Origin of the sequence: Catenovulum sp. SX2, assembly GCF_052056295.1 — a bacterium.
In the GTDB taxonomy this organism is placed as follows: Bacteria; Pseudomonadota; Gammaproteobacteria; order Enterobacterales; family Alteromonadaceae; genus Catenovulum.
Genome location: NZ_CP182493.1, coordinates 3,287,274 through 3,344,944, shown reverse-complemented (window position 1 = coordinate 3,344,944; position 57,671 = coordinate 3,287,274). Strand labels below are relative to the sequence as shown.

Here is a 57,671-nt window from a genome sequence, read left to right as displayed (position 1 = left end):
CAATTTGTTGAATATATTGAGAGCTGTAAAAATGCATATTGTTTTTCAGTATTTTATTTTTATATAGCTATGGCAGAGTTAAACCACCATCCACCGCAATCTCTTGTGCGGTAATGTAGCTTGCTTTGTCTGATAATAAAAATTCAATTAACTCAGCTACATCATCAGCTTGACCTAATCGTTTGAGCATAGTTTGTTGTTGCAATGATTGTTGCTGTTGCTCGTTATAGTGCGCAACCAACTCGGTTTGTATAAAACCTGGTGCTACTGAATTGACCCGAATACCTTGAGCACCTAGCTCTTTCGCCAAACTTTTAGTTAAACCAGATAACGCTGATTTCGCCGCGGCATAAACGCTCTGCCCTGCAGCACCTTGGTTTGCGACCACAGATGAAACAAACACAATAGAACCTTGTTTTTGCCTTAGCATAAATCGGCTGGCATATTGAGCAAGCTCAATTGCACTGGTTACATGCAGTTGTAATTGCTTTTGAACTTCCGCTGGTTTTAACATCATCAAGGGGGCTTCGTACAAACTACCAGCGCAATGTACTAAACCATAAAGTGGCAGTTTAAATTGCTGCACTTGTTTGAATAAACTGGCGATAACATCAGGTTCGGCTAGATCTGCCGTTAAACATTCGATGCGGATAGCTGAGTTGTTTGTTAGCAGCTGTGCTTTTACCTCTGCCAACTTCTCTGCATTGCGGCCATGCAAAATAAGATTATAACCAGCGCACGCTAATAGCTTGGCACTAGCGAAACCTATACCGCCCGTTGCGCCTGTGATGAAAATTGTTTTATCGCTATTTATAGTTTGCATGCTGGCTCGTTGGTTTGGTGTGGTAAAAATGACTCGCTTGTCAGTTGAGGCTATAGTGGTGATAGGATATTAATTGTCACAAAAACGCTGTAAATACATCCTTGTACGCTCTGCTTTTTCATCCCTTAAAAAGGAGGTTTTGCTCCCAATTAATACCCCACCACCACTTTTAACCATTGTGCTATATTCATTTGGCGAACATTCTGGTCGACTACCAATCATCACCCACCAATCTCAATACTTAGCGACAATTTCTTTTGCTTTGGCAAAAGAACTCATATCAATAATATCGTCGGTATCCAGCATAATATCAAAAGCCGCTTCTATCTCAGCCACCAGCACCATATGCGCGGTTGAATCCCACTTTGGGTGTTGGCTGTATGCCAGCTCGTCATTAACTTCTGCGGCATCTATTGCTAATGCACTAACAAAAGCTTCGGCTAGTTTATTTGTGTTAATTTCTGTCATAACAAAACCTAATTTGAACGGTTGCGACTTAATAAACGCTTAACCATTTGAGTCGCTTTTTTATAGTTATCGGCAGTCAAACTAATTTCTATAAATTCATTATCATCTGCTATTGGTGAGAGTTGGTATCCCAAAGCTTGATTATATTTTAACGCTGCCGCATTGCTGCTACGCACTTTACTTTTCAATTCAATAATTTGCAATTGTTCAAACAGATAATCATTGAGTAATAACGACGGCGCAAAGGCTAACATGTTATTGCGGTATTCTGGTGCGGATATATATAAACCAACTTCGGCTAATTTACAGTCAGTTAGATTTAATCCGTCTGAATTACGCACGTTTATTGAGCCAATAAGCTGTTGTTTATATTGAATGATGTAATGCAATTGCTGCTGGCTGTGTTCTATTTTATCAAACCAAGCCTGATGCAGCTCTGCTGAGATCAGTGCGGTATCACCCATTTGCGCACGAATATCATTTTGATTACGCCATTCACGCAACAATTGAAAATTTTCTCTGGTGACTGGAAGCAACTCTATTGCATAGCCAATTAATTTTGTTCTCATAGTTTTGAATTTAATATCTATTTACCTTCGAGCTTGTGCAACACAAAGTAAGTGCTGCCAAAACGGTGTTCACAAGCACACTTGAAGCATAATTTTCTAAAAACGCTAATAGGGAGTCGACTATTCATCCCTGAAGGCTGGTCCCTGTCGTCATCCATGACTCCACCTCATCAGACTGCGAAGCTTCGCTTCGGTTCAGATTCGCCCCTGATAAAGAGGTTTTAGAAAATTAGCTCTCAAGTCTGAGCTATCCCCAGAAATTATTTATATAAAACAAAGGAATGAGAGTTATTTGGGGAACTTTCATAGTGCTTGGTGATCTGATCAATTGCGAAAAATCACAAATCATTGAGCACCATGAAAGCAAAATCTATTTTGAATAAAACATTGACTCTTGTCACGCCAAATATGCACGGACATAGAAGAAATGCCTTAGTTGTAGCGGTGCAAAGTTTAATTTCAGGCTCTGCGGCAACGGTAACTTCACTTGGTCGAGGTTTAGCATCTAACTCTAAAGAAAAACACAAGATAAAGCGTGCAGACCGATTACTATCAAACAAAACCTTACACACTGAGACGTTTTCTGTGTATCAAGCTTTAGCCAATTTTACCGTCGGTAATTGCAAGAGACCAATTATCTTAGTTGATTGGTCTGATTTAGACGAATATCGCCGACATTTTTTAATACGTGCCACACTTGCTTCGCATGGCAGAGGGTTATGTGTTTATGAAGAAGTTCATGACGCGAAAACTAAAGAAAAGCGTAACACCCACACCAAGTTTTTATTTAAATTGGCTGAACTACTGCCCCTAGATTGCAAACCAATAATCGTTACTGATGCTGGGTTTAAAGCGCCATGGTTTCGTAGTGTACTCACAATGGGATGGGATTTCGTTGGGCGAGCTCGTATTCCTAATTTGTATGCAACAGGTGTTGATAACTGGCAATGTGTCAGCACATTGCATGCAAAAGCAACATCTTGTCCTAAATCATTTTCAGTGCAAATGCCTAGGTATGACCCACTACACTGCCAGCTTGTCGTTTATAAACAAGATAATAAAGGCCGACACTCGTACAATCGTCGAGGTCAACTGCTAAGAACCACAACCGCAATGAATAATCGCCGCTCAGCGAGAGAGCCTTGGGTACTAGCAACTTCGTTACCTCAAGGTAATCAATTAGCCAAGCGGGTGGTAAAAATATACAGAATGCGGATGCAAATTGAAGAGGGATTTAGGGATATGAAAAGTCGACGTTTTGGATTGGGTTTTGAATACAATAAAACGACTCACCTAAAAAGGTTATCCATTCTAATCTTTCTAACCACGCTGGCGCACTGGGTATTGATGATTTTTGGAATGATGGCAAAACTCGAAAATAAGCACCGGCAATACCAAGCTAATTCTATAAAAAGTGACACTGTCTTATCTCTGGCTTTTATTGGCCGAAGAGTAGCAGCCGATCAGCGATTTGTTTTTAAAATTAGAAGTTGCCTGCTTGCTATCCGGCAACTTCAAATTTGTAGTGACGGTGTTGGTTATGAGCTGCTTTAAATTTCTGGGGATCGCTCAGCTCTCAAGTACGCTTTTATCTAACTTCTTTAGCGCTGTTAGAAAAGTAGTTGCGAAACCTTATATGCCATCGGTTTGCACAATTAAATACTTCAACACAACTCTGTAGCCAATTCAAAGAAGGTGGATAGGTGTGTTAGGTTCAAAACTTCCAATCGGTAGGGATACCGTTTGAGAGCGGGCCATGGATGGCCTTGCAGCGGTTTTGAGCCTAATACCCTATTCAACTTCTTGTTTGCACAATTGGTGAGCGCAACAAAACACACTTACCTTAGATTTGCACAATTAAATTCTGCAACACAACTCTGTAGCCAATTAAAAGAAGGTGTATAGGCGTGTTGGGTTCAAAACTTCCAATCGGTAGGGATACCGTTTGAGAGCGGGCCATGGATGGCCTTGCAGCGGTTTTGAACCAAATACCCTATTCATCTTCTTGTTGCACCGTGAGTAAGTGCAAACAAGCTGAGTCGAAGCATAATTTTCTAAAAACTCTGATAGGGAGTCGACTATTCATCCCTGAAGGCTGGTCCCTGTCGTCATCCATGACTCCACCTCATCAGACTGCGAAGCTTCGCTTCGGTTCAGATTCGCCCCTGATAAAGAAGTTTTAGAAAATCAGCATTCGACTAAGCTTTTATCAACTTTTGACAACAACCAAACCAACACATTCTCAGCCCCTCTAGCAATTGGTTTAGACAACTCCTGCTGAAGCTCCAATATACGCTGATATTTTACCAACCAATCACCATTGCACATATTGCTAATTAAACAAACCAACTCATCGCCCGGCAATCCATCCCGACAATCTAACAACTCAACCCAGCCTTGCTTCTTAGCAACTTCTGTATTGCGAACTTGATTATCTGCAACGACCAACAAAATTGCCGGAGTCTGCATTGCAAATAATTCAAATTGCGCTGAGCCTGCGGCAGATATAACAAATTTAGCAGAGGCAAGTAAAGCAGCCATATTCTCTGGTGCATACACGTAATTGATGTGCGCAGGTAACTGGTTAATTTGTGCTTTTAATTGTTCAGCATGCGGATAATTTTGCCCTATAACCACAGAGATTTGTTGAGACTGTTCAAGTGATTTTTCACAGGCTTGTATAACAGGCCAAGTTAATTCGAGTGGGTCTGTGCCACCCAAAGTGATCACTATACCTTGACGTCCATCTACTGCAACCAAAGCCTGCTCAGAAAATTCTTGCCTTAACAATCTAAATTCATCACCAGCGATTACTTTATCCATAGCCAACCAGTTTGAATAATCTGGCACAGTTTGCAAATTAACCGATGGATTAACTATATAGTCAGCTAAATATGGCGGGCAATCAGCATTGTCATCTATTTGTACTAAAGTGGCTGCTAACTGTTGGCAGCTTTGTTGTAGCTGCTGTTTAAAATCAGCCGCGTAATGATAACCATCTAAAAAAACGACTTTGTGGCTAGATTCATCTAAATACTTTGCAAGCAATTCATCCAAACCTTGTTGCGGCTGCAGCTCTGTTTTTTGTGAAGGATAACCTGCTAATAAAAAGTCTGCTTGCAGTATTTTTTCAGCGTACTGAATATTGCTTTCGGCACAAATAAATACACAATCTATTTGCTGATTTTTTGCGGCCTGCGCTAAAGCCAAACAACGCATAAAGTGGCCAGCACCAATTTTAGGGTTAATATCTACTACAAAAACAATCACGCTTTTTCAGCTTGAAAATCAACAATGTGTTCGGCCAGTAAAGCTGAGCCTGCTGTTAAATCTTGGCTAAAGGTTTGCCCTAAAACTGCAGGTAAATACTTGGGCGCTAACCCTATTGCTGGGCGAACTATTTTGACATTGTGTTTGTCGATAACGTCACCCGCTTTTACATCTTGAGTAACAAAAATAGAACGGCGATAGTATTTAGATTTTTCTTCAGCCGCACTGCCGCCATATGTAACCTGCCCCATAGCTGCAAATGCTTGCCGGCTGTTTTCAACTAAATCGGCAAATTCTTGTGGCTCTAATGAAAATGCAGCATCAACGCCACCGGCATTTCTATCCAGCACAAAGTGTTTTTCAATCACACAAGCACCTAAAGCAACCGAAGCCACTGCCACACCTACACCGCGAGTATGATCAGACAAACCAATGTCACAGCCAAATCTTTTCTGCATATCGACTATGGTAGATAAATGCGTATTTTCTGGGCTGGCTGGATAGGTGCTAGTACATTTTAATAAAATAACTTGTTTGTTGCCTGTGGCATAAACCGTCGCTAAAGCTTGTTCAATTTCATCTATGCTCGCCATGCCTGTCGACATTATGATGGGTTTACCAGTTAAAGCCGCTTTTTTGATCAGGGGTAAATCTGTTAGTTCAAACGAAGCTATTTTATAACAAGGCACATTTAAGCTTGCTAAAAAGTCGACAGCGTCTTCATCAAACGGAGAGCTAAATGCGATTAACCCTAAGCTATTGGCATACTCAAATAACTCGGCATGCCATTCATAAGGTGTGAAAGCTTGCTGATAAAGCTCGTGTAAATGTGCACCGTACCACAAAGAGTCTTTTTCTTGAATGCGAAAGTTATCTGAGTCTATAGCTAGCGTCATGGAATCAGCGGTGTAGGTTTGCAATTTAATCGCATCAACTCCAGCCTCGGCAGCAGCCGCTATCATCTGTTTTGCCAAAGCTAAATCTTGATTGTGGTTACCAGATAACTCAGCAATCACAAAAGGTTTATGTCCTTTGCCAATTAATCGGCCTGCAATAGAAATTGATTCTGCCATTTTTTAACTTGCGTCCGTTTTATACTTTAGCTGCAACTATTTCATCAACACATTCAATCACTGTTGCTGGTTTTACACAGTTACACAACAACTGGTTTGCAGGTGCATCATTGGCCGCAAGTTGCTGCAAACATGCTGGACATTCACCAGTAGGATCTGTCGCAAAATCTGGCATCAATATTTGTGGCTCGGTCGCACCAGATATTAATAAAGTTTGTGTTCCAGCCGCTTTACCTAACCATAAAAATTCACTCGGTGGTGTAATGACTAAATCACATGCAGCTAACTTAGCCAGTTTTTGTTTCATTGGCATATCGGTAAAAGGTTCCGACCAAACAAATATGCCTTTGTCTTGCAGCTGTTGTTTTAGTTCGTTTAAGTGCGGGTAATTTGGCACAGCATTAGTTGCTAGTGCTACTTTATATTTACCAGTAGCTTGTGCTAACAACTCTGCGTCTGGCTCAACTGCGATTTTCATATCAAATTTAAGTGTGGTAAAACCGCAGCAGTTTTGCAAAAAGTGTTGTGGAAAACCGTCTTGTGGTAAATCACCCGTTTGCCACCAAGCACCATATAAACTATCCATTTTTGGGAATGTGCTTAACATAAATGCCATTGGGTCATTTACATATTCAGGTTTTAATTGCTGCGACTGAAATTGGTCAATTAACTCTTGCACAGACAAACTCATATAGTTGCCCATTACACGCTCGCCCGCATCTTTTAAAAAACGCGCTAAAAAACATGGCATAAAGCTAGTGTCTAAATTGATAATTTGATCGTACGCCTCACCCACTATAGTTTCGGCTAAGCCCAAAAATGATTCCATAGCTGGGATAAATGCATCAGGCCAGTCTTGGCGACCTAAATTAATATGTTTTACATTTGGCTCAGCCAACTCAACGATATCTTTACCTTGAGCAAAACTTAAAAAAGTAATTTCTGCATTTGGGTATTGCGCCTGATAATAACGAATCGCGGGGACGGCAATGGCGGCTACATCTGCAACATTGAGTAATCGCATGATTAAAATTTTGATTGGTTGTGCTGATGTCATAATTTACCTGCTATTTAAAATTTATTGCTCTATACATTAATTCGGCAGTTTGCCAATCTTCTAAAGTATCAATATCTTGTACTCGTGATCTAGGCATAAAAATCGGAATGCTATGTTTAGCAAACATGCCTTTTTTATCGACAAAGGCTTGGCTGTGTCCCCAATAAAACTGCCCCGCATCGTGAAAGGCTTCAACTAAATCTTGTGAACGTTTGCCGATATGCTCTTTATACATAGGCTCAACACCTGTGACATCTTCACTATTTGCTCTTAAAGCTCGTTGTACTGGAAACGGAAAGGTGCAAACTGAAAACGCAAAAGATTTACCTGTTTGGCTTTGCAGCGCGTTAAAACCTTCCAACAAGTATTCAGCCGTTAATAACGGCGCAGTTGCGTAAATACAACAAGCATATTGATAGTTATGTCCTTGCTCACGCATATAGTTAATTGCATGATTCACAACAGGCGTTGTGCCTGTAAAATCATCCGCTAACTCTTTTGGGCGAATAAAAGGAATATCAGCACCATATGCTTGAGCAACTTCAGCGATTTCTTCACTGTCGGTTGAAACAATTATTTTATCGAATAAACCAGACTGTTTGGCTGCGGTAATGCTGTAGGAGATTAAAGGTTTACCTTCAAACAGTTTGATGTTTTTTTTAGGTATACGTTTGCTGCCGCCGCGTGCTGGAATTATAGCTATTGCGGATTTTGACATAACACATCCTTGAACTGCTCAATTACATAGTCTTGCTCAGCAATTGTCATTGTTTGATACAAAGGCAAAGTTAAGGTGTTTTTTGCATAGGCTTCTGCGTTTGGAAAATCACCTGATTTAAAACCAAGCTGCTGATAATAAGGTTGCAAATGAACAGCTGAATAATGCACATTTGCTTGGATTTTGTGCGCGAGCAAAGCGTTATAAACTTCTAATCTATTTTGCCCATTAAGCTCAATAGCAAATAAATGCCAAGCACTAAAATCTAACTGTTCTGCACTTGGTAACTTAATCAGTGACTGGCTTTCTAATTGAGCTAGTGCATCAAAATATCGCTGCGCCAATAAACGTCTTTGTTGAATAAATGAATCCAGCCGAATTAACTGGCTGATACCCAATGCCGCTTGCACATCGCTCATGCGGTAGTTGTAACCAAGGGTCAGTTGTTGATAACTCCACGGCCCTTCAACTTCACCTTGCATTAAATCAGCATCGCGGGTAACGCCATGTTTAGCGTATAAACTTGCTTGTTTGAGCAAATGTTTATCATTGGTTAATAGCGCACCACCTTCTGCTGTGGTGATTGATTTGACCGGATGAAAACTAAAAATGACAAAGTCAGCATACTTGCAATGGCCTATTTTAGATTTGTCAGCTAAATATAAACCGCCCAAAGCATGGCAAGCATCTTCAATTATTTTGACATTATACTGCTGGCACAAGTCAGAAATGACCTGCATATCACAGCTAAAACCAGCAAAATGAACAAGAATAAGGGCTTTGGGTAACTTATTTTTCTGCGCTGCTTGTTGTAGTTTTTCTTTGAGCGCTTGCGGGCAAATATTGCGGCTGCTTGGGTTGATATCAACAAAATCGACATCTGCTTGGCAAAAACGAATACAATTAGCAGTAGCAACAAAAGTTATCGGCGTTGTCCAAACCACATCACTTTTTGTTATCCCTAATGCTAAACAGGCTAAGTGCAAAGCTGACGTAGCACTATTAACAGCAAGTGCATAGTTTGCACTTGTGTATTCAGTCAGTGCTTTTTCAAAAGCAGGTACTTGTTGACCTTGGGTTAAATATTGGTTTTGCAGAACATCGACTACTGCGTCTATATCCGTTTGATCTATATGATGTTTGCCGTATGGGATCATAAATCTTTGTTTAGCTCAATTAGCTCGTCCACTGAAAGAAAATGCGGGTTGGTGCCTGAATGATATTCAAATTTGCTGCTAACCTCTTTACCCTTTTCGCCAAGCTTGTTTTCCGAGTAATCTACATTACGCTCAAAAAACTTAATTGCTGGAATAATCACATAATGATCGTGAAATTCTATCGTTTGATGAGCAACTTCCTCTGGCACCATAACTTCATGCAGTTTTTCACCTGGGCGTATACCGATAACTTCATGCTCTTTGCTGCCAGATATAGCTTCAACTAAATCAAGAATATTAACTGAAGGTATTTTCGGTACAAAAATTTCACCTCCACGCATACGCTGAAAGTTTTTAACCACAAACTCGACACCTTGCTCTAATCGCAACCAAAAGCGTGTCATTTCAGTATGAGTTACCGGTAAAGGTAATTTGCCTTCTGCAACACGTTTTTTAAAAAATGGTACAACTGAACCGCGAGAACCAACTACATTGCCATAACGCACTACGGCAAAACGAGTGCCATCAGCACCTGAAATATTATTCGCTGCAACAAAAAGTTTGTCAGATGCTAGTTTGGTCGCACCATATAAGTTAACTGGGTTGGCAGCTTTATCCGTTGATAAAGCAATAACACGATTAACCCCTGCTTCAATAGCGGCTTCAATGACATTTTGTGCGCCCATGATATTGGTTTTAATACACTCCATAGGATTGTATTCAGCAGCAGGCACTTGCTTTAATGCTGCTGCGTGCACTACATAATCGACATCGCGCATTGCTGTGATAAGCCTGTCTTTATCACGCACGTTACCGATAAAATAACGCATTGCTGGGCTATCAAAGGTTTCCTGCATTTCGTACTGTTTGAGTTCATCTCTGGAAAAAACAATTAGTTTTTTAGGCGAGTAGTTTGCCAACACGTGTTTTATAAAACAGTGGCCGAAAGAACCTGTTCCGCCTGTGACTAAAATTGATTTACCATTAAACACTACAAAAATCTCCGAGTTATCGGTATTGCCGAATTGCCTTTCGCCCTTTTACCAATTTGGTTAAGTCGTTTTGTGCTTGTTTAACTAGCTGATTACAAACACGAATTAGCTTATTATTGACCTCAGTTTCAGCTAAAGCAAATTCTTTTTGCCGTTCAGGCGCTGCACCTAGCTGTTCGAGTGTATTTTGCACACAATCATCTCTTTGTTCTATCAGAGACAAAAGCTCTGTATCGTCAACATTGTCAGCAGATAATTGTTCGATAATTAATTTGTTTATGGAGAGAAGATCTTCAGGTGTATGAGCGTGGTTTATATCGGTTTCTAACAAACGCGTAGGCACAGTAGCGACTTGAGCATCCGTGCTAGCTTTACTTTTGTCATTCATGTTTAAACGGCACTTTGTTGTTTTTGACGCTGCATCTCATAAGCTTCTTGTTTGGCTTCTTCTGGTATAGAAGCCCAAGCCGATTTAATAGGCAACATCAAACCAATCACTTCATCAATAATGCTTTGGCTGTTTTGCACATGCGCATCAGTTAAGCGATTTACCATAAAATCGTACAGAGCAAACAAGTTATCCGTAACTTCACTTTCAACGTCAAAGTCTAACGTATCGCGTAAATTAACTATTATGGCTGAGGCTTTTGATAAATGGATTGATTTACCTTCAAAGTCTTTACGCTCCATGCAACCTTTTGCATAGGCCATTTTATCAATAGCACCTTGCATTAACATTAAGGTTATTTGGTGTGGATCAGCCTGTGCTATCTGCTGTTTAATATTGCCTTTTTGATATGCATTAATACCGCGTTTAAACATGATACTCACCTATTCTTATAAAAATGCCGTCGATAATGACGCACTTAATGCACTACCCGTACGCTGTAATTTAGCTACGGTTAAATCTAAATTGATATATTTATTTCTGAGCAACTGCTCATAGTCTGCCATTTGCACTTCAAAACGTGCTCTGTCATCACTTAATAATTCTTTTTCGTCTTTGAATGACTGTTCGCGTGTTCTTAATAAACCACCAAAAGTCGTGTATTCATAAACAAAATCATACAGTTTGTTGGCGATACCATCATCGTCATCAGCAAATAATGCGGCAATTTCATCATAATAATCTTCTAACGCATCATCGAGCATTTCTTGACCACTGCCTAAACCAAATTCATCAGTTTCGGAAATTTGCAATTTACCGTCATCATCAAATGAGATACCGATTTGAAATAAGGTTCCCAAAGAAGAGGCATCAACTGTTGAGGTAATAATTGAATCTAAACCTGATTGAATGCTACGTGCCATATAATCACCAGCAAGCGCGCCATCATCTTCTAGCTCTGAGCTACCATATTTAGTCAATGTTTGAATTTCCGAAATAAGCGCATTGTAGTTATCAACAAAATCTGTGATTTTATTTTTAAGGCCATCTTTGTCATAACCTATTTCTAATGTTGAAGCTTCGAAATCGCCGACACTGTCCACGCTGCTTAACTCTAATGCTTCAAAGCTTACGTTTTCAATTACATTTTCAAAAGTGTTTGTTTCACTTTCAACATCAATACCATCAATATTTGCTTTGGCGTTTTTTGCACTGGTAGTAGAAACATTGCCATATGTTGTTGTCTCGGTTGAATCAACAGTGGCAATTTGCTCTAAATCAGCAATGTCACCATTATTCACTATGGTTAAATCGTTGCCATCACCAGTAGTGTCAGAAGTAAAAACCAGTTTTGCACCAGCAGCAGTACCTGTATCAATAATGCTCGCTGTAATGCCAAAGTCATTGCCCGACGCATTGTTTACCGCATTACGCAAACCAGACAAGGTCATACCCGCAGTTACGTTTATGGTAAAACTATCGCCAGTTGAATCGATTTTGAAAGTTAAAGTACCAGCAGTTGAAGAGACTGTGCTAGAAGAGCTGGTATACTGGCCATCAGCAGTTTGAATCCGGCTACCAGCCGCAAGTTGCTCAATAGTAATGGCATAAGAACCTGCAGTTGCGCTGTTTGATGCTTCTGCGGTGAAAGGACCAGATGCATCGCTATCGCTTGACACATCTGGATGGCTAGTTAGGGCTTTACGTCCTTGCAATTCATAGCTACTTCTTAAATCATCCACAGATGACTTAAATTCATCCATTTTTGACTTTAGCGTACCAATAGCTGAAATAACTGTTTCCAAGTTCTCTTCACGAGCATCGAATCTATCTTGTTTTGGTTTACGTTCAGCTTCTAATAGCTGCTGAACAAGGCCGCTTAAATCTAGGCCTGAACCAACACCAATTGATGAAACTGACATACTTACCTCACAAAAAAAGATTAGACTTCGCGGTTAATCAGCACCCCTATTGCTTCGCCTGCATCAGATCGCAGTTCACTAATACGTTGTGCTAACTTCAACATTTCTTCCGATGGTATTTGGCGAATAATTTCACCCGATTCGGAATCTGTTACTTTTATAACTGACCTATTGCTTGAATCATCATAATCAAAATTTAACTGACGATTCTGCGCATTAATAAATTCAGATACTTCAGCAACAGCATTATCTAAAATGCTTTCATTACCCTCAATAAGGTTATCGGCTTCAGTCTCAGCAACTTTAGTCGATTCTGTTACTTTTATTGTAGGATCGTTAGCAGTTGATGCAACCGAATCGTCGGAATTTTGGCGATTTTCCGCTGTATAACGACCTGAATTCAGATCATTACTTGCGTAAGCAAATAGACTGCCACTTTTTTCTAATTGCACATCCATAAATCACCTCCGTCAACTCAGTTTATTGGCAAGGCTAATAAACAAAGGGTTTAAAAGCCTTACTAAAACAAACTTACATTAACCTAATAAAGATAATGCACTTTGTGGACGTTGGTTCGCTTGACTTAAAACTGACAAACTTGCTTGTTGCACGATTTGGTTACGTGTTAATTCAGCAGTTTCTGTCGCAAAGTCAGTATCACGAATTTGAGAACGTGCTGATGACACATTTTCAATAACGTTACTTAAGTTACGGATTGTTGACTGGAAACGATTTTGCAACGCACCTAGGTCAGCTCGCGCGCCACCAATGGTTGAAATTGCAGCGTCAATTGAAGTTAACGCAGCAGAAGCATCACCTGTAGTCGAAACAGACAAGCTTGCTAAACTTAAACCTGAAGCACCATAACCACCTGAACGAGATAAGTTTACAGAAATAGTTTGGCCACCATTAGCACCCACTAAGAAAGCAGCTGAGTACGAACCTGTTAACAAGTCTACACCAGCGAACTGAGTGTTGGCACCGATACGGCTAATTTCAGTTTTAAGAGCTGAAACTTCTTTTTGTAACGCTGTACGGTCAGCAGAACTGTTGATACCGTTTTGCGATTGAACTGCCAATTGACGAATACGTTGCAAAGAAGAAGTAATTTCTTGCATTGCACCTTCAGCGGTTTGCACTACTGAAATGCCGTCATTTGCGTTACGTACTGCTTGGTTCAAACCTTCAATTTGGCTGGTCATACGAGCCGCAATTTGCATACCTGCAGCGTCATCTGCTGCACGGTTAATACGGAAACCCGAAGACAAACGTTCAAATGAAGTATTTAAACGATCTGAAGAGTCCATCAATTGACGCTGTGCGTTCAACGATGAAACATTAGTATTTACGAACATACCCATAGTAGTTACCTCCTGAGAACTGCTTTAGGTTCCCTCAAACCTGTGCAAAGTCAGTTCGCCAAAAATTTAACTCTTTCGAGTCACCTCTAAAGCTTTGAAAGTCGGCCCCTCAACCTCATTTCAAAATTTATATTTCCCCTCATTAAAGGTTATCGGCACTTTCTGAATATCCTTTAGCTTTTTTTTGCAACTTTTTAAATTTATTTTCTACATATAAATCAATCAATTAAATTAAAACTTCGATTTAACGTGAAAATTAATTAAAACAATCGCCCAATAAAACGAATTTTATAAGCTGAATTTGGCGACAGTTTGCGATGGCAAGGTGATTAAATCAGCAGCAATGATTAATCGAGTTAATTTACATTCTGCTCAATTTATATAGAATGGCGCCCGCAGAGGAGGTCGCTTTAATATGTTTAATCTGTTCAACAAGCAAAATATACGCGGCGATATATTGGGTGGTGTTACTGCCGCAATAGTGTCGCTTCCACTTGCACTGACATTTGGCGTAGCTTCAGGTTTAGGACCAGAAGCAGGTTTATATGGTGCATTACTTGTTGGTTTGTTCGCTGCAATTTTTGGCGGAACACCCACTCTAATTTCAGAGCCGACTGGCCCAATGACAGTAATAATGACAGCTGTTATTGCTTCTTTTGTCGCAACTGACCCGGAAAATGGCGTAGCCATGGCATTTACCGTGGTTATGATGGCTGGCTTATTTCAAATACTATTTGGCGCTTTAAAACTCGGTAAATACATAACTCTAATGCCATATAGTGTTGTATCTGGCTTTATGTCAGGTATTGGCTGCATTCTAATAATAATGCAACTTGCTCCTGCCCTTGGGCAAGCCTCTCCAGCAGGCGGCGTAATTGGTACATTGAGCAACCTGCCTGAAATTTTTGCCAACGTGAGTTTGTCTGAGTTTTCACTATTTGCAGCTACGCTACTCTTACTCTTTTTAACCCCAAATAAAATTACTCGTTTAATTCCAGCTCAGCTAATTGCTCTAGTTTTAATTACAGTCGCGTCTGTATATTTTATCGATGGTTCTAGTATTCGCCGCATAGGTGAGGTTTCCGTTAGCCTGCCGGACATAGTAATGCCAACATTTACTGCAAGTCAGTGGCAAAGAATGGTTGTTGAGGCTTTAGTATTAGGCATGCTCGGCTGTATCGATTCTATGCTAACCTCAGTTGTAGCCGATAATCTGACTAGAACTGAGCATAAATCTAATAAAGAACTCGTGGGTCAAGGTTTAGGGAATTTAATGTCTGGACTATTTGGCGGATTACCTGGCGCAGGTGCCACTATGGGTACGGTAGTTAACATTCAAGCTGGTGCACAAACCGCTTGGTCTGGTGTCACTCGAGTTATTGTGTTAGCCATAGGTATATTTGGTGCTGCTTCATTAATTAGTGTCATTCCTTTAGCTGTACTCGCAGGTATAGCGGTAAAAGTGGGTGTAAACATACTAGACTGGAGCTTTATTAAAAGAGCGCATAGAGTGTCATGGCAGTCGACTCTTATTATGTATTCAGTTTTGACTTTAACTGTTTTAGTCGATCTAATGGTTGCTGTTGGTATTGGTTTATTTGTCGCAAATATCATTATTATTGAGAAATTGAGTCGCAGCCAATCACAACAAATTAAAGCGATTTCTGATATGGATGATGAGTTGCCATTAAATAAATCTGAACGTGAGCTACTCAATCAAGGAAAAGGCAAAATTTTATATTTCTACTTGAGTGGCCCTATGATTTTTGGTGTATCAAAAGCGCTGGCGCGTGAACGTTCCTCAATTGAGAATCACGACTCAATTATTATTGATTTAAGTGATGTGTCGTTAATTGACGATACCATTTCCCTGTCTATCGAGAATATGATTTTAGAATCACTCGACGCAAATAAACAAGTGTGTGTGATATACCAATTGGAAGCGAATAAAAGTAAACTTTGTGGTATGAGCAAAGGGCAATTGTCTGAAGACATGTTTGTCCGCTCTCGAGAACAAGCTTTACTCAGAGCCAATGAATATTTGGTTCAACACGGAAGTGTCTCTGAAGCTAGCCTTCAAGCATAACAAAAAAAGCGCCATTGACTGGCGCTTTTTTTGTACCTGCGACTTTAGGCATAGTGCATACTAATAATATACGATCGGTAAATAATGCGAGGTTTAAATGGAAGAGATTGTCCGCGGTGTAAAAAGATTCCAACAACAAGGTTACCCAGAGCGCAAAGCTTTGTTTAAAGAGTTAGCCAACGGTCAAAATCCAGAGGTGCTATTTATTACCTGTGCAGATTCACGTATTGACCCTAACCTGTTAACCAATTCAGAACCGGGCGACTTATTTATTTGTCGTAATGCGGGCAATGTCGTCCCTCCACATAGCAATGCAACAGGCGGAATGACAGCATCCATTGAATTTGCAGTAACAGTGCTAAGCGTTGCGCATATTGTAATATGTGGCCATACAGATTGTGGTGCAATGAAAGGTGTTATTGACCCAACAGGCTTAGATGCAGTGCCGCACGTTAAAAATTGGCTTGGTCACTGTCGTGCTGCTGGTGAGATAGTTAAAGCTAAGTACGGGAAATTAGAGCCTGTGCATATGAACGATGTCATAGAAGCAAATGTTGTTATGCAAATGGCCCATTTAAAAACACACCCTGCTGTAGCGGTTAAATTAGCGCAAAAAGCAGTAAGCATTCATGGCTGGGTATACGATATTAAAAATGGCAAGGTCAAGGTTTACAACGAGCTTGAGGACGCATTTGTGTCGTTAGAAGAGGCTTATGCTGAATTTATTGGCAAATAAAACGCTCGTCTCAGAGGTTAATCTCAGATAGAGATTACCCTCATAGATCATTGGTGTCTAACATGCGATATTTAATCGCCAAATGAGTTAATTCAACATCACCACTAATCTTTAATTTTTCAAACATGCGGTAACGGTAACTATTAACTGTTTTGGAACTTAAGTTAAGTTGTTCGGAAATATCTTGAACTTTTTCACCACGAGTAATCATCATCATGATTTGCAGCTCGCGCTCTGACAGCACATCAAATGGGTTTTCATCCTGACCACCAAATTGAGATAAGGCTATCTGCTGTGCAATATCTGGTGCTATATATCTCTGGCCGGATTGAACAAGGCGAATCGCTTTGATCATTTCATCTGGTGCTGCACTTTTGGTCAAATAACCAGCTGCACCAATTTGCATGACCTTGGCAGGAATCGGATTTTCTGTGTGTATGGTCAGAAAAATAACTTTAGTGTCAGGACAATAACGTACTATTTTTTTTGTCGCTTCCATTCCGCCAATGCCTGGCATATTCATGTCCATCAATACGATATCTGGATTATTTTTACGACAAAATTGCACCGCTTCTTCGCCAGTCTGTGCTTCACCAACAACTTTAATACCACGGACTTCGCTTAAAATCCGATTAATCCCTGTACGTACTAATTCATGGTCATCAACCAATAGTATGTTTATCAACTCTGACTCCGATTTATTATTGTATTCAGGTTAGCTTCCCAGCTAGTTATATACCCAATTTACCCTAGGCACTAAAAAGATTGTTATAGAAACGTCAACAAAAGTAAAGAATTAGATAACAGATTAGCGATTTATCTAGCGACTTTATTACGCAGAGACAGCACTAACTCGGCTTCAGCTCTAGGTATTTCGCATTCAGCCATAATTTCGTCTACCGAAGCGCCTTTTTCCGCTAACTTAGCCGCACGAGTATAAAGCTTAGATTCAGGTTCAAATAGCTCAACTTCGTTAAATTTTTGCTCTAGTTGAGAGAAATACTGGCCTAAGGTTTTGACCGTTTTACCAACACCAACACTTGACTGACGAATTTCTTCAAGCTCTAACTTGATTATTTTAACATCTCGTTCAAATTGGCTCAGCTGTTGAGATAACGAGGCGTTTGTATCAACTAGCTGACGTTTGAGTTGTTTTATTTGGTAAAAGGTCACCATTAGGGCCAACACTAAAACACCAATGCAGCCCGATAAAATGATTATTTCCATATATGCTTAGAAAGTACTAAGTTCATCCCACTCTTCGTCGCTTAGCAGTTTATTTAGATCAACAAGAATTAATAATTCGCTGCCGCGGTTAGAAACACCTTGGATGAATCTCGCACTTTCTTCGGTGCCAACGTTTGGTGCACTGTCGATTTCAGAAGATTTTAAATAAACGACTTCAGCAACACTATCTACTAGGATACCAATTACTTGTTTCTCTGCTTCAATGATTACAATTCGAGAATTATCAGTCACTTCAGAAGGGTTTAGTCCAAAACGCGAGCGTGTATCAATAACGGTAACAACATTACCACGCAAGTTTATAATACCTAACACATAGTCAGGCGCACCAGGTACGGGCGCAATTTCAGAGTAGCGCAATACCTCTTGCACTTGCATTACGTTGATACCATAGGTTTCATCGTCTAACTTAAAAGTAACCCACTGCAAAATCTCATTATCGGCCGCATCTGCCACAGTATTTCTGCTTGCACTATTCATATTCTAAGCTCCGACTAGTGTCATTTTTTATCAAGGCTATTTAAGCCTTGGTTTAATAATTGAATTAACTGCTTAACATCCAGTAAAGCACACATTTTCTCTTTAACCAAACCTGCCAACCAAGGGCGTTTGCTGTCAGAGGTGCGCCACTTAATATCTTCTGGTGCCATAGTCACTGTATTAACTAAACCTTCACAAGCTAGCCCCCAATTACTATCGCCCAACATAATTAAATATTTATAGTCTAACGAATCTGCTAGCTCGTCGTTGTATTTTTCAGGCATCACCCAAAGCGCACTATCCACCACATTAATTTTTTGTTCTCTGTGGATCATTAAGCCCTTAAACCATTTAGGTTTTCCGAACAGTGGCGAAACCTCAGCTAGGTTATGTATACCACCCAACTCAGTTAGTGGTACAGCTAATACTAAACCTGCTACTTCAAAATAAAGCGCCTGAAAATCTTCAACTGGTATTTCTTTTTCTGGAGTTGTTGGTGGTGGAGGTGTTACCACTAACTCTTCAACAACTTCAGTTTGTTCAATAACTTCTGGTTCTTCTACAACAGGTGTTGGCGGTACAATTGGCTCAACGGGTATTTCAACTTGTTTTAGCAGTTCTTCAACTGGTTTTACACGTTCTGCTGCTGGTGCATAAGGTCGAGCGATTTCTTTCGCTACCACTTTTTCTTGAGCTTTGGGTGCAGGTGCCACAGCAAGATCAACTTCTTCCGTTAATAAAGCGTTGAGGTATTCTTCCATTACCTCTTCGTTAGCAAATACACCTTTACTCATGGCCCTAATCATCTAACTCCGATACAAATGTTAATAACGAGTTGTACGCAAATACACCTCTAGATTTAGGTGCATACATTGACGGTACCAACTGCTCTAAACTTGCATCTCTAAATTTGGTGTCAACGGGTATAACACTTGACCAAACATCATCCCCGTAAACCTTTTTCAATTCTTTATACGCTTCTAACGATGCTCGGGTACGCTTGTCAAACATAGTTGGAACTATAGTGTACTTATAATGCTTTTTTTGTGATTTTGCCATTAAAAACAAGGTTCTCATCATTCTTTCTAAACCTTTTAATGCCAAAAACTCAGTCTGTACCGGTACTAATATGCGTTCACAAGCTGCCAAGGCGTTAACCATAAGTACCCCAAGTACAGGTGGACAATCAATTAGCGCGTAGTCATATTCATCCTGCAAAAGGTGTATCGCTTTTTTTAGAACAAGTCCCATACCACCTTGATTACCCATGCGTCTGTCTAAAGTCGCAAGCGCCATAGTGGCTGGTAATATATCCATATTAGCAATAGAAGTTGGACACAACATTTGCAACAGTTGCTCTTTGTTCATTGAGTTGCGTTTTACAAACAAATCAAAAACACTGTTGTCTAATTCTTCGGAGTCAATGCCAAAATAATAAGTTAAAGATGCGTGAGGATCGGTATCAATTAGTAATACCCGTTTTCCGCGTTCAGCAAGGATCCCACCTAACGTTACCGTTGTTGTTGTTTTGCCAACGCCTCCTTTTTGATTGGCAATCGTCCAAACTATCAAAAGTGACCCTTAATCATTGCAAACTAAATTCGTTCTTTATTCTGTCAGCCATTTGGTTTAATGCAATAGATTCTGAAGAAATTCCTGCACTCGCGACAGCCTGAGGCATACCATAAACAACACAAGACTCCTCATCTTGCGCCCATATCGTCGCACCTTGTTGCTGCAAAAATTTAGCCCCATCTCGACCATCAGCGCCCATACCAGTCAAAATTAACGCCAGCACTTGCCCTTTATAGGCTTTACCGACAGATGCGAAGGTCACATCTACGCTCGGCTTATATGTCAATCTATCTGAGTTATCTTCTTTGATTAGAATTCGAGCGCCACTGCCAACACCATCCACCATCATTTGTTTGCCGCCAGGTGCTAAATAAGCGCAGCCAGCTTTTAATACATCACCATTTTGTGCTTCTTTGACCGAAATTTCACACATGCTGTCCAACCTTGCAGCGAAAGCTGAGGTAAAAGCTGCAGGCATATGCTGAATTAACAAAATAGGCGTCGGAAAGTTTTTCGGTAACTTAGTTAAAATGGTTTGTAACGCAACGGGTCCACCGGTTGATGTGCCAATGGCAAGCATTTTATAACTGCCCGCATTTTTAGTTGGGCTAACAGCTCGACGTTTTGATTGAATTGCTTCTAATTGCGCTCTGGTAGACTGCTCTGGAACAGCTGTTTCTTTCTTTTCAACCCGAGAAGCAATTTGGCTTCGAGTGGCAAATCTGTTTGTCCCAGCAGACTTAAGCGCAGCCATACGCATACTAATGCGTCGTTTGGAGATTTGTTTTATTCGGGTCTGCAGCAGGTTTACTGCTTCATCTTTATTGCGGGCAATATCTTCAAACTTTTTCGGTAAAAAATCTAAAGCGCCGGCTTCTAATGCATCAAGTGTGGCTTGCGCACCATCATGAGTTAACGACGAAAACATTAAAATAGGCGTGGGATACTTCTTCATTATCTCACGCACAGAAGAAATGCCATCCATCACAGGCATTTCCACATCCATAGTAATAACGTCAGGTTTGAGCTTCATGGCTTTTTCTAAAGCGTCTTTACCGTTTAATGCAGTATCTACAACAGTCAAGTCTGGATCTTGATCTATTATTTCCGACACCCGTCTTCTAAAAAAACTTGAGTCGTCTACTACCAAAACACGAATCGGCATGAACTCCGCCTTAAATTTTGTCCAGAGATAACTAAACGATATTAGCGTTTAGCGTATTTTTTAAGCATACCTGGCACATCTAAAATAAGCGCAATGCCGCCATCACTGGTAATGGTCGCACCGGCCATGCCAGGCGTGCCTTGAAGTAAAGCGTCTAACGGTTTAATCACCACTTCTTCTTGACCAATTAGAGAATCGACAACAAAACCAACTTGTTTGCCCGCTCCAACTTGTACTACGACTACATGGCCAATATTGCGATTACCGCGTTTTTGTTTTTTATCGTTACGAGTTAACCAATCTTGCAAATAAAATAGTGGTATCGCTTTTTTACGCACTATCATAGTTAACTGACCATCAACCGTATTGGTTTTTTTCAAGTCTAGATTGATAATTTCGCTGACACCAGCAAGTGGCAATGCAAAAGTTTGCCCTGAAACTATCACCATTAAAGTTGGTAGTATTGCCAAGGTCAATGGCACTTTAATATCTAATTGAGTACCAACACCTTTTTCAGATTTAATAACAACAGAGCCGTTAAGTTGAGTAATTTTCGTTTTAACAACGTCCATACCCACACCACGACCAGATATGTCGGATATCTGCTCTTTGGTCGAAAAACCTGGCGCAAAAATTAGATTATAAGCTTCGGAATCAGACATGCGTGCCGCAGCGTCTGAATCCATAATACCGTTTTTGATTGCTTTTTCTTTAAGCTTTTCAGGATCCATACCAGCACCATCATCAGCGATGGTTAATAATATATGGTCCCCTTCTTGCGATGCAGAAAGCTTAACAGTACCACAACGTGCTTTACCACTGGCACTACGTACATCTGGCATTTCAATACCATGATCGACTGAGTTTCGAACTAAATGCACAAGTGGATCGGCTAACGCCTCAACCAAGTTTTTATCTAAATCGGTTTCTTCACCTTCTAACAACAAAGTTATTTCTTTGTTCAATGAACGAGCTAAGTCACGTACCACTCGCGGAAAACGACCAAATACTTTTTTGATTGGCTGCATACGCGTTTTCATTACCGCACCTTGCAAATCCCCAGTGACTACATCCAAATTAGCGATCGCTTTGGACATATCTTCGTCGTTTACATTGATACCTAAACTAACCAAACGATTACGCACTAGCACTAATTCACCAACCATATTCATAATTTGGTCAAGGCGTTTAGTGTCAACCCGCACTGTTGTTTCAGCTGCAGGGGCTGGCGCTGGCGCTTTTTTCTTTTCAGCTGCAGCTGCCGGCGCGGCTGTTTTAGCAGCTGGTGCTGGACTTGGAGCAGGTGCTTTAGCTGTAGGGCTCGGAGCGGGTGCTGCTTTGGGAGCTGGACTTGGTGCAGGCGTTTTAGCGGCTGGAGTCTGAGCTGGCGCTTTTGCTTCGGGGCTCGGACTAGGTGCCGCTGGCGCAGGAGCAGATTCAGCAGAAGGACCTTTTCCTTTACCATGTAACTGGTCTAATAAAGCTTCAAATTCGTCATCTGAAATGTCATCGCCTGAGCTTGCAGCAGTAACAGCTGGCGATGGCGCAGGCGTTGCTGACGGAGCTGGCGCAGAATCATTTGAACTAAACTGCCCTTTACCGTGCAATTCATCTAACAGAGCTTCAAATTCGTCATCGGTTATTTCATCTGTCGATGAAGATGCTGGTGCCGCGGCTACAGCTGGTGCTGGTGCAGGCGCTGGTGAGCCTGTACTTGTTGGCCCTTTATTCGCACCATGTAATTGATCCAATAATTTTTCAAATTCATCATCGGTAATTTCATCCAGTGGCGCCGAAGATTCACTCGCGCTAGCTGGTGTAGAATCAACTTCAGGTTCATCTAAAGCTGAATCAAAAAACTCTATTGAATCATCGCCAATAGGTTCTTCTATTGCTGGAGCGGGTGCTGAGATGGCGGCTTCATCGGCTGACGCTGGTTCACTGAGTTTGTGTAAAGTGTCCAATAATTGAGGATCTGCTGGCTCTGGACTTTCTCTATTTTGAATTTGCGCAAACATGACGTTGATAGTATCCAACGCTTGTAAAATAACATCCATTAATTCAGGGGTAACTTCACGTTGCCCTTTACGCAAAATATCAAATACATTCTCAGCACCATGACAAGCGTCAACTAGTGCTGTCATCGCTAGGAAGCCTGCGCCACCTTTTACGGTGTGAAATCCTCGGAAGATTGCATTGAGTAAATTAGAATCTTCTGGATTATTCTCAAGCTCCACTAGCTGCTCAGATAACAGTTCCAGAATTTCAGCCGCTTCGACCAAAAAATCCTGCAATATATCTTCATCTACATCAAAGCTCATGGAACCTGTCCCCTAATTAAAAACCTAAACTCGACAAAAGATCATCCACTTCATCTTGATTGGAAACCGCATCCACCCTTTCTTCCGCGTCAATGATTGGCCCTTCTGGACCTTCATTAACCGCTTTGTCTGTTTTTTCAGCTGGTTGTGGTTCACCAAATACGGTAAGTAAATGAATTAAGTTATCTTCTACTTCTTTTACTAGTTCAATTACTCGACGAATGACCTGGCCTGTTAAATCTTGAAAGTCTTGAGCCATTAATACATCGTTTAATCGCGTCTTTAAGCTTTCGGCATCACCTTGCGATTTCTTTAATAAACTGTCCAAATCATGACAAAGTGTTTTAAATTCACTTAGCTCGATTTGGCGATTCATTAGTTTATCCCAAGTCGGAATTATATCTTTAATATTATCGTCTAAGCCCTCTGCAATCGGCAAACAATCCTCCACAGCATCCATAGTTTTATTGGCTGCTTTTTCGGTCATTTCCATTACGTAACTTAAACGGTTTTTAGCATCAGGAATATCTTCTGTCGCTAAGTCGGCAATTCTCACATCTAGTTGAAAATCGCCTATAGAGTTGTGCAACTGTCGCGTCAGCTTGCCTACTTCTTCAAAAAGCTCTACAGACGCAGCTTGCGTAGCGGAGTCAATAATTTGATTGGCAGTGTCGTTGTCACCTTGTTCAAGGCTAGCAACTAACCGTCTAGCATCTTCCAAACTGATTTTAGGAGCATTTGGCAACAATAGAATTCTCCTAAATCACTTAACCTAAACGTTCGAATATCTTATCGAGCTTCTCTTTTAATGTAGCTGCGGTAAATGGTTTAACTATGTATCCATTTACACCAGCTTGAGCTGCTGCAATAATCTGTTCTTTTTTCGCTTCTGCCGTAACCATTAAAACAGGGATATGTTTTAATTTTGCATCTGCACGAATGGCTCTTAACAAGTCGATGCCTTGCATGCCTGGCATATTCCAATCTGTTACAACAAATTCAAAATCACCATTTTGCAACATAGGCAAGGCAGTAGCGCCGTCATCTGCTTCTGACACATTTGTAAAACCTAGGTCTCGCAGTAAGTTCTTAATAATGCGTCGCATAGTTGAGAAATCGTCTACAACTAGCACTTTCATATTCTTGTCCAAAGCTTCCTCCGCTCGCGATTATTATGTAGCAAATCAAATTATATCTGTTGCCAGCTTTTTAATCTGGCTTTTAACCTGTGCATAGCTTGGCTGTGAATCTGACTCACGCGCGATTCACTTACGTCTAACACTGCACCGATTTCTTTTAAGTTTAATTCTTCATCATAGTACAAGGATAAAACTAACGCTTCTCTTTCGGGTAAAGTTTCAATTGCCTTGACTAAGGCGCCTTGGAAAGCGCCATGAGCCATATCTTCAAATGGCTCGTCAGCATTTTTGCTGTCGGGACTACCGATAACGTCTTCGGTAACACCTAAATCTTCGATGCCAATTATCTTGCCACAATTTACATCATTTAAAATATGATGGTACTCATCTAGCGAAATATCAAGTTTTTCAGCTACTTCTGCATCTCTTGCATCACGGCCAGTTTCTTTTTCTACTTCGGCGATTGCTTGAGAAATCATACGGCTGTTTTTGTGTACAGAACGAGGTGCCCAATCACCACGACGGATCTCGTCTAACATTGCACCTCGAATTCGAATACCAGCGAAAGTTTCAAAACTTGCGCCTTTACTACCATCAAAATTTTTCGAAGCTTCAAGCAAACCTATCATGCCAGCTTGAATCAGGTCATCAACCTGAACACTGGCGGGTAAACGCGCCATCATATGATGAGCGATGCGTTTAACTAAACCAGCATGCATTTCCACCAATGCCTGTTTTTGATCTACAGTTTGGTAAGCCGCCACTTTATTCACAACAGACTAAGCTCCTGGTGCAACCAATTGTTCAATGAAAAATTCTAGATGCCCAGTTGCATTATCTGGTATGGGCCAGCGTCCCGCTTTTGCCGCCAAGGTTTTAAAGGCGATAGCGGCAGGTGATTTCGGAAACGCATCTACGATTGTTTTCTGTCGTCTGACCGATTTTCTAATATTTTCGTCAAACGGTATTATCGCAACCAATTCAATGGCTACGTCTAAAAATCTATCAGTAACTTTGGATAGTTTAGCAAATAATTCTTGACCTTCACGCATTGAACGAACCATGTTGGCAACTATTTTGAAACGAAATACGCCAAAATCACGATTCAATACTTTCATTAATGCGTAAGCATCTGTAATTGAGGTGGGTTCATCACATACCACAACCATGACATCTTGTGCTGCACGGGAAAAACTCAGCACCATGTCAGAAATACCTGCTGCGGTATCAACAATTAATACATCAAAATCTTTTTGCAATTCACTAAATGCTCGGATTAAGCCAGCGTGCTCCTGTGGCGTTAGCTCAACCATATTACGTGTACCAGAAGTAGCAGGAACAATTTGAATACCATGCGGACCTGTTAACAATATGTCGTCTAAGCCACATTCTCCCGCTAATAAATGAGATAAATTCTTCTCTACACGCAATCCCAACATTACGTCAACATTGGCTAAACCTAAGTCAGCATCAAAAACGAGTACACGCTTGCCTTGCTGTGCCATTGCAACAGCCATATTCAGCGATACATTGCTTTTACCAACGCCACCTTTGCCGCCTGTGACTGCAATTACTTTTACTCTTTTTTGCTTCATATTTCGAAGGCCATTGGCCTGATCACCTAACTGGTTCATTATCTTCATAAATTCTTATTTATATATAGGCTGTCTTGCGCCATCTGTAAACCAGTATGGATGAGAAAAATCTCTTTCGTCCATTAATCCGGCTGCCTTATCGGTTAAATATTGTGCACTTGCTGCTTTTATATCCTCTGGCACGCGCTGACCATCAGTAAGATACCCGATTGGCAGGGCATTTTGAATGGCAACACTAATAATTTCTCCCAAACTCATGCTTTCATCTAATTTGGTGAAAATACAACCTGATAACGAAATTCGTTTAAATTGTTGCACAGCTTCCATTAAAACGCGGCGCTGTGCTGTAGCCTGTAATACTAAGTAACTTCGAATCTTAACATTAGTTGATTTCATCAGGCTATCTAATTGTTCAGCTAAACGTAAATCACGTTGGCCAACACCTGCGGTGTCAATTAATACTAGTTTACGATTACGTAACTGGTGAAGTGTATCAGCCAATTCTTCTGAGTGTGATACAACCTTACACGGACAGCCAATAATTTTCGCATAAGTTTGTAATTGTTCATGTGCACCAATGCGATATGTGTCGGTTGTTACTAAAGCAACTGAGTCTGCACCATGTTTTTTCGCGAAATGCGCAGCTAGCTTAGCCACTGTGGTTGTTTTACCCACGCCGGTTGGCCCTAACAATGCCACTACGCCACCACGACGCATTATGTCATTGTTGGTTACATTAATTTGATTTGTTAATAAGTCTAACGCATGTTCCCAAGCTTCATTTTGATCTATGTCACTTGGTAAAAAGCTGGCTATTTGATCTGCAACGTCACTTGAGATACCCATTTTAACCATACGGTCAACAATATAAGCGCGAATCGGTTCACTGCGCGCCATTTCTTGCCACATCAAGCCAGAAACTTGATGTTGTAATAAACTTCTAAGTTCGGCCATCTCAGCTTTAATCGATGTTAGCTCTTCATTATTTGATTCTGGTTGAGCTTGTGCTTGTACAGGTTTTGCGTGAGTTTGAGGTTGTGAAGCTTGCAACAATGGCGAATTGCGCCAATCATCTTCCATTTCGTCTTGGTCAACTGAAGCAGCTAGTGAACGCATCATACGTTGTTTGTTGGCACGTAAGTTTTTTTGCATGTCACTTTCTTGACGATTGTTGTGTACACGACTGGATGCCTGTGCAGGTTGGCTTTGACGTTGTAATAAAGACTGTAAGCTATCAGACATTTTAATTTCTTCAGCTTCTTCGCGAACAGGTGCAGTTGGAGCCGCCGCTACTGGCTGTGAAGCTTGTTGTGCCGGTTCTGCATCAATTGCTGCAACTATCTCGATACCTTCTGGTACTTTGGTATTTGACATAATGACAGCATCAGGCCCTAAAGTCGCTTTAACTTGATTTAATGCCGAACGAATATCTTTTGCTACAAACCTTTTAATTTTCATCAATCCTCCTCAGCCACGCTGCATTTCTATGCACGGACAAAGCAATGCTCAGACAAATATTTGACGTTACTGCCCTATCGAGTGAACGATACGAATTTGTTTATCATCCGGTATCTCTTGATACGACAGCACATGTAATCCGGGTACAGTGTGTTTGGTAAACCTAGCCAGCACATTTCTAAGTATGCCGGAGGTTAACAACACTGATGGTTCACCATTCATCTCTTGTTGTTGAGATGATTCTTGCAAGGCATTTTGTATGCGCTCTGCAAGCCCTGGCTCTATACCACCACCTTCTGCTCCACCTGCTTGCATAGATTGATGCAATATTTGCTCCAACTCTGGCGCCAAAGTTATGACAGGCAGTTCATCTAAGCCATTGGATATTTCTTGAACAATTAATTTTCGCAGCGAAATTCGTATCGCAGCCGTTAGTACATCGGGGTCTTGGCTCTTAGGTGCATACTCAACTAAGGTTTGAACTATGGTACGCATGTCACGAATTGCCACACCTTCAAACAATAAATTTTGCATAACTTTTACGACACACGACAAACTTAAGATGTCAGGCACTAAACCTTCAACCAACTTAGGATAAGATTTCGCCAACATATCCATTAAGTTTTGCGCTTCTTCATGGCCAATTAATTGCCATGCGTTATTGGTTAGCAACTGACTTAAGTGAGTCGCAACGACGGTCGAAGCATCTACGACTGTATAACCTAGGGTTTGAGCTTGTTCGCGTTGGTCAGGGTTAATCCACACAGCTTCTAGCCCAAATGCAGGATCTGTTGTTTTAACCCCTTTAAGATTACCAAATACTTGTCCTGGATTAATCGCCATTTCTTTGTCGTGATAAATTTCAGCTTGGCCTATCACTACACCCATTAAAGAAATTCGATAAACATTTGGTGATAAATCTAAGTTGTCGCGAATGTGCACTGCAGGCACCAAAAAGCCCATTTCTTGCGACATTTTTTTCCTAACACCCTTAATTCGTGAAAGCAGTTCACCACCTTGTGATTTATCCACTAGAGGAATGAGTCTATAGCCAACTTCTAGACCAATTACATCCATAGGTTGAACATCATCCCAGCTGATTTCTTGAGGCTCTGCCGCAGGTGCCGCATTTCCTGGAAGCGCTTTGTTGCCAGCATTGGCTGAACCAGCTTTATTACCATCGCGCCCTTTGATTAATGCACCTGATTTTGATTTTGGTGCTTCACTACCTTGTTTATTCAGCCAATATGCCGCACCCGCAACAACAGCAGCCAAACCAAGGAATGCAATATGTGGCATACCCGGCACTATGCCCATAACAAATAAAATAGCGGCGGCTATATATAAAGCTTTGGAGTTACCCAACTGATCAGTTAATTGGTCGCCCAAATCAACCGAAGTATTTTGACGCGTAACTATGATTGCTGTGCCAACCGACATTAAAAGTGATGGAATTTGTGCAACCAAACCATCACCTATAGTTAATAAGGTATAAATTTCGATTGCATCAGAAAAGTTAAGATCGTGCTGAACCATGCCAATAATCAAACCACCGGCAATATTGATTAACATGATCAACAAACCAGCTATCGCATCACCTTTTACGAATTTACTCGCACCGTCCATAGAACCATAAAAATCTGCTTCGTCAGTAATTTCTTTACGGCGTACAACCGCTTCTTCTTGGCTAATAAAACCTGCGTTTAAGTCGGCATCTATCGCCATTTGTTTACCTGGCATACTGTCTAAGGTAAAACGAGCACTTACTTCAGAAATACGACCTGCACCCGCAGTCACAACTTTAAAGTTAATAATCATTAAAATGGCAAAAACAACTAAACCAACTGCGTAGTTGCCACCTATCACCACCTCACCAAAAGAGGCGATAACTTGTCCGGCTGCATCACCACCATTGTGGCCTTCAAGCAAAACGATACGGGTAGACGCAATGTTTAACGCCAAACGCAAAACTGTTGCAATTAAGATAACGGTCGGGAAAGCGCCAAATTCCAGTGGTTTTAACGTGTAAATAACCACCAGCAATATCACCATAGACAAAGCGATATTAAACGAAAACAAAATATCTAATAGGATGGCCGGCAAAGGTAAAACAACCATAGCAAGTATGGCCAAAACAACAAATGCGACACCAAATCCTGTCATTTGTTGGAAACTGTCTTTACTCAAATTAAATTTTTGCAAAGTTTGCGTTAACTGCATACGTCAATAATCCAGCACCCTCATATAAGTGAGGCTAGCTTTGCAAAAATAAGGCCAGGCTGCTTAAACCGCTTGAAGAATATCGTATAACAGTGTGGGATCAGTTTGAGTTGGTTGCTGCTCGTCTGCGGCTTGCTGTAATGCAAACAAACGATTGCGTGCATGTAACGATAAATTATCAATTACATGCTGGTCGACTTTAGCTTTATCATTAAATTGTGATAACGCGGGGGGATTTAAACAAGCAACAAGTTTGTTCATTGCTAGTCCTGCAAAATTTAGCGCATAACTTTGATCAAGCGCTGATTCAAAAGCGGCATCGTCTGCCGCCACTTTATATTGATGAACAACACCCAGTTGTTGTTTTAAATAAGCTTCGTCAGATTCAAAAGCTTGTTGTTGCTGTTTAGCAATTTTAAATTGGGCGTTTTCACAAACATTTTCATCCAGCATAGCTAACAACAAAGCAAAATCACCGCGGTGATTTTGTTCCAAAGCGCGATTAAGCGAATTTGAAATATGTCCTTCGTTGATAATTTGCATTTTTGCTGAGTAATTAATCAATATGAGTAAAAGTTACTCTTTACATCGGCCTTTGAAAAAAAAACTTAAGTTTTTTTATAAAAAAGCTTTACAGCACAATTTAATTTGATAGTATGCGCGGCGTCTTCCGGAGGGGTTCCCGAGTGGCCAAAGGGATCAGACTGTAAATCTGACGGCTCTGCCTTCGCTGGTTCGAATCCAGCCCCCTCCACCACTTTTCTTCAGTATATTCCAAAATTAAATTCTTTAAATTTAAAAGCCACTTGCAACAGTCAAAATTAAAGTAAATACTCAATTTATCTTTAGAAAATCATATCGCCTATTATGCAACCAGGAACCTTGTACAAGGACAAACGCTTTTTAATTGTTGATGATCAGCGCCCGTTTCAAGTTATGTTAAAAGGCATACTGATTAATTTGGGTGTTAAAGACATTCAAATGGTCACTAATGGTGAAGCAGCTATATCAGCGGCTAAGAGCCACGAATTTGACTTTATCTTGGTTGATTATAATTTAGGTGGCCATCGCAAAAATGGTCGGCAAATAGTTGAAGAGATCCGCACAAAAAAGCTAGTTCCAGCTCATTGCATCATGGTAATGGTGACTGGTGAAAACCATAGGCCAATGGTACTTGGCGCAATAGAACTGCAGCCCGACGACTATGTTATGAAGCCATTTTCGCAAAATGTGCTGAAACACAGGTTAGACAAGGCGATGCACAAGCGTTCCAACTTATTGTCTATCTATAAAGCCATGCACGAAGAAGATTTTCCGCTGGCCATGTCGGAATGCAAACGCCTGATTAGTGAAAACAATCGCTATCGCAATTTCTGTAATAATTTGCTGGCTGAATTGCTGTGCAAACAAAAACACTATGAACAAGCTGAATATTTGCTCACACAACTGTTAAAAGTGAAACCTTATACTTGGGGGCAAATTCAGCTCGCCCGAACTTACCACCATCAAGGTAAACATCAAGAAGCCATAGTATTGGCGACCGAAGTGATGAAACAAGCGCCTATGATTATCGACTCATACGATTTGATGGCCGAAGCGTTTCACGCTAAAGGTGATTTGACTCACTCGCTTGAAATGGCGATCCGCGCAACTGAATTATCCCCCTACTCGGTAACACGGCAATATAGGCTTTGCCAAATTGCTCAATCAAGCCATATGTACGATATTGCCAAAGATGCTTGCAAAGCGATTTTAGACATGACAAGAAAGTCAATTCAGCAAGATAGTGTTCATTTGCTCAATTATATTCGCGCGACTATCAATGCGGCTGAACATAGTGAAGAAAAGTCAGAACAAAACAAACTTAAACAAGAAGCAGTACTGGCCATTCAAAGGGCTAAACAAGACGAATTGATAACAGACGCAGCCAGCTACACTATATTTGAAACCTTGTGTAATGCACGGCTTGAGGCAATGGACAAGCATTTAATCAATGCCAAAAAACAATTATTCAAAGTTATGTCGGCTCATGCCCAAGATGAAAATGCCACTGAAGACCCTTTTGCTGCAGACAAACTTAGTTTGCTGTACAAAATGGGTGAATACGAGTTGGCAGATCACATATCGGATGAATGCAAAAACGAACAAATCAACAATAATCCCTTTATTAAGAACACTATTAACCACTTAAAACAAGAAAACAAAAAACGCCAACGTGGTTTTAAGCAACTTAATCAAGCGGGTATAGAAGCCTATAAAAAACAAGATTATATTTTAGCCCTACACCAATTTGATAGCGCGCTGAAATATGCCCCGTTACATACAGGTGGCACACTTAACTTAATTCTTGCGATTATTAAACTTATTGAGATGAGTGAAAAACAACCTGAAGATTTAATGAAACGGATAAAAAGTGCCTTTCAAGCTTTAGAGGGTATTGAGCTGCCAAGTAAACAATTTGAGCGCTATAAAGAGTTAGAAAAACAATATCATAGCTTGATGGAAAAATTGAATCCGCCACAGAAAAAGTGGCGTTAAAACTTGCGTTACCTGCAGCTTGCATTAGGCTTAGAGTAAAGCTAGTTACAACAAATATAATTAAATAACGAAGATTTCCTATGCAAGACAACAACAAATTTGGTACCTGCAAGTACTGTGCGCCAGATGGTAGTTTTTGCCAAGAAGTAGATATGGGTAACGGTTTTTGTTTTTGGCATGACCCAACTTTCGACAAAAAAGGTATGGAGCTTACCGATAAGCTAGAGCGCTACGCCAGCAGCGGCGGGATTACCCAAGGTTTACAGCTAAAATATGCCAATCTTGAAGGGGTAAACTTAGTTAGACGTGGCAGCAATTTAGGTTACGATTTTTCCGGCTCAGATTTTTACCGCGCCAACTTGCGTGATGCCCACCTATTCAACATTCGTTTAAATGGCGGTTCACTTATGAAAGCCGATTTAACCGAAGCTAATTTGCATTGCGCTAAACTACAAAATACCAATTTACTTGGTGCTAAGCTCATTCAGACAAAAATAGATAATATTCAATTAGGTGCCAAACTAATTCAAGAAACAACCGCGTTAGAAGCCATGAAACAAGGTAAAAATGATGTAGCTTTAGACAACTTTGAGCAAGCAGAAGAAATATACCGCGACGTTCGTAAAGCTTCAGAGCACCAAGGGCTGTTTGACTTAACCGGTTATTGTATTCATAAAGAATTAACTATGCGGCGTATGCAAATGCGCAAGTATTCACGTGAGCGCCTAGTATCTAAGCTGGTAGATCTATTTTGCGGTTATGGTGAAAGGCCAGCCAATGTAATTGCATTTTCAATGATGCTGATTTTCACCTGTGCCTGTTTGTATTTTGTCCTTGGGGTGAATTTTGGTGATGATAGAATTCAATTTAGTAGCCAACAAGTATGGACACAAAACATCAGTGAGTTTTTTAGTGCGCTATATTACAGCGTAGTGACTTTTACTACCCTTGGCTATGGTGATATAACCCCAACAGGGCCTTCTCGAGTAATAGCCGCTTGTGAAGCTTTTACTGGCAGTTTTACTATGGCTTTATTCGTAGTGGTTTTTGTCAAGAAAATGACTCGTTAGCACTTTAACTTGTCTGCAAAAGCTTCGGCAAATTTATCTAGCTTAGGCGCCACCACAAATTGGCAATAACCCTGCCCTGGGTTTTGTGCGAAATACGCTTGATGATATTCTTCAGCTGGATAAAAATCTTGTACCGGCACCACCTGAGTGACAATAGGTGCAGCAAATTTCCCCTGAATTAAATGGATATAATCTTGCGACATCTGCTGCTGTTTTTTTGATGCATAAAATATAGCGCTGCGGTACTGGGGGCCAATATCATTACCTTGCCTGTTCATTTGGGTTGGATCGTGAATACTAAAAAAGACCTCCAACAAAGAAATTAAATCGACCAAGTTCGGATCATAAATAACTTCAACCGCTTCAGCATGTTCAGTTAAACCACTACATACATCTTTGTAATTGGCAGTTTCTTCACTGCCACCACAATAACCAGAAACAGCAGTTTCAACACCTTTTAAACGATTAAAGGCGGCTTCAATACACCAGAAGCAGCCGCCAGCAAGAATAATTTTTTCCACAAGTCTTCCTTGCAAATTTAAACGGTAAATCTATTAACCATTTTATTTAAAGCATTCGATAAGTTGCCAATATCTCTAGCCAAATCTTCACCAGTATGAGCAATTTCGTTTGCAGCTTGGCTTTGGTCATTGAGCGCAAACAAGTTTTGGCTAATGTCGTCTGCGACAACACTTTGTTCTTCAGTTGCTTGTGCCGTTTGTGATGATAACTCACTGACTGCATTGGCAGATTTTAATAAACCTTCAAACACCTGGTTTGTTTGCGAAAAACTATCTATGGTTTTATCAACATTAGACTTACCACTATTGATAGCATGAGCCGATTTATCAACATTTTGTTGCAGTTGCGCAATCATATCTTGAATATGATTGGTGCTTTCTTGGGTGCGGGTTGCTAAGGTTCGTACTTCATCGGCAACAACAGCAAAACCTCGGCCTTGTTCACCGGCACGAGCCGCTTCAATTGCCGCATTGAGTGCTAACAAGTTAGTTTGTTCGGCGATACTACGAATAACATCCAATACTGATGCGATATCCGCTGAGCTTTTTTCTAGCTCACCCGACGAAGACAAGGCAGTTTCCATATCCACTGACAATTGTTTAATTATCTCGTTGGACGCTTTAACCACTAATAAACCTTGCTGCGCTTTTTTAGTTGACTGCTCTGCTTCATCTGCGCTTCCGCTAGCAACTTGCGACATTTCTTTATTCGATAAATTCATTTCATGCACAGCACTCACAATCGAATCGGATGCTTTGTTTAAAGTTTGAGTAATTGTTTTGGTGCGAGACGACGACTGGTGCAAGGTGTCGGTTAAATCAGCCAATTTATTAGATTGCTCTAAAATTGATTGAATCAACTGGCGCAAATTTCCAACAAAGTTATTAAACTGGGTAGCTAATTCGCCAAATTCGTCTTTACTACGAACATCTATTTTCCTCGTCAAATCACCATTACCAGAGGCTATCTGGCGAATTTGGTTAGTTAAGTTATCAATTTGTTCAGTTAAATTTTTTGGAATGATATAACTAAACCATGCGGCGGCTGCTAAAACGATTAGTGCAATTACAATTGCTGTCTGCTTAAATGCGCTCACTTCACTTTTTAGCTGTTCATTTAATTCATCAGATTTCTTTTCAGCGGCCTCGCCCGCTTTATCTAAAATTGAGCGCAATGCTTCAAATTTTTTATCCGTTGCAGTTATAACACTTTGCTTTTCGGCTTCGCTGCTAAAAGTCTTTTGCACCATGCTATCGGAAGCTTTGTACCATTCGTTGAATAATTTATCAAAGTCGTCAAACCTTCCAACAACATCAGGAAAATCGGCTAAATACCTTTTATAAGCTTCAAAACGTTGTTTTACTTGCAGTGCATTTTCACGTCTGTCTTCGTTGTTTGAAGCTTTGTCACCAACATTATTCAGAATGTTTAATTCGGCCACCTTAGCTTGATATAAATCTCGGTCGGCATTTAATACAACAGCGATCGATTTTAAGAATTTTTCCGACTGATACTTTAATGCATCTTCTTGCATTGAGATTAAATGGGTAAGTGTGAAAAAAACAAACAGCAGCGCAATACCTAATGCGACAATTGGCATTGAGCTTTTTATTCTAATACTATGAATATTCATACCAAATCCTAGCTAACGTAGTTTAGCAAACTAACAAAATCGCTTTTAATAAAGCTTAGTCAACATATAAGTTTAAGCAAAATTTTTAGCGCAAAAAATTCAAATAAAAGGCTTAAAAATCACAGAGTTTGCAAACAATAAAGGGTCTGACCACTTGCGTGATATTTAGCTTCAAAAGGTGTGATAGCAGGAACAGGATTGTCCAAGGTGTGTAAGTGGCTCATTATCCCATAAATTTCTAAACTTGCTTGAAATTCTTGTAAATAAATAGGCCAATTGGAACGTAGTTCAATATTAGAAGAAATTTGTATAAGTTGTTTAAATACCGGCGCACCATGCCAACGTCTTTTAATATGCTGACTTTTTGGCCAAGGATTGGGGTAATAAATTTTGTGTTGGGCAATGGGCATTTGACTGTCAGCCAATAAACGATATAAATCGTTCAAATCAGCACGTACCAACAACAGATTAGGGTAATCTTCGCGGCCTTGCCGATTAAGCCTATCAGCCGATTTATCCACGCCAATAACCCAATGCTCAGGATATTTTTGCGCTAATTGGCGACTACTCTCACCCACCCCACAACAAGCGTCAAAAATAATGGCTTTGCTAACAGATTTATCTTGTGTATTGAAATCAACAAACTGGCAAATTTGTTCAAATGCCTGCTGCGAATGTTCAGCAACAGGCTTTAAGAATTGGCTGTTTTTGTGCTTTAATACAATTGACTCTAAGTCTTTATGTAAACCGTCTTGATTAGAAACAATTGCTCGAGAGTTTGCTTGCATTAATGTCTTATCCCAACGCCTTTTTTAATTAACATGGTTGCTGTTGTAAACAACACTATGGTTAAACCAACTAAGATACTGTAAGCCACAGTTAAGTTAATATCAGTAATACCTAAAAATCCATATCTAAAGGCGTTAACCATATAAATAATCGGGTTAGCTTGGCTAACATGCTGCCAAAATCCTGGCAACATAGAAACCGAAAAGAATACCCCACCAAGGTAGGTCAGTGGCGACAATATAAAAGTTGGTACTATGCTAATGTCGTCAAAAGTTTTTGCGTATACAGCGTTTATCAAACCACCCAAAGCAAACAAAATAGCAGTCAGTAATAAGGTAGTGACAATTACCCAAAAGTTATGAATTTGAATATCAACAAAAAACAGCGCAACGGCTGTGACAATCGCGCCCACTAATACAGCACGTAAAACTCCACCTAATACATAACCCCAGACAATCACCCAAGTAGGCACAGGGGCAACTAACAACTCTTCAATATTGCGCTGAAATTTGGCGCTAAAAAACGATGACGATACATTCGAATAAGCGTTGTTGATAACAGATAACATAATTAAACCTGGCATCATAAATTCTACGTATTCGAAACCATCGACCTCACCAACACGGCGACCAATTAAGCTACCAAATACGACAAAGTATAAAGTCATGGTAATGGCTGGTGGCACTAGAGTTTGTACCCAGATACGTAAAAATCTATTACATTCTTTATAAACTATGCTTTGTAGCGCAATCCAATAATTTGCTTTGATCATACTGATTCCTGTTGTTTACCTTGTTCAACCAAATTAACAAAAAGCTCTTCTAAGCGATTACTTTTATTGCGCATGCTGAGCACGTTTATGCCTAAACTAGATAACTCGGCAAATACCTGATTGAGCGCTTCACCTTTGTTAATTTCCACCTGCAAAGTATGCGCATCAACCAGCTGTGATTTAGCTGAGGTTAAAGTGAGGTCACTAACATCTTTAGCTAAATCTAAAATAAAGGTTTCGACCGATAACTTGCTTAACAAAGCTTTCATGCTGGTATTCTCAATAATCAGCCCTTTGTCGATAATGGCGATATTGCGGCATAAACTTTCAGCCTCTTCTAGATAATGCGTGGTTAAAATTATAGTGACACCACTTTGGTTAATTTCTTGCAAAAACTTCCACATTGAACGGCGAATTTCAATATCCACCCCTGCGGTTGGTTCATCCAAAATCAGTAGTTTGGGCTGATGCATCATAGCGCGTGCTATCATTAAACGTCGTTTCATACCACCAGATAAGTTACGAGCGGGTGTATTACGTTTTTCCCATAAATCCGTTTGTTTAAGGTAAGTTTCGCTACGCTCTATCGCAACTTTACGCTCAACTCCATAATAACCAGCTTGGTTAACCACAATTTGTTGCACAGTTTCAAACTGGTTGAAATTAAATTCTTGTGGCACTAAACCTATATGCGATTTAGCTAACTCTAATTCTGTGTCTAAATCGTGGCCAAATACTTTAACCTGACCTGAAGTTTTGTTTACGAGCGCGGTTAAAATACCAATTGTGGTTGATTTACCCGCACCGTTTGGCCCTAGTAACGCAAAAAAATCGCCTTCAGCAACAGTTAAATCTATGCCCTTTAGCGCTTCTACTTGGCCTTTGTATATTTTTTTTAACTGTGAAATTTCCAATGCATTCATAATGTTATTTTCACTTTTCCATTTGTTTAACCTGAGCTCAGGTTATTTAGCTTTGTAACCCCAAGGTTTAACCATAGTTTGTGCCACACCTATATGGTCTAAAATGCGTGCAACAACAAACTCAACTAAATCATCCATTGTTTTGGGGGCGTGGTAAAAACCCGGGTTTGCCGGCATAACTGTCACACCTAAATGCGCAAGTTTCGCCATATTGTCTAAATGAATGGCTGAAAACGGCATTTCGCGCGGCACGATAATCAGTTGACCTTTTTCTTTGATCACAACATCTGCCGCACGCTCAATTAAATTATCACTTGCGCCATGCGTAACAGCTGAAACTGTGCCCATAGAACATGGACAGATCACCATAGATTTGGGGGCAGCAGAGCCAGATGCAACCGGTGAAAACCAATCATCTTTGCCATAACACAAAATTTGTTCAGGCTGAGCTTGGCAATATTCGGTTAAAAACGCCTGTGCAGCTTTGGGCTGGCTAGGTATGTCTAATTTACTTTCGGTTTTTAATACCACTTTAGCCGCGGATGATATTAGTAAATGCACTTGCCAATTTGCTTTGACCAAAGCTCGTAATAACTTTAGCGCATACGGCATACCTGATGCGCCAGTGAGTGCTAAGGTTATTTGTTGTTGTGCCATTAAGCTTGTTGCTCCAATGCTTTGATAATTTTTTGATGAATACCGCCAAAACCACCATTGCTCATAACCACTATTTTGTCGTTAGGTGATGCGTAATCCGCAATTTTAATTGCGAGTTCGTCAACGTTTGCACAAACTAAATTGTGCTGGGTTAAATTCTGCGTTACTTCATCGAGTGACCATTTTAATCCTGAGTCTTGATACAAAAATACTGCATCAGCTAAATTGAGTGACTCGGCAAGCTCTTGTTTATGAAAGCCCATTTTCATAGTATTTGATCTAGGCTCTAATACAGCAATCACTCTACCTGATTGGTTATTGGCTACAACCCCTTGCAGCGTAGTGGTAATAGCTGTTGGGTGGTGGGCAAAATCATCAAATACACTAATTGAATTTACTTCACCGATTTTTTCTAAACGGCGTTTGACGTTTTTAAATTCGGCTAATGCAGCAATAGCGTCAACTGGTTTAACCCCAGCATGGCGCGCCGCAATAATGGCCATTAACGCGTTATGCGCATTATGCTCGCCTAATAATTGCCAATTAAGTTGCCCTTGCAACTCATGGTTAAAATAAATTTCAATTTGGGTACAGTCGGGGCTAACAGCCTTGTACGACCATTCTTTGCCAATTTTATTTTGTTCACTCCAGCAGCCCATAGCTAGTGTGTCTTCAACATTAGCATCGTCTTGATGGCTAATAATCAAACCTGATTGCGGCACAATGCGAACCAAATGATGGAACTGTTTTTTAATGGCTGCGAGGTTTTCAAATATATCCGCGTGGTCAAATTCTAGATTATTCAAAATTAATGTGCGCGGATGGTAGTGGACAAACTTACTACGCTTATCAAAAAAGGCGCTGTCGTATTCGTCGGCTTCAATTACAAAAAAGATTGAATCCCCTAAACGAGCGGATATCGCAAAGTTATTCGCCACTCCACCGATTAGAAAGCCAGGTTTACAACCTGTGTGTTCAAGTATCCAAGCCAACATACTTGATGTTGTTGTTTTGCCATGTGTACCAGCTACAGCTAATACCCATTTGTCTTTTAATACGTGTTCAAACAACCATTGTGGCCCAGATATATAAGGGATATTTTTGTCGAGTACAGCTTCAACCACTGGATTGCCACGCGACATCGCATTGCCTATAACAACTAAGTCTGGGTTGATATCTAGCTGTGCAGGGTCGTAACCCTGAATCAATTCAATACCTTGTGCTTCTAATTGGGTGCTCATAGGTGGGTAAACATTTAAATCTGAGCCTGTTACTTTGTAGCCCAATTCTTTAGCTAAAACGGCTAAACCGCCCATAAATGTTCCGCAAATGCCCAAGATATGTATATGCATGATAATCCGTGTATTTGTTGGTTGTTTTCATTGGGTGTAAATAATACCAGCTATCTGTGGTGAAAGGATCAGTGTGAGGAAATTTAGCTGTGTTTATAAAGGCTAGGTGCATTATATTCAGAGCTAGTGTTGGATTATGTATGGTGAATTATGTGCAATATGCTCAGGGTCAGGTTTACATTCACTAAAACAGAAACGCTGTAAACACAATCCCTGTGCGCTCCGACTTTCATCCCTGAAAAGTAGGTTCTGTTTTTAGTGAATCCAACCCAGCTCCCATGGCAATTGTGCAATACTAAATTTGCGAAAGAGTGATTGGAATAAAGGCAGAGCTTAATTTTGCAGCTATAGTTTAGAGGTCAGTATAATTGGAGCTGGATTATGAGCTTGGCAAAATACCTACTTACAATCATATGCTTAATATTCGGCAGTTTAAGCGCGCAAACTTTACAAGTTGGTAAACTATATAACGGCCCCATCAAGCTATCTGTAGCTGATATCAATGCCACTTTTTCAGTGCCCGAACAATGGCAAGGCATACTGCCGCAAAACAGTGAAGTATTTGTTATGCAATCGACGGTGTCTGCCAGTCAGAATGTATTGCTGATAGCGCAGCAAACTGATTTAAACAACTTAAAACAACAAATGTCTGAATCGATAGATTTTGGTGATGGTTTTGTTTTAGTCCCCAAAGGACAAGTTACTGTTATCGATAACACACAAATTAAAGCGAGCTATTCAGTCGCGCAATCTGACGATAAGTTTGCTTTAGTCATTTCGGTTGTAGGTGAAGCTGGTTGGGCGATTTCTGCAGTCGGCATAGCTACCAACCAAGACAAGTCTGCGTTAGAACAAACTACGCGACAAATCGCCAGTTCAATCGTGTTCGAGAGTGTCCAAGCTGCGCCGTTACAGCACAACGCCTGGTATCCACATTTATCCAACCGGAAATTGACTTATTTCTACACAAGTTCTGGTTATACCGAGGAACAATATATTTGGCTGTGTGGTAATAATACTTTTTATAAGAGTTTTAACTCTGGCGGTTTTGGAGGCGGCGCTAGCGGCGCTTTGGCTTCGAAGGACGGCGGCCAATGGCGGACAAGCGGCAACTTAAATTCTGGCACACTCGAATTGTACTTTAATGATGGGCGCATTAGCCAATATACCCTTACTCATGAGGGTGATACTAAATTGTTTTTAGATGGCAAAAGGTGGTTTAGAGAAGCGATAAACTGTCAGTGATTTTATTATTAATAAAAGGTTAATAATTTGGTCATGTAAGTCGACTAACTTTACCAACGCGGACTTAATTTAAACTTCAACTCTAAGCAAGGAGTGAACAATGGAATTAGCAGTCGACAATTACTACTCAGATCATCAAGCTTCGAAATCTACCTCTAGTAAAACTAACAAAAAACGCAAATGGCGCGAAATTGAAGCCATTTTAGACCAACGAAACTTATATAAAGAATTAGAAGAATTTGACGAGTTTGGTCAATTTGCCAACACTAGCGATAGCGCGGCTTAAGTTAAAACTCAGCTATCAGCTATTAAATAAGTAGCACTAACTTTGTTGGTGCTACTCACCCTGACTTATCTATCTAACCTAGACCGTCGTAATTTAGATTTTACTTTTACTGGCAACAAAGCAACTAACAAGAAGATAGCGACAAAACCAAGCAAGGTGCCTACGTATGCAATAATTGGCTGTAAGTTAGCAAAAGCATACACAATAGCAATTATGATTGCGCCTTCCAGCAATACGTTTAGCAATAAATACAATCCTTTATTTAGTTGAAATAAAGTACCACATTTCATACAACGGCAATCTAGTTCCAAAAATGTGAGTAATTTAGCGTAAAGACTAATTCCATTTTGTTTGCATTCAGGACATTTCATAAATGACAGTTTCGGCTATAAATTCCAATCAATTGGTGTTTTACTATTTTGCTGCAAATAATGATTAGCTTGGCTAAAGTGGCGACAGCCTAGAAAGCCCCTATGCGCCGATAGGGGTGATGGATGTGGGGCAGTCAAGACTAAATGTTTGTTTCTATCTATCTGTTGGCCTTTTTTCTGCGCATGAGCGCCCCACAGCATAAACACAACTTTATCTGTATGCTGGTTAATTGCAGCGATCACTTTATCGGTAAATAACTCCCAACCACATTTAGCGTGTGAATGCGCTTTACCCTCTTCTACTGTTAATACAGTATTGAGTAAAAATACGCCCTGCTTGGCCCAAGGTAATAAATAACCTGTCTGGGGAATTTGAAAACCCTCTATATCAGTTGCTAGCTCTTTGTACATATTCACCAACGATGGTGGTGTTTTAATACCGGGTAAAACCGAAAAGCTTAAACCATGTGCTTGGTTTGGCCCGTGGTAAGGGTCTTGCCCTAAAATCACAACTTTTATTTGATCCAACTCTGTAACTTTAAAAGCATTAAAAACATCTTCTTGTGCTGGGTAAACCATTTTGCCCGCATCACGCTCGCTTTGGACAAATTGCATAATCTGTTGAAAATATGTTTGTTGTTTTTCTTCACCGAGTACATCAGTCCAATTCATATTCGCTACCTATTTATTTAAATACTTTAGTTTGTTCTTGCTTGCTCAAGTGGAATCGATTGCCATATAAGCCAGTGGATAATTATCGCAAAATCGCTGTAAACACGTCCTTGTGCGCTCGCAAACGTCATCCAAGACGTTTGAAGTTTTGCTCCTAATCATCCACTGACTTATATTAGATCTTCGTTGTTTGCCCTTCCAAGATCTTTCACCCTGCAACCAGCCGCAATAAAGATGCTTTAAGAAGGTGAATAGGTATTTCGAACAAAACTTCATAAAATAGGGATATTTTATGAGAGCGTTCCATGGATGGACTCGCAGCGTTTTTGTTCGAAATACCTATTCACCTTCGATGTTCTCTGCCAAGAAAACACTAGCGCCGCTATGCAAATTAATACTAACTCCAAGTTACAAAGCATGAATCAACCGCAATAGAGTGGCCTAAAGAAGGTGAATAGGTGTTGCGAACAAAACTTCATAAAATAGGGATATTTTATGAGAGCGCTCCATGGATGGACTCGCAGCGTTTTTGTTCGAAATATTTATTTACCTTCAAAGTTCCCATTAACTCAAGTGCAGGCTATTTGCATAAATACTAGAGCAATAATTTAGAGGAAAGTCTCTTTTTCAGGGATGAAAAAGCGAAGCGTACATGGAAGTATTCACCGCGTCTTTCCGAAAATTATGCTCTAGGAGTTATGCAAATCTGCACCTAACCTTACAATCAGCACCTAAAAAAAATGCCCTTTCGGGCATTTTTCAAATCACAAGGCAACTAAGCACTAAACCGATAACTTCAAGCGAAAGTTATGTTTTAGTTCTTATAACGGACCCATTAACCTAACTTAGTAAACATATACTCTTTAAGCTTACTAAAATCAGCGGTTAACGCATCAGACAATACTTCTTTATTCGCCACATCAGCCAAAGCTTTTGGCAATGCTACAGGTGTGCCCAAAATGTTCTCAACCGTTTCTTTAAACTTAGCAGGATGCGCAGTACCTAAGAAAATACCAACCTCATCATCGGCTAACTGACGCTTCAATGCTTTGTAAGCAACAGCTGCATGAGGCTCACTTAAATAGCCCAATTCATTTAACTGCTTAACACCAATTTGCGTGTAATCTTCATCAACACTCTCAGCAGATAACAAAGCTTTATCAACAATGCCTTGCTCAATCATAGCTTCGATTCGTGGCCAGTTGTTTGGTGAACTAATGTCCATAGCATTCGACATAGTTGGTACAGTTTTCTTTGGCTCCCATAAACCAGACAACAAATAACGAGGTACAGTGTCATTGGCATTGGTAGAAGCGACAAAACGCTTAATTGGTAAACCCATGGTTTTAGCAATCATAGCCGCAGCTAAGTTACCAAAGTTACCACTAGGTACAGAGATAACCGCTTTCGCGCGATCTTCAGCTGGTAACTGAGCTAATGCTTCAAAGTAATAACATACTTGTGCTAACAAACGTGCAATATTAATTGAGTTTGCTGAATTTAAATGCAATTGCTCACGTACATCTTTATCGTCGAAAGCTTGTTTGACTAATGCTTGGCAATCATCAAATGGGCCATCAACTTCAACAGTTAAGATGTTATCACCTAAAGTTGAAAATTGTTTTTCCTGCAGTGGGCTCACCATACCTTTAGGGTACAAGATAACCACATTAATGTTAGCCAAACCATGGAAAGCATGTGCAACTGCCGCACCTGTATCACCAGAGGTTGCAGTTAAAATTGTAATTGGCTCACCTTCACCGGTTAAATGCGCTAAACATTGAGCTAAGAAACGCGCACCAAAATCTTTAAACGCTAATGTTGGGCCATGGAAAAGCTCTAGTGAATGCACATTGTCTTTAACGTGTGCTAACGGCGCAGTAAATTGAAATGCGTTGGTCACCAAAGTTTCAACCGTGTCTCGGCCTAACTCATCGCCAATTAATGCATTTAAAATTTCAACACTACGCTGTTGAAAAGGCATTTCTAATAAAGCATCTACATCGCCTAAAGCCGGGATAGATTTAGGGAAAAACAAACCTTGGTTACGGCCCAAACCTTGTTTTACAGCTTGTGAAAAACTAACAACTTCAGTTGCGTCTTTTAAGTTTACTAATTCCACTTATACGTCCTCTGAAACCTGGGTGCCTTGACCATCAACCTGGCATACGTGGGCAAACCCATCTTCATTCTGAATATAGTTATCAACCAACCATTGTTTAATCGCTTCTGCTGCTTCTAACGATTCAACCGCAGCAAACACAGTTGGCCCAGAACCTGAAATACCAAATGCCAAAGCACCTTGCTCTTCAGCAAACGAGCGGCCTGCATCAAAGTTCTGTAATAAAGATTTACGATAAGGCTCTGCAATAACGTCTTGCATCATTTGCGCTGCAAGTACTTTGTCTTTTCTATGCAAAGCATCAACAAATACGGCAAGTTGGCGACCAAAATTAATTGTAGTCGCACGGTCGTACTCTTTTGGTAAAATTTCACGTGCAGCGGCCGTAGAAACACTTGCACCTGAATAACAAATTACCCAATACCAGTCGTCAAATACAGGTAACGACAAGCTAATTTGCTCGTCTGATTCAACCATTAACTGCAAACCACCTAAATAACAAGGCGCTACATTATCATAGTGAATGCTACCACTGATTTGACCTTCTAATTTGCCCATTAATCTAAGCAATTGCTCTTGGTTTAACGGATTACCATAAAAACCATTCAGTGCAGCAAGTGCAGCTACTATAGAGCTAGCCGATGAGCCTAAACCACTGCCGATTGGTAAATTCTTTTCTAACACCATTTCAACTGGGCGAACGTCAATACCTAAGTCAGCCAGTGCTGCTTTAAAACCTAAAAAACAATCGTAAACTATGTTTTGTGTCGCGTCGCTTGGCAATTTATGCGCAAAGCGGCCGGCGTTGGTCAAACTAAACGACTCTTGTTCTTGAACAACAGTCACTCTGTCGCCCAATAAGCTGCCATCAATAGGTTTTAACGCTAAACCTAAAATATCAAAACCTAAGCTGACATTACCGGTAGAAGCTGGTGCATAAGCAGTTACAGACATAATCAACCTCAATTAAACTTCACGTTTCCACGGCATAGTACGCATTAAGTCTGCGAATACACCAGCGGCTGTTACATCAGCACCCGCACCATAACCACGGATAACTAACGGAATTGGTTGATAATACAAGCTGTGAATTGCTAATGCATTTTCACCGTCTTTAATTGCATAAAGTGGGTGCTCTGCACCTACTGCTTGAATACTACAACGACATTTGCCATCTTCGATAATACCAACGTAACGCAATACTTGGCCTTTTTCTTTAGCCGACTCAATTAATGCTTGGTAATGCGCATCCGCTTTTGGCAAGTTAGTCATAAACTCGTCAATAGAACCATCAGCGTTAAAGTCAGCTGGTAATACTGACTCAACGTCAATATCCGATAACTCCATTTCCATGCCAGCTTCACGCGCCATAATTAATAATTTACGTGCAACGTCCATACCACTTAAATCATCACGCGGATCAGGTTCTGTAAAGCCATTATCACGTGCAATTGCGGTTGCTTGTGACAAGCTCATACCTTCGTCTAATTTACCGAAGATAAATGACAATGAGCCAGACAAAATACCTTGGAAACCAATTAATTCATCACCTGCACTGATTAAACTTTGCAAAGTATCAATAACTGGCAAACCTGCACCTACGTTAGTTTCGTATAAGAAACGACGATTGGTTTCAGCTGCAGCTTCACGAATTTGGTGATAAAACGCCATACTTGAAGTATTGGCTTTTTTGTTTGGTGTAACTACGTGGAAACCAGCAGCTAAGAAATCAGCATATTGGTCAGCAATACTTTCATTACTGGTACAGTCAATAATCACTGGATTGATTAAATGATTATCTGAAACAAAACGTTTTAAGTTTTCAAGGGTAAATTTACTTTGGCCGTTTTCTAATGCTTGTTCCCATTCAGCTAAATTTAAACCTGCATTATCAACCGCCATTTTGCGACTGTTGGCAATGCCATAAACTTGTAAGCTGATATTGCGCGCTTTTAAGATAGGTTGCTGTTTAGTCAGCTGCTGAATAAGCGCTTTACCGACAGTGCCACAACCAACCATGAATGCATCGATAACATGTAAATTAGTAAAGAAGTTTTGATGCGTTACTTTAATTGCATCTTGCGCTTTTTTACCTTCGATAACAGCTGAAATTGAGCGCTCAGAAGAGCCTTGAGCAATCGCGACAATATTTACATTGGTTTGAGAAAGTGATGCAAAAAACTTAGCTGCAATGCCTTTATGCATACGCATGCCATCACCAACAATTGATACAACAGACAAATGGTCACGGAATTCAATTGGCTCTAATAATTGGTTAGATAATTCTAATTCGAATTCTTGCTCTAACACGTCTTGTGCACGGCTTGAGTCTGACGAATGAATACAAAAACTAATGCTATATTCAGAAGAAGATTGGGTAATTAATACAACTGAAATTTTAGCTCGAGAAATTGCATCAAAAATACGGCTCGCCATGCCAACCATACCTTTCATACCTGGGCCAGCAACGTTAACCATAGTTACGTCGTTTAAGGTTGAAATACCTTTAACCACATGGTCGCCGTCAGTGCTTTCATTAGTAATTAAAGTACCTGGTGCAACTGGGTTTAACGTGTTACGGATACGACATGGAATGTGATATTGGGCAATTGGGCCAATGGTTTTTGGATGCAAGACTTTAGCACCAAAATAAGATAACTCCATCGCCTCTTGATAAGACAACTGCTCAACTAATTGCGCATTGTATACTTTGTTAGGATCAGCGTTATATACACCATCCACGTCTGTCCAAATTTCACAGACTTCAGCATCAATACAAGCTGCTAAAATCGCCGCACTATAGTCTGAACCATTGCGACCCAAAGTCACTAACTCGCCAGCTGCATTTTGAGCACAAAAACCTGGCATCACCCAAACACCAGTTTGTGGTAATGGTGACGCGGCAAACAATTTACGGCTTGCTTCAATATCAGCTTGTGATTCTAAAAATCCACCGTGCGCAACAATCAATTTAGTTGGGTTAATTACCGTTGCTTGTACATCACTAACACGCACAAGTGCTGCAAAAATTTCCACACTGATAAATTCGCCTAAACAAATAATGCTCGCATTAACTGAATCAGGACATTCGCCCAATAAGCTAATACCTTTTAATCTGTTGGCTAAAAAAGTGAATTTTTCTGCAGCTATACCCGCAACATGAGCTTTGTCATAGTTAGGGTATTCAGCGGTTAAATCGTTAATAATTGAATGAATGGTGTTTTCTAGTTGCGCCATTAAATCTGTCGTTGGCAAACCTGCAATTGCAGCGTCGACTAAAGCAACTAAATTATTTGTAACACCTTTAGGTGCAGACAAGACCACAGCTGTGTTAGCTGATTTTTGTTTATCTAGGACGATATCACGTACTACTTTGTAGCGTTGTGCGTCCGCTAATGATGAACCACCAAACTTTAATACTTGCATGTATTTTTTTACCCTATCTTTCAGACAAAAAAGCCCGTGACCTTTTGGGTCACGGGCTTTTGCATTGATTCGATTTCTTTAGCGCAACAGCCAGCGACCACCCCTTAAATAAAGGTAATGGTTGTAATGACGGTAATGGTGTTAATTGCGCATTTTTTCATGGGGCGAAACTGTGCCTGATCTGCCGCTGTCTGTCAATCAATATTTAAGCGATTGCACAGTATTCACACAAATTTCACGCCTGATATATAGTAACTTGGTTGCGGCCTTCTCTTTTCGATTGATACAAGGCTAAATCAGCGCGCGTAACCATGTCTTCAAATCGAGTGAACCTGCTATCAAATTGGCAAATGCCCATACTCATAGTCGCATTAATACTACGGTTATCATGCTGCATGGTTAATAATGAAAATTGACTGCGAATGCGCTCAGCTAATTCGAAAGCACCCTTTTCAGCTGTATTTGGCAATATAATGCCGAACTCTTCGCCACCATACCGGCCTAATAAATCGCCTTTACGCAAAATTTGCTGAACCAACTCAGTTGCTTTAACTAAAACTAAATCACCCGCTTGATGACCGTATTCGTCATTGATGCGTTTAAATTTATCCAAATCAAACATGATTAAGGATAAATCATGTTCATACCGCTGAGCGGTTTCAAATTCAATGCGAAATCGCTCTTCCCAATATCTGCGATTACTCACTTTAGTTAAACCATCAGTGCGGCTAACTTCTTCTAATTCTTTTAAAGTGTCTTTGAGCTTTTGTTGATAGAAAAAAACATCCGTCATATCTTCGACAATTATACCAACTTTGTCAGGCTCACTTTGGCCGTCACTACAAATTGGGATAAAGGTGATATTTTGTGCCATATATTCACTGCTGGTGGTTACCGGCCGAGCGTGGCGCATTTTAAAAACGAATTGGCGTTGCTCCCACGAACTAAACGCAGGTGTGTTGAGCATAAATACACTTTGAATTTTACGTTGTAACCAACGCTGCGGCGCATCAGGGAAGATATCAAAAAGGGTTTTGCCTATTACTTCACTGGCTTGTAACAGACTATGCGATTCCATAAATCGATTGAAGTACAACAAGCAGCAATTTTGGTCTACAACCAGCACACCCGAATTAATTCTTTCGATTAATTGTGATTGAACCGCTGCTACATCCAAAATTAAAACTCGTCTAAGATTTGATCTAACACTTTCTGAATATTTTTAATCGCTTCACCTGGTATCAATAACACCATGTCACAATTAAACGAGAAATCTACCACTTGATAACTGATATCCACCTTGAGGGCTAAATCCCAGTTAAACGACAACTGTTGTAAATGCTGCTCTAAAGGCGTTTCCATCGAAGAAACCACTCTTGGTGCGCTATACGCAAGCTGATTGTCTATTTGTTCAGCCAAACCATTTAAAAAAGTCGTGGTTAAAATAGAGCTGATGTCAGTCAGTTGTTCAACTTCAGACACATCATCTGGTTCATAACCTAGTATTTCAGCTATACCATGCGCATCGTGTGATTTGTAGATCAGTAATGACTCACCCAAAATACCTTTTTCACCATAAAAACCTTGGCTTACCAGAGATACACCTTCTTCTGCGTAAGTTTCGGCAAAACGTTCAGGTAATACAGTTGAATCAATTAGCTCTATATAAGGTACTTGTAAATGCACAAAAGTCTGCAAGTAACGCGCTAGCTTGTCACTGGCTTGGCCCATTGCAACATTTATCAACTCTTGTAAACAGTCTCTTTGATCTTCAGTTAACGTTATATCGTTCATAACAATCCGTATTGCTGGAGTATTTCTGTAAGTTTAGTTGTATTTACCGGTTTTTGAATGAAAGCCAGTGCACCAAGTTCTGAAACTCTACTTTGCATTTCCGGCTGAATATCCGCTGACACAACAATGATAAAGTCGACTAGTTTTTCGGCGTGATTAGCTTCAAGCACACCGACACCGTCGATTTCCGGCATGGTCAGATCCAAAAATAACACACCAATTTGCTTCTCACGCAAAACTTCCAAAGCTTCTCGACCATTGGTGGCGAACTGGACTTCTACATCCCATTGGCTCGGCAGGCTCTTTTTCACTTGCTTTCTAGCTAGGGCTGAATCGTCACAAATTAGTACAGGAATGCTCATTAAATACTTCTCTTTTAGTTGTTGTTATTTTTCTATGCTTACCAAACCGCTATTTTTGACTCAACACTGGGTTAATTACAAGCTATTGAACCAATTTTTCTACAAAATTTTGCATATTTTGTAGTCAACAACAGCAATAGTTACAACTCACCAGCGAAAACGTTAACACAATTGTAACAGTATAAGTATTGTTGTCTACTCTTGCGGCTAATTTACTGTTGTTTTCTGGCACTGCGAACAAATTTACTAACAGCCTGTTTAAGCTGCTTTTTATTTTTAGCCTGAATCCCTTGTTGCTGTGGTTTATATAAAATTTGGTCTAAAATAACACAAATTTGCTGCCAACTTTGTTTGATACTAGCAGGCTTATGTTGCAGCCTTGCTAAAATTTGCTGTGGGGTTAATTCGCTGTAATTTTCAATATCCAGATATTGCAGTGCTTTACACGCTCGGCGATATTCTATTTGCCAATACAATTGCGCTTGTTTATGCCGATTCAACCACAGCGCAATCAGCGTAATAACGATTAAAGTGACGACCACCACAGTAATTAACATTAAGGTACGCCATACTTGATTGTCGCCAAATAATTGTTTGAGTAGTTTTTTTTGTTTGTTGATATCGTAATTTAATATCCAACGTGTCCATTGATAATCTATATTTGCCAACAATAAACGCGCATCGTTCACCAAAGGAATTTGGTCATAGTGGTATAACGAGAATAAACTGTCTGGCAAAAATTCGTCGCGACCAAGAGTTTGCTGCAAGTTTTGCGTAATCCGCTCGGGCGCAACATATGAAGTTGGGTCTATACGACGCCACTGCCCCTGTAAATATACCTCTACCCAAGCGTGTGCATCAAATTGATAAATACTGAAATAGTCACCACTTGGATTATGTTCCCCACCTAAATAACCAATCACTAACCGACTTGGAATACCCGCCAAACGCATCACATATGCAAAGGCACTGGCATAATGCTCACAGAAACCTTCGCGGGTATTAAATAAAAAATTGTCTATGATTGGCTGTGGTAATCGGCTGGGGCTCAAGGTGTAATAAAAATCTTGCTGATTAAAATAGTCTAATACCGCAGCAATTAAGCTAGGATTATCCGTGTTCAGTTGTTTTAGCTCTTGTAACCAAGCTTGCGTTTTTGGGTTGGATTGATGTGCTGGCAACTGTAAGTATGCATCTAAGCTCACACTCGGTTGGGTATTGAGAGTTTCTGTTAAGGCTTCATTGACTACAGAATAAGCTGAATATTGCAATTTTTGCCGTAAGTCTTGATAGTAAATTAACGAAAAATCAGGCATGTGCAGCACATTATTGTCTTGGCTAAAACCAAGATCTAAGTTGAATAACCAAGGTTGATAACTTGCTTCTGCAATCACTTGATATGAAATTAACTCAGTTGGATTTTGTGCAACTAACTTAGTTTTGCGTAAATCACGTTTTTTGATCTGAGCAAATTTAGTAATGTTTTTTTTCAGTTCACTCTGCTGCCAAGTTTCCCCATCAAACTGGTCAAGTGTTAACGCACGCCAATACATTTGTGTTCGCTCAACGGCTTGATTATCAAATGTCACTCTAAACGCAAGTTCTTCTGAACGACTCAGCCGTGCAATATCCCCCAGCTTTAACTGTTCTTGCAAACCACGAGTTTCTGTTGGTGGTTTAGGCATTTTCCATAATGGGGGCAATCTTGGCATTAGTGCAAATAACAACAAGCAGATAGGCAATGCCACCACCACCAATTTAGCTACTTTATGGACATGAGCTAAGCTCTGCTGCTTTGTTAAACTTGGGTGATAAACAGAATAAATCGCAAATAAAATTAAAAAATTAAGCGCAAATAACACAAACGCTAAATGCATGCTCTGCAAGTACATCATACTCGCTGTAGTTAAAAAGAATTGAACCCAACAAATGGTATATAAACCCCTAACTTGTTTTAGGGTTAATAAGGTCAATCCTTGTGCGACAACCAACATGCTCAATAAAGTAGCGATTAAGTTACCAGAAATCGCCGACGAGCCAACTAATACAATTGCCAATAAGTAGAATAACTTACTCAACCATTTAGATGCATTGTAGTTATTATTGTCAATCAGCCAGAGTCGATACAAACTACAGCACAAAACAAAAGCAAAACTAAACCAACCAAGTTGTTGACTCATCATCAGCGACAACAAACACACACCGGCGGCTGTTGCAATAAGTGCAATATTAGAAACGGCTTTAGTTTTATCCATTGTGTTGACCAACTAAAGCAATAGCCTGAAGAATTTGCAAATATTGTTGCTCGCTACGATTTGCTAACAATAACTTGTTAGGCAACTCCACTTGATACAACCAAGTATTTTGATGCGCTTGCATAACTAACCATGTGATACAAGCCAGTTTATGCTCTAAATCACCTGTAATATCGTTTAACGAATATTTAATCAATTCACTTTGTTCACCGGCAAAACGTTTAACTTGTAACGGCCGCTGTGGTAGTAATTTTTTCCAAACAATGCGTGACGGCAAATCTCCAGGTTTGTAACCACTTAAATGGCTAAACTCATCGGAAAATATCGCAGTTTGTTTATCTAGTCGGTTAGTTGTGCCATATAAATATTGTGGGCAAGCAATAGGTGTTGGGCACACCCAAACTCTGTCGTTAAAATGTAGATAGGTCCAAACTTTAAACCAGCCCAAAGGTGCGGTTGATGTTAGTTTAAATAACGGAAAGTCAAAAACACCACGCTGTTCTGGATACCAATGTAACTGGCTAAATTTATCTTGTGTCGTTATTTGTGCCGAATAACTTTGAATATGATCATGCCAGCACAAATCAAATCTATCTTTGGTGGTTTGGGTCGCAACTTTTAATTGTGCAGCTTGGCCGATAAAAATAATGTGTTGATTGGTTAAATTATCTACTGCCTGCGCAGATGTGCGCCCAGCCGTTAATACCAAGCCTTGTAGATTAAGAAAACTTAATAACATCACCAATAAAAAATTTGCCAATAACCAATAGCTAAACAGCAACATCAAATTATTTTGATAATTGGTCGCGAGCAAATAAATAGCAATCCAACACAATAAAAACGCTACACCTGCACCAGATGGCAAAATAAAAATATTCTGTTTATTTAATTGGTGACTCGCTTGCCGAGGCACACGTTTGTTAATCCATTGGGCAAATTGTTTTTGGCGAAAACTTTGCAATTTAGACATTTGAGCAGACTCCCTTAGCTCAATACTTCCACATTTTGCATAACAAGCTCGCTCATTGGCAGTTGATTAAGATTATCTTCAGGGTTAATTCTATGTTCCGCCACTGCGGTAAATATTGCTTTTACATCATCAGGTTGAACATAGTTTCGTCCATGCAAAAATGCCCAAGCTTTACTAGCTTGTTTAATCGCATTCGAACCACGTGGCGACAAAGCATGGCTAAACTGATTGCTCTGGCGAGTAAACTGGCTTAAACGAATAATGTATTTTAGTACTTCTTCTGAGCTATAAACTTGTTCTACTGCTTGCTGCATAGCAACTAATTCTTCAGCACTACAGCAAGCTTGGCTATGCTGTTCACTATTGAGGTGAGCATTTTGCAACATTAACAATTCATATTCTTCACTGGGATAACCCAATCGGATACGGATTAGAAATCTGTCTAATTGACTTTCAGGCAAAGGATGAGTGCCAACCTGCTCTTGTGGGTTTTGTGTCGCAATTACAAAAAATGGCGCTGTCATTGGATAAGTAGTGCCATCCACTGTGACTTGTTGTTCAGCCATTGCTTCTAACAAAGCGCTTTGTGTTTTTGGGCTAGCTCGGTTTATTTCATCGGCCAAAACCAACTGGCTAAATAAAGGGCCTGGGTGAAATTCAAATTTATTGATTTGTTGATTATAAACCGACACACCTGTGATATCGGCTGGTAATAAATCAGACGTGAACTGTACTCTATTGTAGCTTAGCCCCATAGCATGGGCGATTGCATGTGATAAGGTGGTTTTGCCCATGCCGGGCAAATCTTCAATTAACAAGTGCCCTTTTGCTAATAAACAAGCTAACGCCAATTTAACTTGTTGTGGTTTACCTAACACCTGTTGGCACACTTGCTCTATGATCTTTTGTGCCAAACTAGATAAATTTTCCACTTTATTTTCCTTTGGTTATTTTAATTCCACTCTAAGTTAAGGCTGTAATCGGCAAACTTTCCAGTCTGAATTTGTGCGTTGGTACAAAAACCTGTCATGCATTCTAAATTCACCACCCTGCCAAAACTCGACTTGTTCGGCAATAATTTTGTATCCACCCCAATGTTTTGGTCTAGGTACTTCTTTGCCTTGGTACTGTTCGACTAACGCATGGTATTTTTGTTCCAAACTTTCACGTGAATCGATTATTTCACTTTGAGCAGAGGCTATCGCCGCAATTTTGCTTTCAAACGGGCGGCTAGCGAAATACTCATCATTTTTGGCATCCGTTAGTTCAACCACTTCACCACTAAATACCACTTGGCGCTCAGCGGCTAACCAAGGGAATATTGCGCTAATACGATTGTTTTGTGCTAGTTGTTTGCCTTTGCGACTCTGTTTATTGGTATAAAAGGTGATGCCTGTGTCATCGACAGCTTTCATCAGCACAGTGCGCTGATAACTTTGTCCTTGCTCATCAACAGTCGCAACTATCATGGCAGTTGGGTCGGATATTTTATCTATCTGCATTACTTGCTGTAACCAAGTTTCAAACAACTCAAATGGCGACTCAGTTAAGTCGTTTTCAGACAAATCACTTAGTGCATATTCGCGGCGCACTTGGTAAAAAATAGACATAAAAGCTCGGTCCTGTGGAATAAATCAATTTTCTGGTTAAAATGGTGCAACTTTTGTTTATACCTGTTTTCAGGTTAATAAGTTTAACTGACTATGGCATTTTACCTAAAATCTTCACAAATACCTGAACTTAAATCATTTAGTTTTACTGAACGCGCACAAATTTTGTTGTTGGCAGCTTCATACATGACAGTGCCGGATAAATTTATTCTGAATATTACGAAATTAGCCATATTAACGCCGATTTTTATTATGGTGGCTAAATTTGAAGAATGGTGGATGTTAATTCCTATGGTGATTGTGGCGTTATGTTATCCGCTGGTGACTAATCCAATTCAGTTAAACCTAGCGAAAAAACATTTAGATAAAGCGATAAAAACCTTTAAAGCAGAACAAGTGGATGACGAGGAATAAATACTTATCTTAACTCCACCACAAAGCGAGCGCCGCCAATAGGCGCTTGTTCAACATAACAACGCCCTTGATGCCAAGCAGCAATTTTCGCGACTATCGCCAACCCTAAACCAAAACCTTTGTGTGCATTTTTTTGCCCTTTTTCAATACGATAGAAAGGCTTAAAAATATACGGCCAGTTTTCTTTTGTGATGCCGTCACCATCATCATCGACAATTAACAACAACTTTGATTCGACAATATTCAGTTCCAGTTTAACTTGTGATTTTGCATATTTAACTGCGTTGCTCAGTAAGTTTTGTACTATACGTTCAAATAAAAAACCATCGCATAACCAAAGCTGATTTTCGGCCAATTTACATTCGAATTGAATACAAACATCGCTTGGCTGTAAGTTTTCTATCACCGACTGACAAACTTGTTCGAGCGGAATTTGTGCTAGTTGAATACTTTGATTTTGGTGCTCAAAACGGGCAAAACTAAGCAGTTCGTCAATAAGTTTTTCCAGCGCATTAATATCTTGTTGCATTGACTGTTTTTGTTCGTTTTTATCTTCAACCGCTAACGAAAATTTAAGCCGAGATAAAGGCGTACGCAAGTCATGGCTGACAGCGTTTAACATCATTTTTTGCCCTTCAATTAACTCGCCAATCTTATTCGCCATATTGTGCATAGCTTGAGCTAAAAAATAGACAGGCGAAGTGGGTGCAATCGCGCTAGTTTGTTCGAATTGACCTTTAGCTATTTGTTCGCTGCTGCGCTCAAGCGCACGCAAATCTCGCCAAAGCGGCCAAGTCCACAATGCGACAAACAAAGCGAGCATCAGATACGAGATAAACAAGAGTGTGGTTTTTAGCGTCTGCTCATCTGCGGTATTATCGGCCAGCACAATAGGCCCAATTTGTAATACTTGCTCCTTAGTAACCAAGGGCTGAAATACCATCAAGCGATTATCATCCAAATAACTAACTAACCCTTGCTGGCTAATCTGGATAGGTAAATCTTGTTTATTAATAACACTAACCTGAGTGGCAAACTGCTGGCTAAGTTGAGTTAACAATTGAGCTTGGTTGTGCTGCGCAGAATCTTGATACCATGCTGCGGCTAATTGTGCCGAGGTTAACCAAGCTTGCTCTGAGCCTGAGGTTATATTTTGCTGCTGATTATGCCTAGGCTGAAGTTTTTGCCATAACCATTCGCCACCCCAGCCGATTGTGGCCATAGCGAGCAAAATAAATATATACAAACTTAAGAAAAGTTTGGTCATTCATCGTCCCACGCTGTGGCACTAAATAAATAACCTTTACCCCACACAGTCACTATTCGATATGGATTTTTTAAATCATCCTGGAGTTTTTTACGTAGCCTTGAGATGCGCACATCTACACTGCGGTCTAAGCCATCATATTCGCGGCCAATCATTTTTTGATGTACATATTCGCGGGTTTGTACTTCACCTGGCTTTTCCGCCAACAATGCGAGTAGCTCAAATTCATGACTGGTTAATTCGACCCGCTCACCCGCCAAAGCAACTTTGTGTGACTGTTTATCTATCGTCAACTGGCCAAACTGCAAAACATTTGAGCTAACAGCTACTGGTTGTGAGTTGCATCTACGTAAAATTGAATGCAAACGTGCCAATAACACATGTGGCTCAATAGGTTTAATTAAATAGTCGTCTGCGCCAATTTCTAGGCCGGTTACATGATCAAAATCACTATCTCGAGCTGTTAGGAATAAAATAGGTTTATTATATTGCGGGCGGACTGCGCGGCAAACTGAAAAGCCATCTTGACCGGGTAAGTTGATGTCTAAAATAACTAAATCAGGTTGCTGACGGATAATTTGGCTAATCGCTGTGTCACCACGGCTAACAACTTCAACATTAAATTGATTCTGCTGTAAAAAATCAGCGATTAATTTGGCTAACTTTTCATCATCTTCAACCAATAAAATATTCTGCATTAGAATAAACTCCAATCTGAGTGCAAACGCCGCCTATACTGAGGAGGCTGCAATCCTGCTACTTCAACTTTTTGTTCGGCGATAATGTTTTGCGCAAAGCGTAAA

The 57,671-nt window shown here is 40.2% G+C and carries 59 protein-coding genes and 1 tRNA gene (2 of these 60 cut by a window edge); 9 read left to right on the top strand and 51 right to left on the bottom strand.

The window, feature by feature from the left end:
* The 4 genes from ACMZOO_RS13940 to ACMZOO_RS13925 all read right to left on the bottom strand — a co-directional run.
* Positions 1–37: the start of an AMP-binding protein gene (locus tag ACMZOO_RS13940; protein ID WP_440903927.1), read on the bottom strand. The gene continues 1,490 nt to the left of window position 1, outside the view; 37 of the gene's 1,527 nt are visible here — the first part of the coding sequence; it begins with the start codon at positions 35–37; its stop codon lies beyond the left edge, outside the window.
* A gap of 30 nt (positions 38–67) precedes the next feature.
* Positions 68–823 (bottom strand): SDR family NAD(P)-dependent oxidoreductase, encoded by a 756-nt coding sequence (locus tag ACMZOO_RS13935; RefSeq protein WP_440903926.1) that lies wholly within the window; start codon positions 821–823, stop codon positions 68–70.
* Between the two features lie 234 nt (positions 824–1,057).
* On the bottom strand, positions 1,058–1,291 hold the full coding sequence (locus tag ACMZOO_RS13930; RefSeq protein WP_440903925.1) for an acyl carrier protein: 234 nt from the start codon (positions 1,289–1,291) through the stop codon (positions 1,058–1,060).
* Positions 1,292–1,299: 8 nt separating this feature from the next.
* Positions 1,300–1,860, bottom strand: coding sequence for a GNAT family N-acetyltransferase (locus ACMZOO_RS13925; protein WP_440903924.1), 561 nt, complete (start codon positions 1,858–1,860; stop codon positions 1,300–1,302).
* Positions 1,861–2,217: 357 nt separating this feature from the next.
* On the opposite strand from ACMZOO_RS13925, the gene ACMZOO_RS13920 reads away from it, so the two are divergent.
* Positions 2,218–3,414 (top strand): IS4 family transposase, encoded by a 1,197-nt coding sequence (locus ACMZOO_RS13920; RefSeq protein WP_440903923.1) that lies wholly within the window; start codon positions 2,218–2,220, stop codon positions 3,412–3,414.
* 633 nt (positions 3,415–4,047) lie between these two features.
* Here the strand turns inward: ACMZOO_RS13920 and pseG are convergent.
* The 11 genes from pseG to ACMZOO_RS13865 form a co-directional block, all read right to left on the bottom strand.
* Positions 4,048–5,130 carry a UDP-2,4-diacetamido-2,4,6-trideoxy-beta-L-altropyranose hydrolase gene (gene pseG / locus ACMZOO_RS13915; RefSeq protein WP_440903922.1) on the bottom strand — a complete coding sequence of 361 codons (1,083 nt, stop codon included), beginning with the start codon at positions 5,128–5,130 and terminating at the stop codon, positions 4,048–4,050.
* Positions 5,127–6,203, bottom strand: a complete 1,077-nt coding sequence (pseI, locus tag ACMZOO_RS13910; RefSeq protein WP_440903921.1) for a pseudaminic acid synthase — start codon at positions 6,201–6,203, stop codon at positions 5,127–5,129. The genes pseG and pseI overlap by 4 nt, the downstream gene beginning before the upstream one ends.
* 19 nt (positions 6,204–6,222) lie before the next feature.
* The gene (locus ACMZOO_RS13905; RefSeq protein WP_440903920.1) at positions 6,223–7,260 is read right to left on the bottom strand and encodes a hypothetical protein; all 1,038 of its coding nucleotides are present in this window, start codon (positions 7,258–7,260) and stop codon (positions 6,223–6,225) included.
* A 10-nt stretch (positions 7,261–7,270) separates the two neighbouring features.
* Positions 7,271–7,978 (bottom strand): pseudaminic acid cytidylyltransferase, encoded by a 708-nt coding sequence (gene pseF / locus ACMZOO_RS13900; RefSeq protein WP_440903919.1) that lies wholly within the window; start codon positions 7,976–7,978, stop codon positions 7,271–7,273.
* On the bottom strand, positions 7,960–9,135 hold the full coding sequence (pseC, locus tag ACMZOO_RS13895; RefSeq protein ID WP_440903918.1) for a UDP-4-amino-4,6-dideoxy-N-acetyl-beta-L-altrosamine transaminase: 1,176 nt from the start codon (positions 9,133–9,135) through the stop codon (positions 7,960–7,962). Before pseC ends, pseF begins: the two co-directional genes overlap by 19 nt.
* A complete protein-coding gene (pseB, locus tag ACMZOO_RS13890; protein ID WP_440903917.1) occupies positions 9,132–10,127 on the bottom strand; it encodes a UDP-N-acetylglucosamine 4,6-dehydratase (inverting) in 996 nt (331 codons plus the stop codon). The genes pseC and pseB overlap by 4 nt, the downstream gene beginning before the upstream one ends.
* A 16-nt stretch (positions 10,128–10,143) precedes the next feature.
* Positions 10,144–10,515, bottom strand: a complete 372-nt coding sequence (locus tag ACMZOO_RS13885; RefSeq protein ID WP_440903916.1) for a hypothetical protein — start codon at positions 10,513–10,515, stop codon at positions 10,144–10,146.
* A gap of 2 nt (positions 10,516–10,517) precedes the next feature.
* On the bottom strand, positions 10,518–10,949 hold the full coding sequence (gene fliS / locus ACMZOO_RS13880; RefSeq protein WP_440903915.1) for a flagellar export chaperone FliS: 432 nt from the start codon (positions 10,947–10,949) through the stop codon (positions 10,518–10,520).
* Positions 10,950–10,964: 15 nt separating this feature from the next.
* On the bottom strand, positions 10,965–12,437 hold the full coding sequence (gene fliD, locus ACMZOO_RS13875) for a flagellar filament capping protein FliD (protein WP_440903914.1): 1,473 nt from the start codon (positions 12,435–12,437) through the stop codon (positions 10,965–10,967).
* A 20-nt stretch (positions 12,438–12,457) separates the two neighbouring features.
* On the bottom strand, positions 12,458–12,895 hold the full coding sequence (locus ACMZOO_RS13870) for a flagellar protein FlaG (protein ID WP_440903913.1): 438 nt from the start codon (positions 12,893–12,895) through the stop codon (positions 12,458–12,460).
* A 78-nt stretch (positions 12,896–12,973) separates the two neighbouring features.
* Positions 12,974–13,798 (bottom strand): flagellin N-terminal helical domain-containing protein, encoded by an 825-nt coding sequence (locus tag ACMZOO_RS13865; RefSeq protein WP_440903912.1) that lies wholly within the window; start codon positions 13,796–13,798, stop codon positions 12,974–12,976.
* Between the two features lie 415 nt (positions 13,799–14,213).
* On the opposite strand from ACMZOO_RS13865, the gene ACMZOO_RS13860 reads away from it, so the two are divergent.
* Both ACMZOO_RS13860 and ACMZOO_RS13855 read left to right on the top strand, forming a co-directional pair.
* Complete coding sequence (locus ACMZOO_RS13860; RefSeq protein WP_440903911.1) at positions 14,214–15,884, top strand: SulP family inorganic anion transporter; 1,671 nt, start codon at positions 14,214–14,216, stop codon at positions 15,882–15,884.
* A 97-nt stretch (positions 15,885–15,981) separates the two neighbouring features.
* Entirely contained in the window at positions 15,982–16,620 is a 639-nt protein-coding gene (locus tag ACMZOO_RS13855) for a carbonic anhydrase (RefSeq protein WP_440903910.1), read from the top strand.
* Positions 16,621–16,660: 40 nt separating this feature from the next.
* Here ACMZOO_RS13855 and uvrY read toward each other — a convergent pair whose 3' ends face one another.
* From uvrY to ACMZOO_RS13785, 14 genes are all read right to left on the bottom strand, one after another.
* Positions 16,661–17,305 carry a UvrY/SirA/GacA family response regulator transcription factor gene (gene uvrY, locus ACMZOO_RS13850; RefSeq protein WP_016956741.1) on the bottom strand — a complete coding sequence of 215 codons (645 nt, stop codon included), beginning with the start codon at positions 17,303–17,305 and terminating at the stop codon, positions 16,661–16,663.
* Positions 17,306–17,436: 131 nt separating this feature from the next.
* Entirely contained in the window at positions 17,437–17,847 is a 411-nt protein-coding gene (locus ACMZOO_RS13845) for a DUF2802 domain-containing protein (RefSeq protein ID WP_440903909.1), read from the bottom strand.
* A 6-nt stretch (positions 17,848–17,853) separates the two neighbouring features.
* Positions 17,854–18,345 carry a chemotaxis protein CheW gene (locus ACMZOO_RS13840; RefSeq protein WP_016956739.1) on the bottom strand — a complete coding sequence of 164 codons (492 nt, stop codon included), beginning with the start codon at positions 18,343–18,345 and terminating at the stop codon, positions 17,854–17,856.
* A 20-nt stretch (positions 18,346–18,365) separates the two neighbouring features.
* Positions 18,366–19,151 carry a chemotaxis protein CheW gene (locus ACMZOO_RS13835; RefSeq protein ID WP_440903908.1) on the bottom strand — a complete coding sequence of 262 codons (786 nt, stop codon included), beginning with the start codon at positions 19,149–19,151 and terminating at the stop codon, positions 18,366–18,368.
* On the bottom strand, positions 19,144–19,917 hold the full coding sequence (locus tag ACMZOO_RS13830; protein ID WP_440903907.1) for a ParA family protein: 774 nt from the start codon (positions 19,915–19,917) through the stop codon (positions 19,144–19,146). The genes ACMZOO_RS13835 and ACMZOO_RS13830 overlap by 8 nt, the downstream gene beginning before the upstream one ends.
* 13 nt (positions 19,918–19,930) lie before the next feature.
* Positions 19,931–21,085 (bottom strand): protein-glutamate methylesterase/protein-glutamine glutaminase, encoded by a 1,155-nt coding sequence (locus ACMZOO_RS13825; RefSeq protein WP_440903906.1) that lies wholly within the window; start codon positions 21,083–21,085, stop codon positions 19,931–19,933.
* Between the two features lie 41 nt (positions 21,086–21,126).
* Positions 21,127–23,406: a chemotaxis protein CheA gene (locus ACMZOO_RS13820; RefSeq protein ID WP_440903905.1), complete on the bottom strand. Its 2,280-nt coding sequence runs from the start codon at positions 23,404–23,406 to the stop codon at positions 21,127–21,129.
* A gap of 16 nt (positions 23,407–23,422) precedes the next feature.
* Positions 23,423–24,154 carry a protein phosphatase CheZ gene (locus tag ACMZOO_RS13815; protein ID WP_440903904.1) on the bottom strand — a complete coding sequence of 244 codons (732 nt, stop codon included), beginning with the start codon at positions 24,152–24,154 and terminating at the stop codon, positions 23,423–23,425.
* 19 nt (positions 24,155–24,173) lie between these two features.
* The gene (cheY, locus tag ACMZOO_RS13810) at positions 24,174–24,557 is read right to left on the bottom strand and encodes a chemotaxis response regulator CheY (protein ID WP_026016871.1); all 384 of its coding nucleotides are present in this window, start codon (positions 24,555–24,557) and stop codon (positions 24,174–24,176) included.
* A 38-nt stretch (positions 24,558–24,595) separates the two neighbouring features.
* Positions 24,596–25,318, bottom strand: coding sequence for an RNA polymerase sigma factor FliA (locus ACMZOO_RS13805; RefSeq protein WP_016956732.1), 723 nt, complete (start codon positions 25,316–25,318; stop codon positions 24,596–24,598).
* Between the two features lie 6 nt (positions 25,319–25,324).
* Positions 25,325–26,179 (bottom strand): MinD/ParA family protein, encoded by an 855-nt coding sequence (locus ACMZOO_RS13800; RefSeq protein ID WP_016956731.1) that lies wholly within the window; start codon positions 26,177–26,179, stop codon positions 25,325–25,327.
* Between the two features lie 15 nt (positions 26,180–26,194).
* Entirely contained in the window at positions 26,195–27,598 is a 1,404-nt protein-coding gene (gene flhF, locus ACMZOO_RS13795; protein ID WP_440903903.1) for a flagellar biosynthesis protein FlhF, read from the bottom strand.
* A 66-nt stretch (positions 27,599–27,664) separates the two neighbouring features.
* Positions 27,665–29,818: a flagellar biosynthesis protein FlhA gene (flhA, locus tag ACMZOO_RS13790; RefSeq protein ID WP_440903902.1), complete on the bottom strand. Its 2,154-nt coding sequence runs from the start codon at positions 29,816–29,818 to the stop codon at positions 27,665–27,667.
* A 63-nt stretch (positions 29,819–29,881) separates the two neighbouring features.
* Positions 29,882–30,361: a VC2046/SO_2500 family protein gene (locus ACMZOO_RS13785; RefSeq protein ID WP_440903901.1), complete on the bottom strand. Its 480-nt coding sequence runs from the start codon at positions 30,359–30,361 to the stop codon at positions 29,882–29,884.
* A gap of 129 nt (positions 30,362–30,490) precedes the next feature.
* Here ACMZOO_RS13785 and ACMZOO_RS13780 point away from each other — a divergent pair.
* The 3 genes from ACMZOO_RS13780 to ACMZOO_RS13770 all read left to right on the top strand — a co-directional run bounded on the left by ACMZOO_RS13780 (position 30,491) and on the right by ACMZOO_RS13770 (position 33,426).
* Positions 30,491–30,575, top strand: a tRNA-Tyr gene (locus ACMZOO_RS13780).
* A gap of 110 nt (positions 30,576–30,685) precedes the next feature.
* On the top strand, positions 30,686–32,356 hold the full coding sequence (locus ACMZOO_RS13775; protein ID WP_440903900.1) for a response regulator: 1,671 nt from the start codon (positions 30,686–30,688) through the stop codon (positions 32,354–32,356).
* Positions 32,357–32,436: 80 nt separating this feature from the next.
* Positions 32,437–33,426 (top strand): ion channel, encoded by a 990-nt coding sequence (locus ACMZOO_RS13770; protein ID WP_440903899.1) that lies wholly within the window; start codon positions 32,437–32,439, stop codon positions 33,424–33,426.
* Here the strand turns inward: ACMZOO_RS13770 and msrA are convergent.
* The 7 genes from msrA to mpl all read right to left on the bottom strand — a co-directional run bounded on the left by msrA (position 33,423) and on the right by mpl (position 40,074).
* Positions 33,423–33,947, bottom strand: a complete 525-nt coding sequence (msrA, locus tag ACMZOO_RS13765; RefSeq protein ID WP_440903898.1) for a peptide-methionine (S)-S-oxide reductase MsrA — start codon at positions 33,945–33,947, stop codon at positions 33,423–33,425. The genes ACMZOO_RS13770 and msrA overlap by 4 nt on opposite strands.
* A gap of 17 nt (positions 33,948–33,964) precedes the next feature.
* Positions 33,965–35,581, bottom strand: coding sequence for a methyl-accepting chemotaxis protein (locus ACMZOO_RS13760; protein ID WP_440903897.1), 1,617 nt, complete (start codon positions 35,579–35,581; stop codon positions 33,965–33,967).
* Between the two features lie 119 nt (positions 35,582–35,700).
* Positions 35,701–36,369: a tRNA (guanine(46)-N(7))-methyltransferase TrmB gene (gene trmB, locus ACMZOO_RS13755; RefSeq protein ID WP_440903896.1), complete on the bottom strand. Its 669-nt coding sequence runs from the start codon at positions 36,367–36,369 to the stop codon at positions 35,701–35,703.
* Positions 36,369–37,142 (bottom strand): ABC transporter permease, encoded by a 774-nt coding sequence (locus tag ACMZOO_RS13750; protein WP_440903895.1) that lies wholly within the window; start codon positions 37,140–37,142, stop codon positions 36,369–36,371. Before ACMZOO_RS13750 ends, trmB begins: the two co-directional genes overlap by 1 nt.
* On the bottom strand, positions 37,139–38,065 hold the full coding sequence (locus tag ACMZOO_RS13745) for an ABC transporter ATP-binding protein (protein ID WP_440903894.1): 927 nt from the start codon (positions 38,063–38,065) through the stop codon (positions 37,139–37,141). Before ACMZOO_RS13745 ends, ACMZOO_RS13750 begins: the two co-directional genes overlap by 4 nt.
* Positions 38,066–38,107: 42 nt before the next feature.
* Positions 38,108–38,722 carry a flavin prenyltransferase UbiX gene (locus ACMZOO_RS13740; protein ID WP_440903893.1) on the bottom strand — a complete coding sequence of 205 codons (615 nt, stop codon included), beginning with the start codon at positions 38,720–38,722 and terminating at the stop codon, positions 38,108–38,110.
* The gene (gene mpl / locus ACMZOO_RS13735; protein WP_440903892.1) at positions 38,722–40,074 is read right to left on the bottom strand and encodes a UDP-N-acetylmuramate:L-alanyl-gamma-D-glutamyl-meso-diaminopimelate ligase; all 1,353 of its coding nucleotides are present in this window, start codon (positions 40,072–40,074) and stop codon (positions 38,722–38,724) included. Before mpl ends, ACMZOO_RS13740 begins: the two co-directional genes overlap by 1 nt.
* Positions 40,075–40,455: 381 nt before the next feature.
* Between mpl and ACMZOO_RS13730 the strand changes: the two genes are divergently transcribed.
* Together ACMZOO_RS13730 and ACMZOO_RS13725 are read left to right on the top strand one after the other, a co-directional pair.
* Entirely contained in the window at positions 40,456–41,319 is an 864-nt protein-coding gene (locus ACMZOO_RS13730) for a hypothetical protein (protein ID WP_440903891.1), read from the top strand.
* Between the two features lie 100 nt (positions 41,320–41,419).
* Positions 41,420–41,605, top strand: coding sequence for a DUF3545 family protein (locus ACMZOO_RS13725; RefSeq protein ID WP_440903890.1), 186 nt, complete (start codon positions 41,420–41,422; stop codon positions 41,603–41,605).
* Between the two features lie 65 nt (positions 41,606–41,670).
* On the opposite strand, the gene ACMZOO_RS13720 is transcribed toward ACMZOO_RS13725, so the two are convergent.
* The 12 genes from ACMZOO_RS13720 to pdxH all read right to left on the bottom strand — a co-directional run bounded on the left by ACMZOO_RS13720 (position 41,671) and on the right by pdxH (position 55,187).
* Entirely contained in the window at positions 41,671–41,895 is a 225-nt protein-coding gene (locus ACMZOO_RS13720) for a hypothetical protein (protein ID WP_440903889.1), read from the bottom strand.
* Between the two features lie 96 nt (positions 41,896–41,991).
* Positions 41,992–42,648: a uracil-DNA glycosylase gene (ung, locus tag ACMZOO_RS13715; protein WP_440903888.1), complete on the bottom strand. Its 657-nt coding sequence runs from the start codon at positions 42,646–42,648 to the stop codon at positions 41,992–41,994.
* A gap of 835 nt (positions 42,649–43,483) precedes the next feature.
* A complete protein-coding gene (thrC, locus tag ACMZOO_RS13710; RefSeq protein WP_440903887.1) occupies positions 43,484–44,770 on the bottom strand; it encodes a threonine synthase in 1,287 nt (428 codons plus the stop codon).
* Positions 44,771–45,724: a homoserine kinase gene (gene thrB / locus ACMZOO_RS13705; protein WP_440903886.1), complete on the bottom strand. Its 954-nt coding sequence runs from the start codon at positions 45,722–45,724 to the stop codon at positions 44,771–44,773. It abuts the gene before it with no gap.
* A 12-nt stretch (positions 45,725–45,736) separates the two neighbouring features.
* Positions 45,737–48,196, bottom strand: a complete 2,460-nt coding sequence (gene thrA, locus ACMZOO_RS13700; protein WP_440903885.1) for a bifunctional aspartate kinase/homoserine dehydrogenase I — start codon at positions 48,194–48,196, stop codon at positions 45,737–45,739.
* A 235-nt stretch (positions 48,197–48,431) separates the two neighbouring features.
* A complete protein-coding gene (locus tag ACMZOO_RS13695) occupies positions 48,432–49,373 on the bottom strand; it encodes a diguanylate cyclase (protein WP_440903884.1) in 942 nt (313 codons plus the stop codon).
* A gap of 2 nt (positions 49,374–49,375) precedes the next feature.
* Positions 49,376–49,990 carry a hypothetical protein gene (locus ACMZOO_RS13690; RefSeq protein WP_016954222.1) on the bottom strand — a complete coding sequence of 205 codons (615 nt, stop codon included), beginning with the start codon at positions 49,988–49,990 and terminating at the stop codon, positions 49,376–49,378.
* The gene (locus ACMZOO_RS13685; RefSeq protein ID WP_440903883.1) at positions 49,987–50,352 is read right to left on the bottom strand and encodes a response regulator; all 366 of its coding nucleotides are present in this window, start codon (positions 50,350–50,352) and stop codon (positions 49,987–49,989) included. The genes ACMZOO_RS13690 and ACMZOO_RS13685 overlap by 4 nt, the downstream gene beginning before the upstream one ends.
* A gap of 212 nt (positions 50,353–50,564) precedes the next feature.
* Complete coding sequence (locus ACMZOO_RS13680; protein WP_440903882.1) at positions 50,565–52,607, bottom strand: transglutaminase family protein; 2,043 nt, start codon at positions 52,605–52,607, stop codon at positions 50,565–50,567.
* On the bottom strand, positions 52,600–53,577 hold the full coding sequence (locus tag ACMZOO_RS13675; protein ID WP_440903881.1) for a DUF58 domain-containing protein: 978 nt from the start codon (positions 53,575–53,577) through the stop codon (positions 52,600–52,602). Before ACMZOO_RS13675 ends, ACMZOO_RS13680 begins: the two co-directional genes overlap by 8 nt.
* Before the next feature lie 14 nt (positions 53,578–53,591).
* Positions 53,592–54,509, bottom strand: a complete 918-nt coding sequence (locus ACMZOO_RS13670; protein WP_440903880.1) for an AAA family ATPase — start codon at positions 54,507–54,509, stop codon at positions 53,592–53,594.
* A gap of 36 nt (positions 54,510–54,545) precedes the next feature.
* Positions 54,546–55,187, bottom strand: a complete 642-nt coding sequence (gene pdxH / locus ACMZOO_RS13665; RefSeq protein WP_016957977.1) for a pyridoxamine 5'-phosphate oxidase — start codon at positions 55,185–55,187, stop codon at positions 54,546–54,548.
* A gap of 93 nt (positions 55,188–55,280) precedes the next feature.
* Between pdxH and ACMZOO_RS13660 the strand changes: the two genes are divergently transcribed.
* Positions 55,281–55,601, top strand: coding sequence for a DUF6170 family protein (locus ACMZOO_RS13660; protein WP_440903879.1), 321 nt, complete (start codon positions 55,281–55,283; stop codon positions 55,599–55,601).
* Positions 55,602–55,605: 4 nt separating this feature from the next.
* Here ACMZOO_RS13660 and ACMZOO_RS13655 read toward each other — a convergent pair whose 3' ends face one another.
* The 3 genes in view from ACMZOO_RS13655 to ACMZOO_RS13645 are tightly spaced (each overlapping or abutting the next) and all read right to left on the bottom strand, a layout consistent with a single transcriptional unit that may run on beyond the window.
* A complete protein-coding gene (locus ACMZOO_RS13655) occupies positions 55,606–56,868 on the bottom strand; it encodes an ATP-binding protein (RefSeq protein WP_440903878.1) in 1,263 nt (420 codons plus the stop codon).
* A complete protein-coding gene (locus tag ACMZOO_RS13650) occupies positions 56,865–57,566 on the bottom strand; it encodes a response regulator (protein ID WP_016957974.1) in 702 nt (233 codons plus the stop codon). The genes ACMZOO_RS13655 and ACMZOO_RS13650 overlap by 4 nt, the downstream gene beginning before the upstream one ends.
* Positions 57,566–57,671: the end of a DUF3019 domain-containing protein gene (locus ACMZOO_RS13645; RefSeq protein ID WP_440903877.1), read on the bottom strand. 314 nt of this gene lie beyond the right edge of the window; 106 of the gene's 420 nt are visible here — the last part of the coding sequence; the start codon falls outside the window, past its right edge — the gene reads right to left on this strand; its stop codon occupies positions 57,566–57,568. Before ACMZOO_RS13645 ends, ACMZOO_RS13650 begins: the two co-directional genes overlap by 1 nt.

Bases quoted from the DNA above. Each gene is read 5' to 3' on its own strand.
- ACMZOO_RS13935 (WP_440903926.1), bottom strand. From the start codon at position 823: ATGCAAACTATAAATAGCGATAAAACAATTTTCATCACAGGCGCAACG.
- ACMZOO_RS13930 (WP_440903925.1), bottom strand. From the start codon at position 1,291: ATGACAGAAATTAACACAAATAAACTAGCCGAAGCTTTTGTTAGTGCA.
- ACMZOO_RS13925 (WP_440903924.1), bottom strand. From the start codon at position 1,860: ATGAGAACAAAATTAATTGGCTATGCAATAGAGTTGCTTCCAGTCACC.
- ACMZOO_RS13920 (WP_440903923.1), top strand. From the start codon at position 2,218: ATGAAAGCAAAATCTATTTTGAATAAAACATTGACTCTTGTCACGCCA.
- pseI (WP_440903921.1), bottom strand. From the start codon at position 6,203: ATGGCAGAATCAATTTCTATTGCAGGCCGATTAATTGGCAAAGGACAT.
- ACMZOO_RS13905 (WP_440903920.1), bottom strand. From the start codon at position 7,260: ATGACATCAGCACAACCAATCAAAATTTTAATCATGCGATTACTCAAT.
- pseF (WP_440903919.1), bottom strand. From the start codon at position 7,978: ATGTCAAAATCCGCAATAGCTATAATTCCAGCACGCGGCGGCAGCAAA.
- pseC (WP_440903918.1), bottom strand. From the start codon at position 9,135: ATGATCCCATACGGCAAACATCATATAGATCAAACGGATATAGACGCA.
- ACMZOO_RS13885 (WP_440903916.1), bottom strand. From the start codon at position 10,515: ATGAATGACAAAAGTAAAGCTAGCACGGATGCTCAAGTCGCTACTGTG.
- fliS (WP_440903915.1), bottom strand. From the start codon at position 10,949: ATGTTTAAACGCGGTATTAATGCATATCAAAAAGGCAATATTAAACAG.
- fliD (WP_440903914.1), bottom strand. From the start codon at position 12,437: ATGTCAGTTTCATCAATTGGTGTTGGTTCAGGCCTAGATTTAAGCGGC.
- ACMZOO_RS13870 (WP_440903913.1), bottom strand. From the start codon at position 12,895: ATGGATGTGCAATTAGAAAAAAGTGGCAGTCTATTTGCTTACGCAAGT.
- ACMZOO_RS13865 (WP_440903912.1), bottom strand. From the start codon at position 13,798: ATGGGTATGTTCGTAAATACTAATGTTTCATCGTTGAACGCACAGCGT.
- ACMZOO_RS13860 (WP_440903911.1), top strand. From the start codon at position 14,214: ATGTTTAATCTGTTCAACAAGCAAAATATACGCGGCGATATATTGGGT.
- ACMZOO_RS13855 (WP_440903910.1), top strand. From the start codon at position 15,982: ATGGAAGAGATTGTCCGCGGTGTAAAAAGATTCCAACAACAAGGTTAC.
- ACMZOO_RS13845 (WP_440903909.1), bottom strand. From the start codon at position 17,847: ATGGAAATAATCATTTTATCGGGCTGCATTGGTGTTTTAGTGTTGGCC.
- ACMZOO_RS13840 (WP_016956739.1), bottom strand. From the start codon at position 18,345: ATGAATAGTGCAAGCAGAAATACTGTGGCAGATGCGGCCGATAATGAG.
- ACMZOO_RS13835 (WP_440903908.1), bottom strand. From the start codon at position 19,151: ATGATTAGGGCCATGAGTAAAGGTGTATTTGCTAACGAAGAGGTAATG.
- ACMZOO_RS13825 (WP_440903906.1), bottom strand. From the start codon at position 21,085: ATGCCGATTCGTGTTTTGGTAGTAGACGACTCAAGTTTTTTTAGAAGA.
- ACMZOO_RS13820 (WP_440903905.1), bottom strand. From the start codon at position 23,406: ATGAGCTTTGATGTAGATGAAGATATATTGCAGGATTTTTTGGTCGAA.
- ACMZOO_RS13800 (WP_016956731.1), bottom strand. From the start codon at position 26,179: ATGAACCAGTTAGGTGATCAGGCCAATGGCCTTCGAAATATGAAGCAA.
- flhF (WP_440903903.1), bottom strand. From the start codon at position 27,598: ATGAAAATTAAAAGGTTTGTAGCAAAAGATATTCGTTCGGCATTAAAT.
- flhA (WP_440903902.1), bottom strand. From the start codon at position 29,818: ATGCAGTTAACGCAAACTTTGCAAAAATTTAATTTGAGTAAAGACAGT.
- ACMZOO_RS13785 (WP_440903901.1), bottom strand. From the start codon at position 30,361: ATGCAAATTATCAACGAAGGACATATTTCAAATTCGCTTAATCGCGCT.
- ACMZOO_RS13775 (WP_440903900.1), top strand. From the start codon at position 30,686: ATGCAACCAGGAACCTTGTACAAGGACAAACGCTTTTTAATTGTTGAT.
- ACMZOO_RS13770 (WP_440903899.1), top strand. From the start codon at position 32,437: ATGCAAGACAACAACAAATTTGGTACCTGCAAGTACTGTGCGCCAGAT.
- ACMZOO_RS13760 (WP_440903897.1), bottom strand. From the start codon at position 35,581: ATGAATATTCATAGTATTAGAATAAAAAGCTCAATGCCAATTGTCGCA.
- trmB (WP_440903896.1), bottom strand. From the start codon at position 36,369: ATGCAAGCAAACTCTCGAGCAATTGTTTCTAATCAAGACGGTTTACAT.
- ACMZOO_RS13750 (WP_440903895.1), bottom strand. From the start codon at position 37,142: ATGATCAAAGCAAATTATTGGATTGCGCTACAAAGCATAGTTTATAAA.
- ACMZOO_RS13745 (WP_440903894.1), bottom strand. From the start codon at position 38,065: ATGAATGCATTGGAAATTTCACAGTTAAAAAAAATATACAAAGGCCAA.
- ACMZOO_RS13740 (WP_440903893.1), bottom strand. From the start codon at position 38,722: ATGGCACAACAACAAATAACCTTAGCACTCACTGGCGCATCAGGTATG.
- mpl (WP_440903892.1), bottom strand. From the start codon at position 40,074: ATGCATATACATATCTTGGGCATTTGCGGAACATTTATGGGCGGTTTA.
- ACMZOO_RS13730 (WP_440903891.1), top strand. From the start codon at position 40,456: ATGAGCTTGGCAAAATACCTACTTACAATCATATGCTTAATATTCGGC.
- ACMZOO_RS13725 (WP_440903890.1), top strand. From the start codon at position 41,420: ATGGAATTAGCAGTCGACAATTACTACTCAGATCATCAAGCTTCGAAA.
- ACMZOO_RS13720 (WP_440903889.1), bottom strand. From the start codon at position 41,895: ATGAAATGTGGTACTTTATTTCAACTAAATAAAGGATTGTATTTATTG.
- ung (WP_440903888.1), bottom strand. From the start codon at position 42,648: ATGAATTGGACTGATGTACTCGGTGAAGAAAAACAACAAACATATTTT.
- thrB (WP_440903886.1), bottom strand. From the start codon at position 45,724: ATGTCTGTAACTGCTTATGCACCAGCTTCTACCGGTAATGTCAGCTTA.
- thrA (WP_440903885.1), bottom strand. From the start codon at position 48,196: ATGCAAGTATTAAAGTTTGGTGGTTCATCATTAGCGGACGCACAACGC.
- ACMZOO_RS13690 (WP_016954222.1), bottom strand. From the start codon at position 49,990: ATGAACGATATAACGTTAACTGAAGATCAAAGAGACTGTTTACAAGAG.
- ACMZOO_RS13685 (WP_440903883.1), bottom strand. From the start codon at position 50,352: ATGAGCATTCCTGTACTAATTTGTGACGATTCAGCCCTAGCTAGAAAG.
- ACMZOO_RS13680 (WP_440903882.1), bottom strand. From the start codon at position 52,607: ATGGATAAAACTAAAGCCGTTTCTAATATTGCACTTATTGCAACAGCC.
- ACMZOO_RS13675 (WP_440903881.1), bottom strand. From the start codon at position 53,577: ATGTCTAAATTGCAAAGTTTTCGCCAAAAACAATTTGCCCAATGGATT.
- pdxH (WP_016957977.1), bottom strand. From the start codon at position 55,187: ATGTCTATTTTTTACCAAGTGCGCCGCGAATATGCACTAAGTGATTTG.
- ACMZOO_RS13660 (WP_440903879.1), top strand. From the start codon at position 55,281: ATGGCATTTTACCTAAAATCTTCACAAATACCTGAACTTAAATCATTT.
- ACMZOO_RS13655 (WP_440903878.1), bottom strand. From the start codon at position 56,868: ATGACCAAACTTTTCTTAAGTTTGTATATATTTATTTTGCTCGCTATG.
- ACMZOO_RS13650 (WP_016957974.1), bottom strand. From the start codon at position 57,566: ATGCAGAATATTTTATTGGTTGAAGATGATGAAAAGTTAGCCAAATTA.